The organism is Spongiactinospora gelatinilytica (genome assembly GCF_003236385.1).
Classification (GTDB): domain Bacteria; phylum Actinomycetota; class Actinomycetes; order Streptosporangiales; family Streptosporangiaceae; genus Spongiactinospora; species Spongiactinospora gelatinilytica.
Genome location: NZ_POUA01000017.1, coordinates 1 through 42783, shown reverse-complemented (window position 1 = coordinate 42783; position 42783 = coordinate 1). Strand labels below are relative to the sequence as shown.

The 42783-nt window shown below is 70.3% G+C and carries 47 protein-coding genes and 2 pseudogenes; 24 read left to right on the top strand and 25 right to left on the bottom strand.

The window, feature by feature from the left end; genetic code table 11:
• The 9 genes from C1I98_RS04170 to C1I98_RS04120 form a co-directional block, all read right to left on the bottom strand.
• Positions 1-1032 (bottom strand): NAD(P)/FAD-dependent oxidoreductase (locus tag C1I98_RS04170; RefSeq protein ID WP_111165733.1); only part of this gene is annotated, 1032 nt, incomplete at its 3' end.
• Positions 1022-1303 (bottom strand): (2Fe-2S)-binding protein, encoded by a 282-nt coding sequence (locus C1I98_RS04165; protein ID WP_111165732.1) that lies wholly within the window; start codon positions 1301-1303, stop codon positions 1022-1024. The genes C1I98_RS04165 and C1I98_RS04170, both read right to left, overlap by 11 nt.
• On the bottom strand, positions 1296-2702 hold the full coding sequence (locus tag C1I98_RS04160; protein WP_111165731.1) for a (2Fe-2S)-binding protein: 1407 nt from the start codon (positions 2700-2702) through the stop codon (positions 1296-1298). Before C1I98_RS04160 ends, C1I98_RS04165 begins: the two co-directional genes overlap by 8 nt.
• Positions 2699-4426 (bottom strand): hydantoinase B/oxoprolinase family protein, encoded by a 1728-nt coding sequence (locus C1I98_RS04155; protein WP_158557907.1) that lies wholly within the window; start codon positions 4424-4426, stop codon positions 2699-2701. Before C1I98_RS04155 ends, C1I98_RS04160 begins: the two co-directional genes overlap by 4 nt.
• Before the next feature lies 1 nt (position 4427).
• Positions 4428-6584, bottom strand: coding sequence for a hydantoinase/oxoprolinase family protein (locus C1I98_RS40315; protein WP_158557906.1), 2157 nt, complete (start codon positions 6582-6584; stop codon positions 4428-4430).
• The gene (gene meaB / locus C1I98_RS04135; protein ID WP_111165727.1) at positions 6581-7516 is read right to left on the bottom strand and encodes a methylmalonyl Co-A mutase-associated GTPase MeaB; all 936 of its coding nucleotides are present in this window, start codon (positions 7514-7516) and stop codon (positions 6581-6583) included. The genes C1I98_RS40315 and meaB overlap by 4 nt, the downstream gene beginning before the upstream one ends.
• Positions 7513-9786, bottom strand: a complete 2274-nt coding sequence (locus C1I98_RS04130; RefSeq protein WP_111165726.1) for a xanthine dehydrogenase family protein molybdopterin-binding subunit — start codon at positions 9784-9786, stop codon at positions 7513-7515. Before C1I98_RS04130 ends, meaB begins: the two co-directional genes overlap by 4 nt.
• Positions 9783-10361, bottom strand: a complete 579-nt coding sequence (locus C1I98_RS04125) for a (2Fe-2S)-binding protein (RefSeq protein WP_199536710.1) — start codon at positions 10359-10361, stop codon at positions 9783-9785. Before C1I98_RS04125 ends, C1I98_RS04130 begins: the two co-directional genes overlap by 4 nt.
• A 53-nt stretch (positions 10362-10414) precedes the next feature.
• Complete coding sequence (locus C1I98_RS04120) at positions 10415-11110, bottom strand: GntR family transcriptional regulator (protein WP_111165724.1); 696 nt, start codon at positions 11108-11110, stop codon at positions 10415-10417.
• A gap of 290 nt (positions 11111-11400) precedes the next feature.
• Here C1I98_RS04120 and C1I98_RS45515 point away from each other — a divergent pair, with 290 nt between their 5' ends.
• The 6 genes and pseudogenes from C1I98_RS45515 to C1I98_RS04085 all read left to right on the top strand — a co-directional run bounded on the left by C1I98_RS45515 (position 11401) and on the right by C1I98_RS04085 (position 16710).
• The gene (locus C1I98_RS45515) at positions 11401-11790 is read left to right on the top strand and encodes an acyl-CoA dehydrogenase family protein (protein WP_111165722.1); all 390 of its coding nucleotides are present in this window, start codon (positions 11401-11403) and stop codon (positions 11788-11790) included.
• Between the two features lie 230 nt (positions 11791-12020).
• A pseudogene (locus C1I98_RS04105) lies at positions 12021-12680 on the top strand (ABC transporter ATP-binding protein); the annotation flags it as partial.
• A gap of 104 nt (positions 12681-12784) precedes the next feature.
• Positions 12785-13966, top strand: coding sequence for a branched-chain amino acid ABC transporter substrate-binding protein (locus C1I98_RS04100; RefSeq protein ID WP_111165721.1), 1182 nt, complete (start codon positions 12785-12787; stop codon positions 13964-13966).
• Positions 13967-14009: 43 nt separating this feature from the next.
• Positions 14010-14888, top strand: coding sequence for a branched-chain amino acid ABC transporter permease (locus C1I98_RS04095; RefSeq protein ID WP_158557905.1), 879 nt, complete (start codon positions 14010-14012; stop codon positions 14886-14888).
• The gene (locus tag C1I98_RS04090) at positions 14885-15910 is read left to right on the top strand and encodes a branched-chain amino acid ABC transporter permease (protein WP_111165719.1); all 1026 of its coding nucleotides are present in this window, start codon (positions 14885-14887) and stop codon (positions 15908-15910) included. Before C1I98_RS04095 ends, C1I98_RS04090 begins: the two co-directional genes overlap by 4 nt.
• Entirely contained in the window at positions 15910-16710 is an 801-nt protein-coding gene (locus C1I98_RS04085) for an ABC transporter ATP-binding protein (RefSeq protein WP_158557904.1), read from the top strand. Before C1I98_RS04090 ends, C1I98_RS04085 begins: the two co-directional genes overlap by 1 nt.
• Positions 16711-16829: 119 nt before the next feature.
• On the opposite strand, the gene C1I98_RS04080 is transcribed toward C1I98_RS04085, so the two are convergent.
• The 4 genes from C1I98_RS04080 to C1I98_RS44895 form a co-directional block, all read right to left on the bottom strand.
• A complete protein-coding gene (locus C1I98_RS04080) occupies positions 16830-17219 on the bottom strand; it encodes a VOC family protein (RefSeq protein ID WP_111165718.1) in 390 nt (129 codons plus the stop codon).
• The gene (locus C1I98_RS04075) at positions 17206-17577 is read right to left on the bottom strand and encodes an ArsR/SmtB family transcription factor (protein WP_111165717.1); all 372 of its coding nucleotides are present in this window, start codon (positions 17575-17577) and stop codon (positions 17206-17208) included. Before C1I98_RS04075 ends, C1I98_RS04080 begins: the two co-directional genes overlap by 14 nt.
• Complete coding sequence (locus C1I98_RS04070; protein WP_111165716.1) at positions 17564-17998, bottom strand: SRPBCC domain-containing protein; 435 nt, start codon at positions 17996-17998, stop codon at positions 17564-17566. Before C1I98_RS04070 ends, C1I98_RS04075 begins: the two co-directional genes overlap by 14 nt.
• A 276-nt stretch (positions 17999-18274) precedes the next feature.
• The gene (locus C1I98_RS44895; RefSeq protein WP_267898014.1) at positions 18275-18397 is read right to left on the bottom strand and encodes a hypothetical protein; all 123 of its coding nucleotides are present in this window, start codon (positions 18395-18397) and stop codon (positions 18275-18277) included.
• Between the two features lie 134 nt (positions 18398-18531).
• Between C1I98_RS44895 and C1I98_RS04065 the strand changes: the two genes are divergently transcribed.
• The 4 genes from C1I98_RS04065 (at position 18532) to C1I98_RS04050 (ending at position 22440) form a co-directional block, all read left to right on the top strand.
• Positions 18532-18855, top strand: coding sequence for a hypothetical protein (locus C1I98_RS04065; protein WP_111165715.1), 324 nt, complete (start codon positions 18532-18534; stop codon positions 18853-18855).
• 121 nt (positions 18856-18976) lie between these two features.
• The gene (locus C1I98_RS04060) at positions 18977-19813 is read left to right on the top strand and encodes a hypothetical protein (protein WP_111165714.1); all 837 of its coding nucleotides are present in this window, start codon (positions 18977-18979) and stop codon (positions 19811-19813) included.
• Positions 19814-20212: 399 nt separating this feature from the next.
• Positions 20213-21139: a HesA/MoeB/ThiF family protein gene (locus tag C1I98_RS04055; protein WP_111165713.1), complete on the top strand. Its 927-nt coding sequence runs from the start codon at positions 20213-20215 to the stop codon at positions 21137-21139.
• Positions 21136-22440 (top strand): hypothetical protein, encoded by a 1305-nt coding sequence (locus tag C1I98_RS04050; protein ID WP_146607273.1) that lies wholly within the window; start codon positions 21136-21138, stop codon positions 22438-22440. The genes C1I98_RS04055 and C1I98_RS04050 overlap by 4 nt, the downstream gene beginning before the upstream one ends.
• On the opposite strand, the gene C1I98_RS04045 is transcribed toward C1I98_RS04050, so the two are convergent.
• Positions 22404-23303 carry a GlxA family transcriptional regulator gene (locus C1I98_RS04045; RefSeq protein WP_111165711.1) on the bottom strand — a complete coding sequence of 300 codons (900 nt, stop codon included), beginning with the start codon at positions 23301-23303 and terminating at the stop codon, positions 22404-22406. The genes C1I98_RS04050 and C1I98_RS04045 overlap by 37 nt on opposite strands.
• A 23-nt stretch (positions 23304-23326) precedes the next feature.
• Positions 23327-23650 (bottom strand): annotated as a pseudogene (locus tag C1I98_RS43545) (LysR substrate-binding domain-containing protein); the annotation flags it as partial.
• Positions 23651-23954: 304 nt separating this feature from the next.
• Between C1I98_RS43545 and C1I98_RS04035 the strand changes: the two are divergent.
• A complete protein-coding gene (locus tag C1I98_RS04035; protein WP_111165709.1) occupies positions 23955-24503 on the top strand; it encodes a hypothetical protein in 549 nt (182 codons plus the stop codon).
• The gene (locus tag C1I98_RS41160; protein WP_158557903.1) at positions 24500-24676 is read left to right on the top strand and encodes a hypothetical protein; all 177 of its coding nucleotides are present in this window, start codon (positions 24500-24502) and stop codon (positions 24674-24676) included. The genes C1I98_RS04035 and C1I98_RS41160 overlap by 4 nt, the downstream gene beginning before the upstream one ends.
• Here the strand turns inward: C1I98_RS41160 and C1I98_RS04030 are convergent.
• The gene (locus tag C1I98_RS04030; protein WP_199536709.1) at positions 24673-24981 is read right to left on the bottom strand and encodes a 2Fe-2S iron-sulfur cluster-binding protein; all 309 of its coding nucleotides are present in this window, start codon (positions 24979-24981) and stop codon (positions 24673-24675) included. The genes C1I98_RS41160 and C1I98_RS04030 overlap by 4 nt on opposite strands.
• A 98-nt stretch (positions 24982-25079) precedes the next feature.
• Between C1I98_RS04030 and C1I98_RS04025 the strand changes: the two genes are divergently transcribed.
• The gene (locus tag C1I98_RS04025) at positions 25080-25814 is read left to right on the top strand and encodes a hypothetical protein (protein WP_146607271.1); all 735 of its coding nucleotides are present in this window, start codon (positions 25080-25082) and stop codon (positions 25812-25814) included.
• Positions 25815-25827: 13 nt separating this feature from the next.
• Here C1I98_RS04025 and C1I98_RS04020 read toward each other — a convergent pair whose 3' ends face one another.
• Complete coding sequence (locus tag C1I98_RS04020; protein ID WP_111165706.1) at positions 25828-26706, bottom strand: MerR family transcriptional regulator; 879 nt, start codon at positions 26704-26706, stop codon at positions 25828-25830.
• 130 nt (positions 26707-26836) lie between these two features.
• Between C1I98_RS04020 and C1I98_RS04015 the strand changes: the two genes are divergently transcribed.
• From C1I98_RS04015 to C1I98_RS03990, 6 genes are read left to right on the top strand one after another with little or no spacing between them, the layout of a single operon-like run.
• A complete protein-coding gene (locus tag C1I98_RS04015) occupies positions 26837-28300 on the top strand; it encodes a purine-cytosine permease family protein (RefSeq protein WP_111165705.1) in 1464 nt (487 codons plus the stop codon).
• Positions 28297-29076 carry an alpha/beta fold hydrolase gene (locus tag C1I98_RS04010; protein ID WP_111165704.1) on the top strand — a complete coding sequence of 260 codons (780 nt, stop codon included), beginning with the start codon at positions 28297-28299 and terminating at the stop codon, positions 29074-29076. Before C1I98_RS04015 ends, C1I98_RS04010 begins: the two co-directional genes overlap by 4 nt.
• Positions 29077-29658: a YybH family protein gene (locus C1I98_RS04005; RefSeq protein ID WP_111165703.1), complete on the top strand. Its 582-nt coding sequence runs from the start codon at positions 29077-29079 to the stop codon at positions 29656-29658. It begins immediately after the preceding gene.
• A complete protein-coding gene (locus C1I98_RS04000; protein ID WP_111165702.1) occupies positions 29655-30656 on the top strand; it encodes an LLM class flavin-dependent oxidoreductase in 1002 nt (333 codons plus the stop codon). Before C1I98_RS04005 ends, C1I98_RS04000 begins: the two co-directional genes overlap by 4 nt.
• Entirely contained in the window at positions 30653-31615 is a 963-nt protein-coding gene (locus C1I98_RS03995; RefSeq protein WP_111165701.1) for a DUF1028 domain-containing protein, read from the top strand. Before C1I98_RS04000 ends, C1I98_RS03995 begins: the two co-directional genes overlap by 4 nt.
• The gene (locus C1I98_RS03990) at positions 31612-32796 is read left to right on the top strand and encodes a M20 family metallopeptidase (RefSeq protein ID WP_111165700.1); all 1185 of its coding nucleotides are present in this window, start codon (positions 31612-31614) and stop codon (positions 32794-32796) included. The genes C1I98_RS03995 and C1I98_RS03990 overlap by 4 nt, the downstream gene beginning before the upstream one ends.
• A 110-nt stretch (positions 32797-32906) precedes the next feature.
• On the opposite strand, the gene C1I98_RS03985 is transcribed toward C1I98_RS03990, so the two are convergent.
• Positions 32907-34097: a S41 family peptidase gene (locus C1I98_RS03985; protein WP_111165699.1), complete on the bottom strand. Its 1191-nt coding sequence runs from the start codon at positions 34095-34097 to the stop codon at positions 32907-32909.
• Here C1I98_RS03985 and C1I98_RS40305 point away from each other — a divergent pair.
• Genes C1I98_RS40305 through C1I98_RS03975 form a run of 3 tightly spaced genes read left to right on the top strand, consistent with a single transcriptional unit; the run spans position 34090 to position 36044 of the window.
• A complete protein-coding gene (locus tag C1I98_RS40305) occupies positions 34090-34281 on the top strand; it encodes a hypothetical protein (protein ID WP_146607270.1) in 192 nt (63 codons plus the stop codon). The two genes, C1I98_RS03985 and C1I98_RS40305, sit on opposite strands and share 8 nt — an antisense overlap.
• Before the next feature lie 36 nt (positions 34282-34317).
• On the top strand, positions 34318-34971 hold the full coding sequence (locus tag C1I98_RS03980; protein ID WP_111165734.1) for a response regulator transcription factor: 654 nt from the start codon (positions 34318-34320) through the stop codon (positions 34969-34971).
• The gene (locus C1I98_RS03975; protein ID WP_111165698.1) at positions 34968-36044 is read left to right on the top strand and encodes a HAMP domain-containing sensor histidine kinase; all 1077 of its coding nucleotides are present in this window, start codon (positions 34968-34970) and stop codon (positions 36042-36044) included. Before C1I98_RS03980 ends, C1I98_RS03975 begins: the two co-directional genes overlap by 4 nt.
• Before the next feature lie 45 nt (positions 36045-36089).
• Here the strand turns inward: C1I98_RS03975 and C1I98_RS03970 are convergent, their stop codons facing one another.
• Positions 36090-36842, bottom strand: a complete 753-nt coding sequence (locus tag C1I98_RS03970; protein ID WP_146607269.1) for a hypothetical protein — start codon at positions 36840-36842, stop codon at positions 36090-36092.
• A gap of 265 nt (positions 36843-37107) precedes the next feature.
• On the opposite strand from C1I98_RS03970, the gene C1I98_RS42585 reads away from it, so the two are divergent.
• Positions 37108-37374, top strand: a complete 267-nt coding sequence (locus C1I98_RS42585) for an FAD-dependent oxidoreductase (protein ID WP_199536708.1) — start codon at positions 37108-37110, stop codon at positions 37372-37374.
• Positions 37320-37769 carry an NAD(P)/FAD-dependent oxidoreductase gene (locus C1I98_RS03965; protein ID WP_199536707.1) on the top strand — a complete coding sequence of 150 codons (450 nt, stop codon included), beginning with the start codon at positions 37320-37322 and terminating at the stop codon, positions 37767-37769. The genes C1I98_RS42585 and C1I98_RS03965 overlap by 55 nt, the downstream gene beginning before the upstream one ends.
• Positions 37770-37886: 117 nt before the next feature.
• On the opposite strand, the gene C1I98_RS03960 is transcribed toward C1I98_RS03965, so the two are convergent.
• The 6 genes from C1I98_RS03960 to C1I98_RS03935 all read right to left on the bottom strand — a co-directional run bounded on the left by C1I98_RS03960 (position 37887) and on the right by C1I98_RS03935 (position 42347).
• The gene (locus C1I98_RS03960; protein WP_146607268.1) at positions 37887-38507 is read right to left on the bottom strand and encodes a DUF6518 family protein; all 621 of its coding nucleotides are present in this window, start codon (positions 38505-38507) and stop codon (positions 37887-37889) included.
• Positions 38508-38687: 180 nt separating this feature from the next.
• A complete protein-coding gene (locus C1I98_RS03955; RefSeq protein WP_111165695.1) occupies positions 38688-39596 on the bottom strand; it encodes a helix-turn-helix domain-containing protein in 909 nt (302 codons plus the stop codon).
• 72 nt (positions 39597-39668) lie between these two features.
• Complete coding sequence (locus C1I98_RS03950) at positions 39669-40595, bottom strand: NHL repeat-containing protein (protein ID WP_111165694.1); 927 nt, start codon at positions 40593-40595, stop codon at positions 39669-39671.
• A gap of 13 nt (positions 40596-40608) precedes the next feature.
• The gene (locus C1I98_RS03945; RefSeq protein ID WP_111165693.1) at positions 40609-40929 is read right to left on the bottom strand and encodes a hypothetical protein; all 321 of its coding nucleotides are present in this window, start codon (positions 40927-40929) and stop codon (positions 40609-40611) included.
• A gap of 26 nt (positions 40930-40955) precedes the next feature.
• Positions 40956-42149 carry an NAD(P)/FAD-dependent oxidoreductase gene (locus tag C1I98_RS03940; protein WP_111165692.1) on the bottom strand — a complete coding sequence of 398 codons (1194 nt, stop codon included), beginning with the start codon at positions 42147-42149 and terminating at the stop codon, positions 40956-40958.
• A gap of 6 nt (positions 42150-42155) precedes the next feature.
• Complete coding sequence (locus C1I98_RS03935; protein ID WP_111165691.1) at positions 42156-42347, bottom strand: ferredoxin; 192 nt, start codon at positions 42345-42347, stop codon at positions 42156-42158.
• Positions 42348-42783 lie beyond the last annotated feature (436 nt).

Below are 42783 nucleotides of genomic sequence, written 5' to 3'. Positions count from 1 at the left end.
CCCGCCCCACCCGCAGTCGAGGAAGAACCCCGGGCGTTCCTCCGCCTCACCCACCAGACCGGCCCCGTCGGGGGTCATGTCGATCAGGCCGGCCCACATGCGCAGGATGTTCACACCGCGTAGATCGGGAAACAGCCGGGCGATGACGGCGGCCGACTGGCGAAGGGCCGCATAGCTCGTCGTCAGTCTGGGGGTGCCCGTATGGCCGGTGGGCTCGGCGCCACCGACGAACTCCCCCCGGGAGGTCTGCATGATGTACGCCTGATCCTCGATCACCGAGATGATCGGGTCGAGAAAGGCGCGGTACGGCTCGGTGACGAACATCTCCAGCGCCAGCTTGCGGGTCGGGAGCGCGACGCCGGCCATCTCGGCCACCTCGGCCGAGCCCGACCCCGCGCAGTTGACGACGAGGTCCGTGGCGATCGTCCCGCGATTGGTGACGATCCGGTTCACACGCCCCCCGATCACCTGCATGCCGGTCACCGCCGTTTCCAGGTGTACGGCGACGCCGAGCCGGTCGGCCGCGTGCGCGTAGGCCCAGACGAGGGCGTCGTGCCGCGAGACACCGGCGGTCGGATCATGGATGCCGCCGAGCATCCCCTGGGTGTTCAGCTGGGGGACCGCCTCGGCGAGTTCCCTGGGCGAGACGAACCGGGTGGGAATGCCGAGCGAGTTCTGCATCGTCACCGCGTCTTTGGCGACGGCGATCGAACGCTCGTCGCGGATGCACAGATAGGAGCCGCGCTCGCTCAGCATGACGTTGTAGTCCAGCTCCACCGAGATCTGGCTCCAGATCTGCCGGCAGTACCAGATCAGCTCCGCCCACGCCCGTTGCTGCCACGAGCTACGGATGAGGGCGAGGTTACGCCCGCTCGCGCCCGCGCCGAGATAGGAGCGCTCGAACACCGCGATGTTCTTCCGCCCGGATTTCGCCAGGTTGTAGGCGAGCGAGAGCCCGTGTACGCCGCCACCGACGATCGCGATCTCGCAGTCGCGCAGCGGTCGCGCGGCCGGGAGGATCCTACGAGGCATCGAAGCCTCCCAGACCCGCCAGCAGCCCCAGCCGGACCGGGTGCGCCGGCGGGCGCAGCGTCGGGCGACGCAGCGACTCCGGATCGACGCCCGTCTTGTGCGCAAGCCGTTCGAGAATCGTGTCCATGCACGACTTTCCCTGGCAGGGCCCCATGAAGCCGGCCGTGTAGCGCTTGAGCGTCTCGGCGTCGGTGAAGCCTTCCTCGATCGCGCGGTCGAGGTCGTGCTCGGTGATGTCCAGGCACAGGCAGAGGATGATCTTGTCAGCCATGACTTCCTCCCTGGACGTCGCCGCCGCGCAGGGCGGCCAGCGCGCCGGCGATCAGCTCTGTTCCTCCCGCGACGCGCGCCGCGGCCCACGCTCCCGCCACCGCGCCCTCGGCGAAGGCCGTGCCGGGATCCGTCGTCCCGGTCACCGCGCCGACCCCCTGCAGCACCGGCAGCGGGGCGTGCTCCCATCCGGCGGGGTCGATACGGGTCGCGCGCTGTCCGTCCACCACCGCGTCGCCGCTGCTGGTCGCGCTGTAACGCAGTTCGTCGGCTCGCTGCCAGCCACCGCTCATCCCGACCACGTCACACCTGATCGTTCGCCGGCCACCGGCGGTTTCCACCACCACGCCGGTGATCCGGCGCCTGCCGCGCACGCGGGTGACTCGCGCCCCGGTCAGCACTTCGATGTCCGGCGGCGGATCCGCGATCGGTCCAGGCCCGTCCGGGCGGCTGTCCACGATGGCCCGCACGCCGAGCCCGGCCCGATGGAGGTCGCCGGCCAGGCGGTACGCGGTGTCGTTCTCCGTCACCAGCACGGCCTGGGCGCCGGTGAGCACCCGATCCTCCAGCACGAGCCGGTGCAGGCCACTGGTCAGCAGGACGCCCGGCCGATCGTTGCCGGCGAAGGCCACGGCTCGCTCGTACGCGCCGGTCGCCAGCACGCTCGCGGCGGCGGTCACTTCGACGACCCGGTCGCCCCGATCGACCAGGTACTGTTCACCGAACCCGGCGACCACCGTCGCCGGCGCGATCACCGTCACGTTCGCGGCGGTGCGTACCAGGTCGATGGCCTGGCGCAACTCCGCGCTCGCGGCACCGTCGGACACCGCGGGCGCGGCGGAGCCGCCGAGGCGGGCCCGCCGTCCGGCCAGCACCACGTGGAGCCCGGCCTTGGCCGCCGTGGCGGCGGCACCGAGGCCCGCGGGGCCGGCGCCGACCACGAGCAGATCGGCGCGAAGACGCTCAGCCGCGGGGATCTCGAAGGAAGCCGGAATCTCGGTCTCGGCGGCCAGCTCGCGCAGCCGGCCCTCCCACAACCGCCAGGCCAGGTTCTGCCGCTTGAACCAGCGGTACTGGAAGCCCACCGGGAAGAACCGCCCGAAGGCGCCGATCGAGCGATAGACGTCGAAACGCCTGCCCGTGGCCCCCTCGGTCGCCACCAGCATGCCCGGCCGCGCGGGGACGAGGCAGGAGCGGACATGCGGCACACCGTCCACCCGCACCAGACAGTTGGGGCAGTGACCGTGCGCGCAGTAGACACCGCGGGCGCGGCGGTACTTGGCGCTGCGGCTCAGTTCCGCCTGGCCGCCGGCCAGCAACGCCGCGGCCACCGACTGCCCCGGCGCGGCCTTGATCTTCTTGCCGTTGAAGGAGAACTCGATCTGATCGCGCCTGCTCATCGCTGCGCCCTCCGCCGCGCGGCGCGCAGATCCCGCGTGGCGGCCTGATCGACGACACCGGCGCTGTCAAGGACCACACCGTACGACGTCGCCGCCTTCCGCACGCTCAGCAGACCGGCGACCACATCGGCGGAGACCCGCTCGACCTCCCGGTCGAACGGGTGACCGTATCCGCCGCCGCCGGACAGCCAGGTGGTGACGACATCGCCGTGGTCGAGCTGGTAAGTGCCCTTTGAACCCAGCACCACGGGATCCGCGCCGCCGGCGTTGAGGACCGTCCGGCCGACGGCGCCGGCCTCGCCGCCCAGGATTCCGGGCGGCGCGAACCGCTGCCGGTCGGTGAGGTTCGAGAACGTCATGCTCTCGCCGAGCACGGTGACGTCCTTGCGAACGCCGTGGCCGCCGCGGTTGCGGCCGGCTCCCGCCGAGTCGGGGATCAGCTCCAGCCGCTCGACGCGCACCGGGTAGGAGTTCTCGTTGACCTCCACCGGAATGGCGTCGATGTTGAACGCGCTGGGGGCGGCCTCCATGCCATCGGAGGCCGGCCGGCCGCCGAAACCGCCGATGATGATGTCGTAGTGCACGAAGCGGCGCCCGGTTCTCGGGTCGAAGCCGCCGAGATTGGGGTTGGCCCAGTGCGAACTGGGCGCGATGACCCGGTCGGGCAACACCTCGGAGAACGCCTGCATGAGCACGTCGACGAAGCGTTGCTGCATGATCGCTCGTGCCCCGGAGCCGGCCGGCGGCTGAGCGTTCACCACCGATCCGGGTTCGGCCACGTAGTTGATCGGCCGCAGGCAACCGCCGTTCTGCGGTATGGTCCCACCGCTGGTGATGCATTTGACGGTGTAGTAGCAGAACGCGCGGACATAGGTGAGCACCGCGTTGATCCCTGACCGGGTCTGCGGGCTCGACCCGGTGAAGTCGATGGTCACCGAGCTCCCGTCCACGGTGACGGTGACCTCGATCCGCAGCGGCTCGGTCCCCGGACCGTAGTCGTCGAAGTAGTCGACCGCGTGGTAGGTGCCGTCGGGCATCTCGCTGATCGCGGCCCGCATCGCCGTCTCCGACCGGTCGAGGATCTCCGTGCAGGCCGCGTCGTAACGATCCATCCCGTACTTGCCGATCAAGCCCGCGAGCCGCTGCTCCACGATCCGGTTGCAGTTGCGCATCGCCATGAGGTCACCGAGCAGCTTGTCCGGAACCCGGACGTTCGCTTCGATGATGCGCAGGATCTCCTTGTTCGGCTGTCCCTCGCTCCACACCCGGGTCGGCCACAGGCGCAACCCCTCCTGAAACTGATCGTTGATCCCCTCGACCTGCTGCGATCCGGGCGCGGCGCCGCCGACGTCGATCATGTGCGTGCAGTTGACGGCGTAGCCGACGATCGTGCCGTCGACGAAACAGGGGCTGAGCATGAAGAAGTCAGGTAGATGCCCGGAGCCCATCCAGGGATCGTTCAGGATGAGACAGTCGCCGGGGCGCAGATCCTCGGCGTCGTAGTACCGCAGGAAGTTCGTGACGGCGGATGGCATGGACCCGAGGTGCCCGGGGCTGAAGTCTCCCTGGACGATCATCCGTTCGTGCCGGTCGAACAGGCCGACCGAGAAGTCGCGGCCTTCGCGGACCGCCTCCGAGTACGCTGTCCGGCGCAGCACGGTACCGGCGTCATTGGTCAGGGCGACCATGCCGCGCCACATCACACCGAGCGTGAGCGGGTCCATGTCAGTCCCTTCCTGTCGTGGTGCCCGTGGTCGGGTCGCCCGCCGCGGGGGCGGAGTTTCTACCGATGCGGGCGAGTACGTTGCGGTGGCCGTCGACGGTAGCCGTGTCACCGGGCAGCAGCAGAATCGCGCACTGGCCGTCCTCGATGACCGCGGGGCCTTCGACCTGTGTGCCGGTGGGCAGCTCATCTCGCCGGTGCACCGCGCACCGCACATAGCCGGACAGCTCGGGAAAGTACACGTGGCGGCTCTCGTCCCTGCCCCTGGTCTCGGTCGCGGCGTTGGGCGGAAGCTCGAAAGCGGCGGGTGCGGCGCTGCCGGCGACCGTGATGGACGTGATCTGTGCCTGCGCGTCCGGATAGCGATAGCCGTACATCGCGGCGTAGTCCGTGTCGAAGCGCTCCCGCAGGGCGCCGGCCAGTTCGCCGGTGGGGCAACGCGGAATCTCGACCTCGACGACGTGACCTTGGCCCGCGTACTGCATGTCCGCCCGGTACGTGATGGACCGTTCCGCCCCGGGGGTCACGTTGTCCAGAAGCTGGTTCACAGCGGCGTCCAGCTCGGCCAGTTCGGATCCCAGCCGGGCCGTCCCCGGCTCGTCCAGAGGCGACACGAAGGTGCGGATCAGGTCCACCCTGGGCGCGGCCTGCAGGAGACCGACGGCGGAGGCGATGCCGGCCGCCGCGGGGAAGATCACCTCACCGATGCCGAGGTTGCGAGCCAGCCGCGCGGCGTGGGTCGGGCCCGCACCGCCCAAGGCCACGAGGGTCAGATCCCGAGGGTCACGGCCCCGCTCGATCGACACGGCGCGGATGGCGTGCTCCATGTTCGCGGTGACCGCCTCGTGAACGCCCCACGCGGCTTCCCCCGCGTCGAGACCGAGCGGTGCTCCGACCTGGGCGGCGATCGCCTCGCGAGCACCATCGACGTCCAAACTCATCCGGCCGCCGAGAAAGAAGTCCGGGTTCAGGTATCCGAGCACGACGTTGGCGTCGGTCACGGTCGGCCGTGTTCCGCCACGTCCGTAGCAGATCGGGCCGGGCTCGGCCCCCGCGCTTTCCGGCCCTACCTCGATGATCCCCAGCCCGACCCGGGCGATGCTGCCGCCGCCGGCGCCGATCTCGATGAGGTCGACCGACGGGGTCACCACGGGGAGTCCGGTGCCCACGCGCATCAAGGTCTGATCCACGTCGAAGACGCGCTCCATCTTCGGCTCGCCATCCTCGATGAGACATGCCTTGGCGGTGGTCCCGCCCATGTCGAAGGCGACGAGGTCACCGCGCCCGTGCGCCCGCCCGATCCACGCGGCCATCGACACCCCCGCCGCCGGGCCCGACTCAAGGGCCCGGATCGGCAGGTGGACGACCTCGGCCGGCGTCGTCAGGCCGCCGTTGCCCTGGTTGATGAAGATCTGGCCGGTGAAGCCGCGCTCGGCCAGCGCCCGCTCCAAGGAATCGAGATAGCGCCGGAACGCGGGCTGGATATAGGCGTTGACCACTGTCGTGCTGGTGCGCTCGTACTCGCCGGTGATCGGCGCCACCTCGTGCGAGAGCGACGTCGACGCCTCGGGGAGGAGTTCAGAGACGAGCTTGCCGACCCGCGTCTCGTGATCGTTGGCCGCGTAGGAATGCAGCAGGGAAACCGCGACCGCTTCGATGCCGGCGGCGCGCAGCTCCTCCAGCGAGCTTCGCAGATCGGTCTCGTCCAGCTCTCGGACGACGGTCCCGTCATAGGCCATGCGCTCGCGGACCGGCACCACAAGATGTCGTGGAATGAGCGGTTCATGCTTGTCGAACCACAGGTCGTAGGTGCTGTACCGGGCCGGCCGCTGCATGATCAGCAGATCGCGGAACCCGTCCGTGACCAGCAGCGCCGTCACGGCGCCCTTGCGCTCGATCACGATGTTCGCCCCGATCGTCGTCCCGTGCACGACCTGGCCGACCTCGTCCATCGAGCCGCCGACCAGCCCGAGCAGGTCATCGATCCCCGCCAGGGCGCCGACCGACGGGTCCGTGTTCGTGGACAGCCGCTTCCAGACATGCAGTTCGCCGGTCTGGCTGTCGTGCAGCGCGAAGTCGGTGAACGTGCCGCCGATGTCGAAGCCGATGCGGTACCGCTTACGCGCGCCCGCCGATGCCTCATGGCTCTCCGGAGTCAACGATTGCCACCTTCCCCAGTCAATTCCGCGATCAACCATCGTGCGGCGCTCTCGGGCGTACGGTGCCCGGCGGCGACCGCTTCGAGCGCCGCACGGCCTTCGTCGCCGCCGTGCAGCAGCCGCTCAATGCGTACGCGCAGCCCGTCCGTCGCGAGGCGGACGATCTCGCGTTGGGCCGCGGTCTGCCGGCCCGCGCTTCGCCGGCCGTGCTCTCGGCTCCGATGCCCGGCGATGACATCGGCCAGCTCGGCGATCCCGTCGCCGGTCAGGGCGTTGGTCTTCACGATCGGCGCAGTCCGCGCGCGGAACCTCGCCGTGCGCCTCAGCTCTCTGACCAGGTCGTCCGCCCGCGGGTGGTCGGCCTTGTTGACCACGAGGACGTCCGGGATCTCCATCAGCCCGGCTTTGATCGCCTGGAGCGTGTCGCCGGCGCCGGGCATGAGGACGACCACGGTGGTATCGGCCTGACCGGCGATGTCCACCTCGGCCTGGCCGATCCCGACGGTCTCGATCAGCACGTGCGAGTAGCCGGCGGCATCGGCCAGCAGCGCCGCCGGGCGGACCGCCGCCGCCAGGCCGCCGAGGGAGCCGCGGCTGGCCAGTGAACGGATGAACACCGCCTCGTCGAGGAAGTGGTCGGCCAGGCGAATCCGGTCACCCAGCAGAGCGCCGCCGGTGAAAGGGGACGTGGGATCGACCGACAGCACGGCGACCCGGTCGTCCCGTGTCCGAAGTTCACGCACGAGCGCGCCGACCAGCGTCGACTTGCCGACTCCCGGCGGGCCGGTGATGCCGGTGATCGCGGCCGTACCGGCGTGCGCACTCGCCTGGACGACCAGCTTCTCTCCGGCCGGGTCGCCGCGCTCGACGAGGGAGATCGCGCGCGCCAACGCGCGGGGTTCACCGGCGAGTAATGTGCGCAGCAGCGTCATGGCTGCCGCGTCTCGTCGACGCCGTCGAGGAACGCGGCGACGCGGATCGGGTCGAAAGGCAACGCGCGCGGCTGATCCCCCAGGATGTCGCGAAGCGCGGCACCGATCGCGGCGGCCGGAATGATGACCGGCGCCTCGCCGATGCCCTTCGCGCCGCGCGGACCGCTTGGTCCCGGATGCCCCGCGACGAAAACGGTTTCGATCTGCCGGGGAATGTCGGCGATGGTGGGCAGCCGGTAGTCGACGAGGTCGGCATTGCGGACGGTACCGTCCGCACCGACGTCGAGCACCTCGCTCAGCGCGTAACCCAGACCCTGCACGACCCCTCCCTCCACCTGCCCACGGGCACCGTCGGGATTGAGCACCGTCCCGATCTCGTGTACTGCCAGGTAACGCAGCACCTCGATGCGGCCGGTCTCCGGATCGAGCTCGATCTCGGCGGCATGGCAGTGAAAGGTGGCTTCGTTGAACGCGTCGAAGCGCATGCCGTCGAGAATCGAGCCCTCCAGCGGAATGGGCGCACCGCGGAACCGCCCGGTGCCGACGACCGGGCCGGTCCGGTTGATCGCGCCCACCACCAGGTCGGCGATTGCCACCGACGCCTGTGGCAGGCCGCGGACGCTGACCCGCCCATCGGCGAGCACAAGATCCTCTGGTGCGGCTTCGAGTTGCTCGGCCGCCTCATCGCGCAACTGCCCGGCGACCGCCTCCGCCGCCATGAGCGCCGCGTTGCCGACGCCGAAGAGGGTGCGGCTGCCCTTCGAGCCGGAGTCGTAGGGGCCCACATCGGTGCTGCCCGAGCGTACGGTGACCCGTTCGAGGGGCAGGCCGAGTGTGTCCGCGACGAGGGCGGCGACTCCGACGACGACGGCACCGGTGCCGATCTCCGTTCCTCCGGTGGTCACGGTCGCGGTGCCGTCCTCGTTCATGGTGACCGTCGCGCCGGCGGGGGCGCCCGAGGTCAGCCACCACGCGCACGCGAGGCCGTAGCCACGGCGGCGTCCGCGGCCGGCGGCCGGCTCGTCGCGGCGCCACTCCTCCAGCCGCCGCGCGGCGAGCTCCAGGCACTCGCCCATGGTGACGTCGGGCAGCAGCTCTCCGGACGGCCCGCGATCGCCGGAACGCAGCAGGTTGCGCCGTCGGATCTCCGTCGGGCTGAGCCCGGCGGCGGCGGCGATCTCGTTCATGTGCGTCTCGACGGCGTATACCATCTGCGGTCCGGACGGGCCGCGAAAGGACCCGGTGGGGCAGGTGTTCGTGGCCACCGGAACGGCCGTGAGGTCGATCGCGTCCACCCGGTAGGGCCCCGTGCCCATGAGCGCGGCGATCGAGGCGATCATCGGGGTGTCGAAGGCATAGGCGCCGGAGTCGAGATAAACCACCGCGCGACGCGCGAGGATCCGGCCCGAACGGTCGACGGCGCTGGTCAGCTCCACGATCGAGTTCTCTCGCGGATTACCGGCCCGCATGTCCTCCGCGCGGGAGCAGACCACCCGCACCGGCCGGCCCGTGGCCAGGCATGTCACCGCCGCCAGGGGGGCGAGTCCGAGATGGAGTTTTCCACCGAATCCGCCGCCGAGCGCCGGCACCCGTACGGAGATCTTCGACATCGGCAGATCCAGCAGCGCCGCGAGTCCCTGACGGACCACGAAGGGCGCCTGCGAGGCGGTGGTCACCGCGATCCCGCCCGCGCCGTCCGGTTCGGCGAGGGTGGCCCGCGGCTCGATGTAGCCCTGGTGCACGCGATGCGACTCGATGCGGGTGGTCACCACGAAAGGCGCGTCCAGCATGCACGCGTCCACGTCGCCCCGGCGGACCCGCGCCGCCTCTCGGCGGTTCGGCTGCCCCTCGTGTACCGGCCAAGCGTCCTCGCGCAGCGCGTCGGCCATCGTCACCGAGGCCGGCAGCGGGTCGAGGCGCAACTCGACCAGCTCCGCCGCCTGGTTCGCCGCCGCCTTGCTCTCGGCCGCGATCAGCGCGATCGGCTCGCCCGCGAACCGTACGACGTCACGGGCCAGCACGGGCTGATCACGTATCACCGTTCCCCACCGCCGGTCCGGGAGGTCAGCGGCGGTCAGGATCCGCACCACTCCGGGGACGTCCGCCGCCCGAGCGGTATCGACGCCCAGAATGCGCGCCGACGCGAGCGGCGATCGCACCACCGCGCAGTGCAGCAGACCATCGGGCTGGAAGTCCTCGGTATAGCGGGCGCTTCCATCGACTTTGGCGGCTGAATCGGAGCGGTGCAGCGCCGAACCCAGCAGTGTCATGCCGGCTCCCGCTGGTCCGCGACCCGTCGCGCCGCGGCTTCCACGGCCCTCACGATCGGCAGGTAGCCCGTGCAACGGCACAGGTTGCCGCTCAATGCGGTCTCGATGTCGGCGCGGTCAGGCGTGGGATTCGATCTGACCAGGCTGGTCGCCATGACGAGCACACCCGGCGTGCAGATTCCGCACTGTACCGCGCCCGCCGCGACGAGCTCTTCGGCGAGTATCCGCCCAGCGTCGTCCTGCGACACTCGCTCCACGGTCTCGACCTCGCGCGCGACGCACTCGACCGCGTAGACGAGACAGGAGTTGACCGGCCGTCCGTCCAGCAACACGGTGCACGCGCCGCAGTCACCGGTGCCGCATCCGAGCTTGGTTCCGGTCAAGCGGAGGTCCTCGCGCAGCACATCGATCAGCAAACGCTCGTCGAACCGGCCGACCTGGCGGTCCTCTCCGTTGCAGCGGAACCGGGTCATGCCATCGAACTCTCCGACGCCAGGCAACACGCCCCCCCGTCCCTTCCGTGACAGCATCCGCCGCAGCAGATCGAACAGTCTATAGACTATAATCTTGGACATTAGGCGTCGCTCCAAACCAAAGTCAATGGGTGGGAGCGACCCGGAGCCGCCGGCTACTGCGCGTCGTCGAGCGGGAAGCCCTTCGTGAAGGCGTCGAGCGTGCGACTGAGATCTTCTTTGAGCACGGCCTCGCAGGTGGAACCGTCACCTGCGCGAACGGCATCGAGCAGCGATCGGTGGTTCGCCAGGGTGTCTTCCATGCTGACCTTGGGCATTCGGTACGCGACCCGGGCATAGCGCTCCGTCGCGACCCGCAGGTTCATGATGCGGCGAACGAGCGACTCGCGGTTGGTCGCGCGGTAGTGCAGCCGGTGGAATTGATGATCGGCCTCATAGAAGCGGTCGAAGTCGGCCGCCCTGGCCGCGTGCTCCATCTCGGTCAGCAGCTCCGCCATCTGCTCGACGCCTTCGCGGGCGATGCGCTCGGCCCCGAGTCGTGCCGCGAAGCCCTCGATGCCGATCCGCATGAGATAGAGCTCTTCGTACTCCTCGACGGTCAACGGGGAGACCTGCGCGCCGCGGAACGCGTCGTTCTGAATGAGGCCCTCGCTCGTCAGAAGCTGGATCGCCTCTCTGGCGGGCGTCTGGCTCACTCCGAGCCGCTCAGCCACCTCCTGTGGAGTCAACTTGGTGCCGGGCGGCAGCCGCCCGCTCACGATCCCGCGCCGCAGTTCTTCCGCGACCACGTCGCGAGCGGTGAGCCGACGGCGCCGCACTGACTCCCGCGGCGTGAACTCGGGCAAACTCATGCTCTCCCCAAGGTGGGCTTGCTTGCCGGATGTGAACCTTGCATGCTTAGCTCTATATTTTACAGACTATGGCAGGAGGGTGATGATCACCACCCCGCGCCCGCCCGGACCGACCTTAGCCATTTCCCTGCCGTTGACGTATCGCTGGGCGATGAGGAGCGCCTGGACCACGGCACTGTGCGCGCCTACTTCGCCGAGCGGGTGATCCCTCGCGTCGGCGGCCGGTTCGCTGGAGCGACCGTTCCCCGCGGACCTCGCGGCCACGTTTCCGCACCGGGCTCACCGTCGATCTGCGCGATCCGCCGACGGAGCTCGGAGGAACAGAAGAACACCCGGCCACGCCGGACCCGCGAGCCTGCGTCTCGGCCGCATTCGACCACGGCGCCGACCGTGCTCGGTACGGCGGGCCGATCGCGTCTTTTCCGCCCGCTCAACAGAAACTCGCCGCCATGGCACTCGAAGTCAGCCGCGCCACCCTTCTCGCTCACCACCTCGGACGGATGAAGGACTCCTGCCGGCCACGCCCCGGCAACATCGGCCTGGGCGAACCCGCCGACGCGGGCGGCGTCGACGCGAGGCCGGCCCTTGGGGCCACGAGGCCACGGCCGACATCCACGCGCCCGTCGTCGACGCGAAACCCGCGGACATCGACGCGTTTCGCCGAACCGCCTTCCCGATAGGTGATCTCGCCTGTGCGCGGGCAGTCGGCGAGACCTCTCGCCATTGACTATGGAATATAAAAAGTATTATACATCGATCGACAGAACCATCCCCGGAGGTGGGGAAGATGCTGTGGAAAGCGGGCAAGGAGCGACCCAAGGAAGATCCTGCTGTGCGTGCCGAGCAGGGCTTGGTCGTCAGCGGGATCGAGGTCGGCTACCACCGGGGCCCAGCCATTCTGCGCGACCTGTCGCTCACGGTGGGAGCAGGCGAGATCTTCGCGGTGGTCGGTCGCAACGGGGCGGGCAAGACCACGTTGCTGCGCGCGCTGTCGGGCCTGTTGCCCTGCAGGCGAGGGAGTGTGCGTTTGCAGGGGCGGGATTTCACCGGCCTGTCCGCCGAACGAGTCGCCCGCAGTGGAATCGCCCATGTTCCGGCTGGACGACGGGTGATCCCCGGAATGACGGCACTGGACAACTTGAAACTCGGCGGATATCAGCATTCCCGTACCGCCCTGGCGTCGGCGTTGGACGACGTTCTTGCCATGCTGCCCGCCCTCGCGACCTGGGGCGCGCGTCGGGCGGGAACCCTCAGCGGCGGTGAACAGCAACTGCTCGCGATAGGCCGGGCGCTCATGTCACGGCCGGTGGCGCTGCTGCTGGACGAGCCGTTGACGGGGTTGTCACCCGCCTACCAGCAGGACGTACTCGAGGAAATGTCCAAGATCGCGAAAGGCGGCACCGCGATTCTTCTCGTCGAGCAGAACGTCCGCAAGAGCCTGCGCACGGCGGATCGAGGAATGGTTCTCGACGAGGGGCGAGGAGTGCTGACCGGAGCCGCCGCCGAACTGCTGGCCGCGGATCGACTTCGAGACGGCTATCTCGGTGTGGGCGACGCCCGGCAGGCGTGACGCCGGCGGGGATGGTCATGACGACCCGCCGGCGCGGCGACGACCAACGATGTGGGGTTCGGTGATGGCCGCCGGCCCGAGGCTCAGAAAATCGGAAGTGAAAGATGAGAACCACGCACGGCCATGACCCAGCCCGCAGGGTCACGACGCTGATAGCCGGAGGTGCTGTCACCGCCCTCGCCCTGACCGGATGCGGCAGCGGCACCGAGGCGGCGGAAGACGCTCCGATCACGGTGGGAATAGCGGCGCCTTACTCCGGTGACGCGGCCTATTATGGCGAATGGCTTGACGACGCATGGGAGCTCGCCTTCGGTGAGCTCGGCCGCGAAGCCGGCGGCAGACCGATCGCGCTCGCCAAGTCCGATGCCAAATGCGAGCCGTCCGCCGCGGTCGCCGCCACCCGCACGGTCCTCGCCAAGAACCCCATCGCTGTGATCACCGTCTGTTCCGGTGACACCCGAGCGGCGATACCGCTCACCCAAGCCAAGAAAGTGTCCATCGTGTCCGGCAGCTTCGATCCGTCGCTGACCGCGGAGGGCAACAAGTACATCTTCCGCGTGCAAACTCACGACGGGCTGACCAACAAGATCTACGCAAAGTGGATTCACGATAAGTCGGACAAGAAGGGCAAGGTCGGTGTCATCACCGACACGACCCCTTACGGGCTGGCCAACAACAAGACGATCACAGCCGGCTTCGCCGACCTCGGCGTCACCCCGGCGGTGAATTCGACCTATGAGTACGCCGCCACCGACTACGCCGGGCAGTTGCTCGCGCTGAAACGCGCCGGTATCGGTGTGGCCTACATGGAGGGCTACGACCTACAGGCCGCACGCCTGGCCAAACAGGCCTATCAGCTCGGCCTGGACGCCAAGCTCTACTTCCCGACGACCGCCTCCAGCGACACCTTTTTGAAGACCGTCGGCCCCGAGCTCGCGAACAAGATCACCTACTCGACTCCGTTCCTCCCCGAATGGTCGGACGCGGCACGAGGCTTCAGCAAGAAATGGGAGGACCGCTTCGGCTACCCGCCGAACGCGGACTGCGCATCCTTCTACACCATGGCCGTCACCATGTTGAGCACCTTGCGTAGCAACCCGGGGGCAGGACGATCCGCGGAGGCGTTCAACGCCGCCTACCGGAAGGTTAAGATCCCCGACCTGCCGATGGGTGACTTCGCCTTCGACGAGAAGGGCGACCCGGTCAACCCGCTCGTCCTCACCGGGACCTGGGAGAACGGAAAGCGCAAGCTCGTCGACGTCCTGCTTCCCGAAGACGCCGAATGACCGTGGTCTCGTTGCGGCGGCATGACATCCGGGCAGGTCGATGATGGCGATCTTCGGACAGACGATCATCAGTGCGGTCGCGGCGGGTGCGATCTACGCCCTCATCGCGGTGGGCTTCTCACTGATCTACCAGACGACGAAACTGGTCAACTTCGCGCACGGCAGCATCGCGATCCTGGCCCCGTACGTGTCCTACAGCCTCCTGAAGCTCGGCCTGGCCATGCCCGTCGCGGTGCTCGGCGGCGTGCTCGCCGCGGCGGCGTTCGCCTTTGTGATGGACCGGGTGGTCCTCGCGCCGCTCCGTACCCGCCACATCAGTGTGCCGATCTTGGCCACGGTCGCCGTCGCGATCGTGATCGAGGCCGTGACCAGCCTCGTCTGGGGAAGTCAGCCGCTCTACCTCGAAAGCCTCGCCTCCGACGAGCCCTGGCGGATCTCCGGTCTGTCGATCACACCGAACCAGGTCGTCATCGTCGGGATCACCGGGGCGGTCGTGCTGCCGTTGCTGTGGATCATCGCCACGACCAAGGTGGGAAGGGCGATGCGCGGCTGCGCACAGGACCCCGAGGTGGTCACCCTGTTCGGGGTCAGCCCGGCTCGGATGTACCTGTTGTCGTTCGTGCTCGGCGGAGTCCTGGCCGGTCTCGCCGGCGTGCTGATCGCACCGGTCACCGGGCTCAAGCCCACAGGCGGTCTGGAACTCAGCACCATCGGGTTCAGCGCCGCCGTTCTCGGCGGCCTCGGCAGTCTGCCCGGCGCGCTCGTCGGCGGCTTCCTGATCGCGCTGCTCATCAACATGACCCAGGTCTATCTCAGCGCCGGGTACGGTCTCGGCGTCGCCTACCTCGTCATGGCCCTCGTGCTGCTGGTTCGAGTACGAGGACTGTTCGGCGATGACATCGAGGCGGTGCGGCAGGTATGAGCTCGATTACTCGATCGGCCGCCTACCGCGGCTGGCGGCGGCGGGCCCAGGGGCTTCAGCCGGTGCGCGGCCCGTTGGGCTTCGCGGTGACAGCGGCCGTCTTCATGGTCGCGTTGAGCGGCGCGCCTGACACCACCCTGATGACCATCTCGCTCGCCTGTGTGTACGCGATCGCGGCACTCGGCCTCACCGTGGTGTTCGGACTCGCCGGCATGCTGTCGCTGGCACAGGCCGCGATCATGGCCGTGGGCGGTTACACCGTCGCGCTGATCGCCCTGGACACGATCGGCCTCCTGCCCGCGCTGCTGCTGGCCGTTGTGGCAGGCGCGGCCGTTTCAGGGCTCAGCGGTGTCGTAGGTGCGCGGACCAAGTCACACTACTTCGCGCTGGCGACACTCGCCCTGGCCGAGGGCGTGCGGCTGGTACTCGTCAACGAGAGTTCGGTCACCGGTGGTTCCAACGGCCACCCCGTCGCCCTGGTCTCGCTGTTGGGCCTACAGCTGGCCGACCCGCGATACTTCATCCTGCTGGCGGTTCCGCTGGTCGCCGGGTGCGCGTACCTGGTGCACTGCCTGCGGAAATCCAGATTCGGCCTGTCACTCAAGGCGGCGGCGGCAGACGAGTACATGGCCAAGGCCGCGGGCGTCGCCATCGACAGGAGCCGGACTCTGGCCACGATCGTCTCCGGGGGCCTCGCCGGTCTCGCCGGTGCGCTGCTGGCCATTCTGAACGGGTATGTGGGCCCGCAGGATTTCGGTCTCGGCGCGGCGGTCCTGCTGCTGTTGATCGTGGTGTTCGGCGGGGCGTCGTCGAGCATGGGAACAGTGGTCGCGGCGGTGGTGCTCACCTATGCCTCGCGCGGCATGCTCGATCTCGCCGAGGCGAGCGGCCTGGTGTACGGACTGGCCACGTTGCTGTTGCTGTTGCTGCTGCCCGGTGGCGTGGCGGGTGTCGGGAAAGCCGTGGCCGGCAGGCTGGGCGGCCGAATTCGCCGCGCTCGTACCAGGCAGGAGGAGGCATAGTGCTGGAAATCACGCGACTCAATGTTCGTTTCGGCGGTGCCCACGTGCTCCGAGACGTCTCCGTCGCGGTCACCCGCGGCCAGATCCACGGGCTGATCGGACCGAACGGGTCCGGCAAGACCACACTGCTGAACGCGATCAGTGGATTCGTCGACTGCACGGGAACGATCACACTGGACGGCAGGCGGTTGAACGGGCTGGCGGCCCACCGGAGGGTGGGCAAAGGACTCGGACGCACCTTCCAAAATCCAAAGGCCCCCGACGACATGACCGTCGCCGATCTGCTCAGGCTGGGCGAGCACCAGATCAGGACCCTACAGTGGCACACGGTGGCGTTCCGGCCGTGGAAGGCCGCGCATCAGCGGCACATGTTCGCCCAGCGTTGTGAACAGGCACTGACTTCGCTCGGCCTCAGCCCCGATCTGCTGGAGCGAGAACTCGGTACGATCGCGAGCGGCGACCTGAAGATGATCGACATCGCCCGGGCGCTGATGGTGCGCCCTCGCCTGCTCGTCCTGGATGAGCCGACATCTGGTATGAACGACCACGAGATCGAGGTCCTGCGCACCCGGCTGGAGTGGCTGCGCGAATCCGGGCTGACGGTGCTGATCGTCGAGCACAACGTGCGGGTCGTAACGGACATCTGTGACCGCATAACCGTGCTCAGCGGCGGTGGAATCCTCGCGGAAGGGCCGCCGCGGGAAGTCTTCCAGCGGCCTGATGTCATCGACGCGTACCTCGGCGAGGACGAGGGGAGATCACCGGAGTCACCCCCGGCGTCGCTTGAGAAGACCAGATAGGAAGATCACATCCTGTCCCTGAACCTTTTTCGACCGGTCGTTCGGCCCAGGTCAGAGGGCGCTCCGGCGGCCTCGGACCGGATTCAGTGGTGCCCCGGCGGGGCGCCTGGTCGATCGCATCAGGATCGGCCGGACTCCGCGAGCAGGTGTACGACACCGGCCGGGTTCTTGATCCAGTGGGTTCTGGAATCGAGGTTCTCCAGGGGTTCGACCTCGTCGCACGGGTGGATACCGATGTCGGCCAGTTCGCTCGCTGCCGCGTCCAGGTCGTCGGTGTGGAGCTGTAGCCACAGGTCGGGCCGGCTGTAGTTGTCGACACAGTCCAGCCACAGCGTGTTGGGTCCGAACCGGACCGAATGGGTTCTGGAGACGGTCGGAGCGTAGGAGACGTCGTCTTCTTTGACGTCGAAGCCCAGGGTGTCGCGGTAGAAGGCCACGGTGGCCTCGTACTGTGCCTTGGGGATCTTCATGGCGATGTTCAGGCCGGCCGTGAATTCAGGCTTGCTCATGGTGGGTGACTCCTCGGTTCGTGTCGGTGGCGTCCAGTACGTCTTCCAGCGCGGCCAGCCGGTCGTCCCACCTGTTGGCGAGTCTGCCCAGCCACACCTGGGCGGTGCGAATGGCGGCTGGTTCCAACCGGTAGGGATGGCGGCGGCCGGCCGGTTCGCCGGAGCTGATGAGGCCCGCTTCGGCGAGCTGGCCCAGGTGCTTGGCGACCGCCTGGCGGCTGATCGGCAGCCGTCGCGCGAGATCGGTGACGGTCGCGGGTCCGGCGCGGGCGAGTTCCTCCAGCAGCGCCCGCCGCGTTGGATCGGTGAGCGCCGCGAACACCGCCACGGCCTGCTCGTCCACGTCAGGCGGTCGCATCGAGGTAGTTCTCCAGGTCACCGAGTTCCATGTCCCACCCCTGACTGTTGGCCTTGTGGGCAGACCGGGCCACGTCGCCGGCGGCCTGGCCGAACCCGCTCTCCACCAGGCGCAGCCGAGTGCCGTCCGGCACCGGTTCCAGGGTGAAGTCCACAAGCGTCCGGGGTGCGTCATCCTCCGGCAGGCCCTCGATCGCCCACCTGAACGCGAACCGGTGCGGTGGGTCGACCACCACGATGGTGGCGGCGGATTCCTGGTCGAGGTCGTTCCAACGGAAGAACGCGCGCCCACCGGGCCGCAGATCGATCTCCGCCACCGAGCCGAACCACCGCGAGAGCCCTTCGGCCGTGGTCAGCGCCGCCCACACCCGCTCGATGGGGTGCCGCAGCACCACGACGCGTTCGATCGCGTCCGAAACCATGCTCGCACTCTCCTTCGCACCCTTTAGGTTGCCTTCAATAGGAACCTACAGGTTGCCATCGCCGCCTCGCAAGCCTGGAGGATGCCCTGCCGGCAGATCTCGAACGCCTTTGCCGACCTGGTCGTCCCAGCGCAGACTGTTCAGCAGTGACGCGAATGTGTCAGACCGAGGTGCCGACGCCGTGTTGGAGGCGTGCGATGCCGTGGGAGGCGGCTGCGGTGGCGACCTCGGCGGTGCTCAGACCGTGGATGCGCAGGAGGCCGGGCAGGGGATGCTCTACCCGGACCCGCCCGCCGTCAGCCCGGCCGCGAACAGGCCGGTCTGCGGGGAGCGGACCAGCACGGTGGCCGGGCCGTCTCCAGCCATGTGCTCGGCGAGATCGAGCACATGGCCGACCACGTGGTGGTGATCCGCGACGGGCGGCTGGTCACCACCGGGCCCATCACCGGCCTGTACGCATCTGCACGCCGCCGACGTCCCGCCGGGCCCCGCTCGTCGTACTGCTGGGCGGCTGGCTGACGTGGACGATCAAGGTGGGCCAGGCCGGTCACCGGCTGCCCGCTCTGCCCGGCGAGGAACAGGATGACTCCGGCGTCGCCCAGCGCGACGACGACCGCCACTGGTTCCTGGCCGGCGCCGTCTACATCAACCGCCGTGATTCGGCCCTCCTCGTCCACGCCCGCCTCGGCTCCTCCTCGTGGACCCTCAACCTCGGCCACCCGCTCGCCTGGCTCCTGCTCGGCGTCCTCGCCATCACCCTGATCGTGCTCGCGGGGCTGGCCTTGGCCGGGGTCGTCGATCTGCCGGAGAAGCACGGCCTCTTTCGACCATGTCCCGCGAGAAATAGCCGCGAATAGCCGCCAATAGCCGCCACAAGAGTGTCGGCGGTGCCCGCTAAGATCGCGTCCCGTGCTTTCGGGTAATTTATGGCGGTTTATTAGGGCTGGAGTAGTCGGCCTAATTCTTGCCGCGGCGGTCATGGGCCTGGTGCTCGGAGACGACTGGCTCTGGGTGGCCGTCGAATGGTCGCCGCCGGCATATGCGAACTTCTACGCGCCCGACGGGCTCGACTCCCTGACGACTGTGGCGCTGCTCGTGGCCGCTCTGGTGAAGGTCGCGTTCCTGTGGCTGATCCTTCGTGCCCCCGCGCCCGGACCGCTGGACCGCCGGGCGAAGGCGCTGCGCCGGCTGCTGTACCTGGCGGTGGCGTACTTGCTCGTGCTGTGGTTCCCGATCGCGCTGCTGCCGGGCGCGGTCCGCGCGGCGTTCTCGTTCGTGTTGTGGACCGCGATCTACGTCCTCTACCTGCTCGTCATCCGCTGGCGGTCCCGCGTGCTGCGCACGACGGCCGCAGCGATCTTCACTGTCGACCTGGCCGTGATGGCCAACGAACTGCTCGACCAGCTCGACCTCCTGGAGCTTGAGTGGGACGGCCTGGTCGAACTGGGCTTGGGGCTGAGCGGAGCCGCGGCGACGATCATCACGGTCGTCGGGCAGTGGCGCGACGGCCGGTGGAGCCGGGGCACGCTGATCGCCGGGTGGTCGTCGGTGGGCGTCCACATGCTGGTACTCCCGCTCAACATCTTCTTCGGCACGATCCCCAGCGGCAGCCTGGTGATAACGATCACGATGGACGCGGTGGGGCTCGTCAGCATCGTGTGGATGGCGGCGACCGCCCGTGAGATGTCCGGTGAGGACCGCCTGGCGGATCTTACGCCCGCGCGGCGGCGGGTGATCAGCGTCGGGGTGGCGACGCGGAGGAGGAGCACCTGGTCGTCGTGTTCCCGGGTGCGTCGAAGAAGCGGCTCAAGCTGAAGCCATGAGCGGTGCCGGGCGGCGCAGGAAAAGGGCATGGGTGTTCGCCCGAATTCAGCGTGCCTTGACGGGGTGATGGTCGCGGTGTTCCCCTCTTAAGTAAGTAGTCAGGGGGGAGGTGACCGAAATGACCATGGAGTGTGTGCACGAGGAGGGCCTCGTTCAGGAGTGGCACGGTAACGTCATCTGATGGTTTGGCCAAGCGTTTGGTCCGTGGCGGGAGGAAGTGCGTCCTCCCGCCACGGAGCGAAACGTGCTATGGGCGCTATAGGGGTGATACGGGCGTCACGGAAGGAGGAATAAGTGCAGCGACCCAGAGTCAAGGAATTTCTCCGGATCTACCATATTGCGGGCGAGCCGCATCTCTATATCGGGATCGGTCCGGAAAAGTTCAGGATCATGAATCCCACCAAGGAAATGGTGTCCTTCGTGATGGCCCTGGACGGGTCGGCCACCCTACCGGAGTTGCGCGAGCGGTTCCCCGAGACGGATTCCTGGCTGGAGGTCCTCGCATCGCAGGGTGTCCTGGACGACGCCGCCGACGTCCCCCCGCTGGATGCCGAAGATCTGCGGCGGTGGAGCCGGCAGATCAACCACCTGCGGCTGTACGACCGCGACGGCTGGGACGGCTACGAGGGCATGAAACGCCTGCGTGACGCCCGGATCGTGATCATCGGGACGGGAGCGGGCGGCACCACGCTGCTGCGGCTGCTGAACGCGGCGGGGATCGGCACGCTGGAGGCGGTGGACTTCGACACCTTCGCCGAGGAGAATCTGCCGACCCACCCGACCTTCGACGAGCAGGACATCGGGATGCCGAAGCTGGACGCGCTGAAACGGCATCTGGAGCTACAGAATTCGCGGTCGCGGTTCATCGCCCACCACACCCGGATCGAGTCCGCCGACGATATCGTCGAACTCGTGCAGGGCGCCGACTTCTTCTTCAACGCCTATGACCGGCCGCGCAACCACGCGATCCGCTGGTCGAACGAGGCGAGCCTGCGCACGGGCGTGCCGTTCGGGCAGATCGGCATCACCAACAAAGGGGCCAGGGTCGGGCCGACGATGATTCCCGGCCGGACTCCATGCATGGAATGCGTGGGAATTCGCGACTTGGACGTGTTACGGCCGGAGAAGTCCGGCAGTCTCACCGGGACCTTGGTCGCGATGGTCGCGGGAATCGCCGTGAACGAGGTCATCGGCCTGGTTTCCGGTGCAAAAGAGACATCTCGCACGGCCGGGCAGAGCCTTTATGTCAATGCCGACACCCTCACCTTCGAATTCACCCCCTCTGAATTCCGGAAGGACTGCCCCTGCCGGACGTGAGCGCGACGCGAGCAGACGATCTGAGCGGGGGAGCGCGAGTCTGGGCCCTCGCCCGCTCCTGGGTGCCGACCGCCTTCGGCTCCTCGCTGCTGGCGTGGGAGATCCCGGTGGTCGCGGCGGTCGTGACGAGAATGCCGCAGGGGCCTTCCGCGCTGGCCGCCCTGGGGGCCGGGTTGTCGGTGCTGTTCGTCGTCAACTCCCCGGCGCTGGCCTTGGCCCCACTGGTCGTCGTCGCCCGGGCCGTGCACGGTTCGTCCGCGCTGCTGCGGCACGCGCTGGTGACCGGGGTCGCGGGCAGCGCGGTGATGCTGGGGCTGGCGGCGCTGCCGGCCGTTCCCGCGTTGATCGGCCTCCCGGCGGGGCTGCACGGCATGTTCCAGGTGTGCCTGCTGTCCTTCGCCACGGCGCCGCCGGCCGTGGCGCTCCGCCGCTACCTGCACGGACGCCTGATCGAGCGGGACCGCACCCAGCCGATCGCGGTCGCCACCGGGGTGCGCATCGCCGTGACGATCGCCGCCGCCCTGGGACTGTGGCGGGCCGGGCTCACCACGGCGGCGGTCGGCGGAGTCGCGTTGTCGGCGGGCGCGTGGGCGGAGGCGGCGTACCTGAGCACCGCCGTCCGGCGCCTGGCGGTCACCGAGGACGTCCAGAAGGGCGCAGGGCGGCTGCTGGCCCAGCACGCGCGGCTGACCTCCAACATCCTGCTCAACATGAGCCCCGCTCTGATCACGACGGTGGTGCTCGCCCGATCCGGCGCGGCCGAAGCCTCCCTGATCGTGTGGCCGGCCCTCTACGGGCTGCTGTCCCTGGGCACGATCCCGCTGTCGGATTTCGAGACGGTCGGCGCGGCCCTGCTGCGGCGCACCGGTGACGTCGCCGTGCTGCGCCGCTTCACCGTCCTGCTGGCCGGGACACTGCTCGCGGCCGGTCTGCTGGTCGCCTGCACGCCGCTGGCGCACCTGTACCTCACCGGCTTCAGCAACGTGCCCCCCGGTCCCGCGTACCTGGGGGAGTCATGGGTGGCGGTCCTCGTGGCGGTCCCGGCCCTGTGGGCGGTACGCGGACAGGCCCGCGCCTTGATCATCGCCGCCGACCGTACCTCGGTGCTGCTCCGCGCGGCGGTCGCGCACGTGGGCGGGATGCTGGCTCTCGGCCTGCTCCTGCCGCTGACCCGGCTCCCCGGGGTCGCCTGCGCGTCGATCGCGCTGCTCGGCGCGCTCGCCGCCGAGATCCTCGTACTGCGCGCAGGCCACCGCCGTGACGGTCAGCCCGCCAGGGGCGGCCGGAAGGTGCGGCGGTAGGTCGCGGGCGAGACGCCGATCGCCGCGTTCAAGTGCTGCCGCAGCGAGGCGGCGGTCCCGAATCCCACCTCGGACGCGATCCGGTCCACCGGCAGGTCGGTGGATTCGAGCAGCCGCCGGGCGCGTTCGACCCGCTGCTGGATGAGCCACCGCCCCGGGCTCAGCCCGGTTTCGGCGCGGAAGCGGCGGGCGAAGGTACGGCCGCTCATCCGCGCCTCCGCCGCGAGTTCGGCGAGCGTGACGGGGAGGTGCAGTCGCGCGAGCGCCCATTCGCGGGCCCTGGCCGGGCCGCCGGAGGAAGGGGCCGGGACCGGCCGGTCGATGTACTGGGCCTGGCCGCCGTCGCGCCACGGCGGGACCACGCACTTGCGGGCCACCTGGTTGGCGACCTCACTGCCGTGGCCCTTCCGCACCAGGTGCAGGCACAGGTCGACCCCGGACGCGGCCCCCGCCGAGGTCAGGATGTCGCCGTCGTCCAAGAAGAGCACGTCCGGATCGACCTTGACCCGGGGGAAGAGCCGCCGCAGCCGATCGGTCTGACGCCAGTGCGTGGTCACCGGCCGCCCGTCCAGCCATCCGGCGGCGGCGAGGACGAAGGCGCCGGTGCAGATCGACACGATGCGGGTCCCCGGGGTGATCCGTGCGAGCGCCTGCGTCGTCGCGGGGACGAGCCGGCCGTCCGGCGTGACCGGCGTGGCCGGTCCCGAGATCGCGAACGGCGGGATGATCACCGTGTCGGCGCCTGCCAGCACCTCAGGGCCGTGCCGCACATGGACGGCGAAGTCGAGGGCGCGAAGTGCGGGACCGTCGCCACGACGGCCCGGTTCACCCCCAGTTCGGCCGGCAGCAGCGCGGTGTCCCAGTCCGGGACCGCCTGGGACGGCAGCGCGCCCTCGCCGAGCACCGCGGTGAGCCGTCCACGGGAACTCGACGAGGTCGGCAGCACGATGTCCGGGACGTCGGTGAGTTCGGCCGCGCTCAGGCTCGCCCGCGAGGCCAGCGGATCGTGCTGGTTGACCGCCAGCGCCCAGCGCAGCTCGATCAGCGGGCGCAGCTCGACGTCGGGGATCGGGCCGCTGATCGAGATCAGCGCGATGTCGGCGCGGTTCGCGGCCAGGTCGGTCAGGCAGGCCCGGCTGGTCGGCTGGGTGCGCAGGGCGAGTTGCACGCCCGGGTACCGGCGGCGCAGCTCCACGATCGCCTCGGGCATGAAGTGCCGGACGGTGGCGGCCCCCGAACTGACCCGCACCTCTCCCGCGCCGCCCGCCGCCAGCGCGCGCAACTGCTGCGCCGCCGCGTCGATCCGCCCCACTCCCGCGAGCGCCGCGTCACGCAGCAACCGCCCGGCCGACGTGGGCAGCACGCCGCGCGGACGCCGTTCGAGCAGGCTCAGCCCGAACTCCCGCTCCAGCCGGCGCACCGTGCTGGCTCACCGCCGACTGGCTGCACGACATGGCCCGTGCCACCGCGGTGAAGCTGCCCCGCTCGCACACCTCGAGACCTACCTGGACAACGTGTACGTCGGCTTCGCCACCCTGCACCAGCAGATGGGCGAGGCCGCCGACGACGCGGACCGGCTCGCGGACGGTACCGGCGACCTGGCCGCGACCCGCAGGCTCGCCGACGGCGCTCGCCAGGTCGCCGACGGCAACCGCCGGCTCTACGACACCGCCGCCCCCATCGCCGACCGGATCATCGACGCGATCGACGACCTCCCCTCCGCCGACTCCGTCAGCGCCGAACTGAACCGCCTCGCCGAACAGTGCAGGACGTCGCCGAGTGAGGAGACCGGCGGGGAAGACTTCTGCGCCGGACTCTCCCGGGCGGCCGGCCGCCTGTCCGCCATCGCGGGCGACATCGACGGCATGAAGGCGCGCGCCGGAGGCGGCGCGGCCGAGATCAAGCAGTCCCTCGGGAAACTGGCCGGCGGCGCGGAGCACGGCGGCTCGTGGGGCAGGCCGTCGTTCCGGGCGCGACGGTCGCCCTGGTCACCGGCACCCTGTCGTCGATCCCCGCTCCCCTGGCCGCCCTGGAACCGCTGCTGCCCACCCACGGCGCGGTGACCGCGCTGCGAGCGGTCGTCACGGGCGCGGACACCGGCCTCGCCGCCGGGTTGGCGCACCTGGTGTTGTGGCTGCTGGCGGGCCTGGCGGCCACGATCTTCGCCACCGAACGCCGCCGCACCCTCAGTCCCCGCCGTCTGCGGCTGGACTCCCGCGACCTGGAGCCGATCTAAAGGTCGAGGACCAGCCGTTCGGTCAGGCTGCGGGACACGCAGACGAACATGCAGGTGTTCGCCGCCCGCTCGGCGTCGCTGAGGAGGGTGTCCCGGTGGTCCGGTACGCCCGCGAGCACGTCGGTCTCGCAGGTGCCGCAGATGCCCTCCCGGCAGCTCGACGGCACGGTCACACCGGCCTCCTCCAGCGCCTCGATGATGGCCTGACCGGGCTCGACGCGGACACTGCGGCCCTGCCGGTGCAGCACGACGTCGAAACCCATCGCCTCGCCGCGGTCGGTGGCGGCCCCCTGGAAACGTTCCACGTGGAACGAACCGTCCGGCCGGCGCCGCGCCTCGCGTTCCGTGGCCGCCAGCAGCGGCTCCGGGCCGCAGCAGTAGACGGCCGCGCCGGGGAGTAGATGTGCGCCCGGGGGCGCGGGTCGCCCGGCGGTCGGCCGGCGTGCAACATGTGCGCGAGCATCCCGCCGTCCGGCTCGTGTTCCAGCCGGTCCAGCAGCGGATCGACCGCCGCCCGCATCTCCCGTACCGCCTGGTCGGACTCATCGAACGGGCCGGGGTGCATGGCGACGTTGGCGATGCCGCCGGCCAAGTCTGGAACCAGCGGCGCAGGGTCGGCCCGTCCACGTCCAGGCCGACCAGCCGCCCCACCGCAAGGCAGCTCACCAGCTCGAACGTCTCCATCAGCTCGACCTCGCCGGCCTTCGGCAGTGCGCGGACGGCGGCTGCGGCGATCGGCCGGATCAGGTCCTCGGCGTACGTCGGGACCGCTTTGGGCAGCAGCAGCGGATCGATGGCCGCGCGCAGGTCGGTGTGCGCCGGGCCGTCCACCATCAGCACGTTCGGCATGCCCAGGGTGCGCGCCATGCGCGGCAGCGCGGTCGCCACCCCGATCTGCCGCATCCGGCGGGTGGCGATGACGTCATCGCGCCGGGTGACGAACCAGCCGCCGACGGCCGGGACGAACACCACCGGCGCCTCCCGCCGCAGCCGGGCACAGATCGGGTACGGGTCCGCCTCCAGCTCGTCCAGCGTGATGTCATCGATCCAGGTCATCCGCGTCTCCTCCGTCGCAGGGACACCCTTGGCGGGAGCCTGCACGGCCGGAGTGGATGCGCGCATCGCCCGAAACGGGTGATTGCGCGCGGCGGTCAGCCGTCGTCTCCCGGCGGCGTCAGGCCGGACGCGGCCTGCACGATCCGCCTGGTCATCGGGTTGGCCCAGGACTGCGGCGAGAGCAGCTCGATCCACAGCGCCCGGGCGGGCTCGGCGGCCGGGTTGTGCCACGAGTAGAGCGTGCGCGACGGCAGCGAGATGGCGTCCCCCGCATCGACCTCGACCAGCCTGCCCCCGGTGTCGTGGTCGTTCTTACCGCCGCCGATCCGGAAAGCGATCCTTCCCGACATGACGAACGCGAAGGTCTCCCCGGGGCGGGCGTACGCGCCGCCGCTGGTCGCGTGCGGGGGGATGGTCAGCAGCGCCGGTTCGAGATCGCGTCCGGGCAGGACCAGCTCCTCCCACTGGACATTGCCCTCCAGCACGATCGTGGCTCGTTCGTGGCCGCGCACCACGGTGGCGTCGGCGGCCCGGAACGCGGCCAGCCCGCTCATCGGTATCCCGAGGGCGTCGGCGACCTCGGCGATCAGCCGGGTGGAGGCCCGATCGACGCCGCGCTCGATGGACGACAGGTGCGACGCGGAGAAGCTGGTCCGCTCGGCCAGCTCCTCCAGGGACAGGCCGCGGGCCAGCCGGGCCCGGCGCAGCCGGTGCCCGCTCGGCGGCGGCTCGGCGGGACCGTCGCCGGAGTCGGTGGCGGCCTCCAGGGTGGTGCGGATCGCCGCCGGATTCCAGCCGTGGCTCTGCCGCAGGTCGGCGATCCTGCGCGCGAGTTCGACGTGTTCGGGCCGGTAGCGGCGCTGGCCGCCGGCGGTCCTGTCGGGCACCAGTAACCGCTGTTTCTCCCACACCCGCAGCGTCTGGGGGCTGACGCCCACCTCGGCGGCCACGTCTCCGATGCTGCGCCCGGTCATGGTGCCGATCCTACGGAAGCCGGGCCGACTCTCTTCCGACTCTCGACAAACCTATAAGTGCATTGTAGCTTTTTGCTTCACGAGCCGGTGTGCGACAGCACACAGCGACACCGGCGGAAGGAGCCGGCGGATGAAACTGTCCGCGCAGCAGACCCACACCCGACCTGGCCTGACCGGCAGGCAGCCGTTGCAGGTCGAGGCCCGGTCCATCGACTACATTCCCCTCACCGAGCGCCATGGCAAGGTCTGGCATCAGGGGCTGTTCTGGTTCACCGGCCAGTTCGTGCCGACCACGATGGTGGTCGGTTTCATCGGTCCCTCGATGGGGCTGTCCATCGGCTGGTCGGTGCTCGCGAGCGTGCTCGGCGTACTGATCGGCACCTGTTTCATGGCCTTCCACGCCAACCAGGGCCCCGCCATGGGGCTGCCGCAGATGATCCAGTCCCGGGCGCAGTTCGGGGTCCGCGGGGCGATCGTCCCGATGCTCGCGGTGGTCTTCGTCTACGTCGGCTTCAGCACGTTCGGCGTACTGCTCGGCACCCAGGCCATCCAGACCGTACTCCCCGGCCCGGGGTGGCTGTGGGGACTGGCGATCGTCGGGCTGGCCACGGTACTGGCCACCGTGGGCTACGACCTGGTCCACCTGGTGCTGCGCCGGCTGCCCTACGTGGTGGTGCCGATCTTCGCGGTACTGACCGTGCTCGCGCTGATCGACCTGGAGCCCGCCGCCACCGCGGCGGCCCCGGCCGGGTTCACCGGCGCGGCGTTCCTCGCCCAGTTCACCGCCGCCATCGGATACCAGCTCAGTTACGCGGTCTACGTCTCCGACTACTCCCGCTACCTGCCGCGGACGACCCCGGCCCGCAAGGTCATCGGCTACACCTACGCCGGGGCGGCGCTGTCCGCGCTCTGGCTGATGCCGCTCGGGACGTTCATCGCCGGGTCGGTGCCTGCGGCGGACGCGATGAGCAACCTCCGCGACATCGGCGACGGGCTCTTCCCCGGCTTCGGCACCGCCGCCGTGCTGATACTGCTGGCGCCGACGGCGATCGCGCTGATGAGCGTCAGCCTGTACGGCTCCATGCTGTCCGGCATCGGCATCGTCCACTCCTTCCGCCCGATCCCGCTCAACCGGACGGCACGCGCGGCCGGAATCCTCGTCACCGCGATCCTCATCTACGTCGTCTCCCAGGGCCTGCCGGCCGAGTACCTCGGCAGCTACAACGACTTCATCACCCTGATGCTGCTGGTACTGGCCCCGTGGACGGCGGTCAACCTGGTCGACTACTACTTCGTCCGCCGCGGCCGGTACGCCATCGCCGAACTGTTCGACGCGGACGGCCTCTACGGCCGGTGGGGGTCGCGCGGGCTGGTGTCCTACGCGGCCGGCGTGGTCGCGCTGCTGCCGTTCGTCACCACCAACTTCTACGTCGGCCCGATGGTGGACGTACTCGGCGGCGCGGACATCGCCTTCCTGGTCGGCCTGGCCGTCCCGGCCCTCGTGTACTGGGCGCTCACCCGAGGCTTCGACCCGGCCACCGAACTCCCCGCCGTCACCGCCAGCCGCGCCCTCCTCGACGGCGACCCGGCATGACCACCCACCACCGGGTCGCGTTCCGGGGCGGGGCCGGTTCCGCCCTGGTACGCCGGGGCGTGCCGGACGCGCCCGCGCTGCTCTTCATCCACCCGGCCAACCTCCAGGCCGCCTGCTGGACCGGGGTGATCGATCATCTCCCCGCCGACTGGAACCGCGTCGCCATCGACCTGTCCGGGCACGGCGGATCGGCCCGCGCCTCGGCGTACGGCGTCGTCGGCTGGGCCGCCGAATGCGCCGAACTCGCCGCCGCGCTCGGCCTCGGCCGGGTACACGTCGTCGGCGCGTCGGCCGGCGCGCCCGTGGCCGTGGCGCTCGCGCTCGCCCACCCCGAACTCGTGGTCAGCCTGACCACCGTCGGCGGAGCCTTCGAGCCGCTGGCCGAGCAGGAGGTCGGCCAGCTGGCCGAGCTGATCCGGGCCGGTGGCGGCAGTTCGGCGCTGGGCGCGGTGATCGCGGCCGAGCCCGGCCTGGACGAGGCGGCCCGGCGGCAGGTGATGGACGACGTCAGCGTCAACGACGCGGCGCAGGCCATCGCCATCTGGCGGGCGGCCGGGGCCGCCGAAGGGCTGTCCAACGCCCATCGGCTGTCCTGCCGCACGCTGGCCGTCGTCGGCGAACTCGACGCCGGGTGCCCGCCCGCCGGGTCGGCCGCCTTCGCCGCCGCCTCCGGCGGCCGGCTCGCGGTCCTGCCCGGCCACGGCCACCTGCCGATGTACTCCGCCCCGGCCGAACTCGCCCACCTGATTCGAGAGCACCTTTCAGAAGGGAAGTAAATGCCCACCCAGGACCCCCGGCCGACCGACCGGACGGCCCCCGCCGCCGACATCGCCGAGATCACCCGCCTGCACCGCGAGTGGTGGGAGGCCAACGTCGGCTTCGACATCGACCGCATGGTGAAGGTCTTCCCGGAGCCCGGCGACGAGTACCTGATGTTCAACTTCAACGGCCACCCCTACTTCGGCATGAAGGAGAAGGTGGCGCTCTGGCGCTGGTACAAGGAGCGGATCGCGCAGACCGGCGGCCTGGTGACCCGCATCATGCGGCTGGAAGTGCGTGGCGACACCGCGTGGCTGGCCTGTGAGTTCAGCATCGAGGCCGAACAACTGGACGGCGGCGAGTGGACCGTCGACTCGGTGGACGCCACCCACGGCCGGGCCACCGAGATCTACCACCGCGACAACGGCCAGGGCCGCCCGGAATGGCGGATGTGGCACACCCAGATCACCGCCCTGCCCGCCCTCGCCGAGGCGCGCCCCGGTTTCGACGACTCCACGGCGAGCCGCGGCCTGGGCTGGGTGCCCTGGGAGCCGTTCCCCACCGCCGCCGACGCACCGGCCGTGGAAGGCACGGCATGACGGCCACGGCCCGCCGACCCCGGCTCGGCGTCGTACTCGGCAGCTCGCAGTCACCCGCGCAGGTCGTGGCCGCCGCCCAGGTGGCCGAGTCGGCCGGTTTCGACGAACTCTGGGTCGGCGAGGACTACTTCTTCACCGGTGCCATCGCGACCGCCGGAGCCCTGCTGGCCGCCACCGAGCTGCCGGTCGGCATCGGGATCGTACCGACCGCCTCCCGGCATCCGGCGCTGCTGGCCATGGAGGTCGCCACCCTGGCCGGGATCTACCCGGGCCGGCTGACCGCCGGAGTCGGGGTCGGGGTGCCGGACTGGCTGGACGCGATGCGGATCAGGCCGACGGCGGCGCTCACCGCGGTCCGCGAAACCCTCACCGGCCTGCGCACCCTGCTCCAGGGCGAGTCCCTGACCACCGAGGGCAGGAGCTACGCGGCCGACGGCATCCGGCTGGAACACCCGCCGACTCCGGTCCCGCCGCTGTACGCCGGGGTCGGCGGTCCCAAGGCGCTGCGGATGGCCGGTGGCACCGCCGACGGCACGGTGTTGTCGGTACTGGCCGGCACCGAGTACATCCGGTGGGCGGTCGCCCAGCTCCAGGCGGGCGGTGCCGGGCCGGACCACCGGGTCGTCGCCTACGCGCTGTGCTCGGTCGGCCCGGACGCCGCCACCGCCCGCGACCGGCTGCGCGAGCTGTTCGGCCTGTACCTGCTGACCGGCCCGCGCAACCCGATGACCGAGGCGCACGGCATCGCCGACGAGGCCGCCGCCCTGGCCGAGCTGGACTTCGCCGACGCGGTGGCCAAGATCCCCGACGCCTGGCTGGAGGAACTGGCCGTCGTCGGCACCCCCGCCGACTGCGCCCGCCGGTTGACCGAGCTGGCCGCCGCGGGAGCGGACTCGATCGCGCTGTGCCTGGTACCGGACGACGACGGCGGCCTGTCCCAGCTCCGGACCATGGCCACGGACCTGCTCCCGCTACTGCCCGAGGGCAGGACCAGATGACCTTCTCCATCCTGAGCCACGACCCGCGCGACGGCTCCATCGGGCTGGCCTCCCAGTCGCACTTCTTCGGCGTGGGCAGCGTCGTCGGGACCGCCGAGGCCGGGGTCGGCGCCGTGGTGAGCCAGGCGTTCGCGAACACCGACTGGCCGCCCGCGGCCCTGGCCGCGCTGCGCGCGGGCCGGACGCCGCGGGACATCGTCGATGAGCTGGTCCAGGGCGATCCGTGGTCGGCGTACCGGCAGCTCGCCGTCATGGACGCCACCGGGCGGCACGCCACGTTCACCGGCGACCGGTGCGTACCGCGGACGAGTACGGCCACCGGGCCGGGCGTCGTCGCCGTCGGGAACATGCTGGCCGGCTCCGAGGTGTGCGCCGCCATGGTGGCCGCGCACGACGCGTCGCCCGGCCCGGCCGAGCGGCGGCTGGTCGGCGCGCTCGCGGCCGGTGAGCGGGCGGGCGGCGACGCCCGCGGGTCCCAGTCGGCGTACCTGCGGGTGGTCGGCGGCGCGCGTACCGACCGGCCGTGGCGGGAGGTCCGCACCGACATCCGGGTCGACGACGCCCCGGACCCGATCGGCGAGCTGGCCCGGCTGCTGCCGATCCAGAACGGCTTCCGCAGCGTCGGCGCGGCGCTGTTCACCCCGGGCGTCGTCATCGGCGCCCCCGGCGACCTGGACCCCGCCACCGATCCGGCCGAGTTCGTGGACCGGCTGACCGACGCCGTACGGGACCTCGGCGACAACCGCGAGGCGACCCTGTGGCGCGCGGTCATCCTCCTCCGCTCCAGCGCCCCCGACCACGGTCGCGACCGTGAACGTGAACGCGACCGCGAACGTGAACGCGGGCGGCGGGAGCTGGCCGAACTGCTCGCCGACCGCCCCTCGCTCGGCCCCTTCGTCCGGGCGCTGGCCGACGTCGGCATCCTGACCGCCGCCGACGTCCCGGACGGTCCCGGATGACCGGGCACGTCTCGGCCGAACGCGTGACGGCGCTGACCGCCGAACTGGTCCGGGTGGACACCCAGAACCCGCCCGGCAGGGAGGCCGCCATCGTGCCGTCGCTGGTGGAGGCGCTGGAGTCGTCCGGCTGCGAGCCACGGATCTTCCGAGCCCCGTCCGGGCGGCCGTCGGTGCTGGCCCGGTACGCCTGCGGCCGTCCCGGCGCGCCGACGCTGCTGTTCAACGGCCACCTCGACGTCGTGCCGGTGGCGGCGGCCGACTGGTCGGTGCCGCCCTTCGGCGGCATCGTCCGGGACGGGCGGGTCGTCGGGCGCGGCGCGGCCGACATGAAGGGCGGCATCGCCGCCGCCATCGAGGGCCTGCGGGCCTGCCAGGACGCCGGACTGCCACTGGCCGCCGACGTGGAGTTCCATCTGGTCGCCGACGAGGAGACCGGCGGCGCGCACGGTACCGAGGCCCTGCTGGCCGCCGGGCTGATCCACGCCGACGCCTGCATCGTCCCCGAGCCCACCGAACTACGCGTCGCCGTCGCCGAACGCGGCTCGTTCCAGGGCAGGATCGAGGTCACCGGCGAGGCCGGGCACGGCGGCGAGCCCGGCCGCTCCCGCTCGGCCATCGCCGACGCCGCCCGGCTGGTCGGCGCGCTGCACCTGGCCACCTTCCACGACGAGGACCATCCGCTGCTGGGCCGCCCCAGTTGCAACGTGTCGATGATCCAGGGCGGCCTGGCGACGAACGTCGTCGCGCCGCACTGCGAGTTCGTCATCGACCGCCGCTCACTGCCCGGCGAGACGGCCGACGACGTACTCCGGTCCGTGCTGCGGAAGGCGCGCGAGACCTGCCCCGACGTGGACTTCACCGTGCGGCCGACGTTCTTCTGCGAGGCGTCGGAACTTCCGCTCCCGCACCCCTTCGCCGACCTCCTGCTCGACGCGGCCGGTCACGACGCCGGCCCGGTGGGCCTCTCGCTCGGAACCGACGCCCGCTTCCTGCGCAACCGGCTCGGCATCCCCACCGTGGTCTACGGCCCCGGCTCGATGCGGCAGGCCCACGCCGTGGACGAGTGGGTGTCCGTGCCCGACCTGACGGCCGCCGCCCGTACGTACGCCAAGGTCATCGCGTCCTTCGGCCGCCCGCCGGCCATGGCGTCACGCAAAGTCACGCCTGCGCAGGGCGAGTAGCCCGGCGGCGGTGGGCGTGACTGGCGTGCTCGTGGGGGTGGCGGAGATCGAGGCGCTGCTGGGCCGTACTGGGGAGGAGCCCCAAGTCCGGGGCGTCCGGCCGAAAGGCGTCAGAGGAGCGAGAGGGCCTTGGCCACGCCGGGGTCGCGGCCGGTGGCGAGGTCGAGGGCCGTCATCGGGGCGTGGTGGTCGACCGGTACGCCTATCGTGTCGATGATCTCGCGGGCGGGGCCGAGGTGCCGGACCTTGGGCAGGAGCAGGACGCTGCCGTCGTCGAGGAGGTAGCCGCTGCTGGGGCCGGAGATGGCGCCGGCGGTGCGGGTGCCGATGAGGGTGCCGAGGTCGTTGTCCATGACCGCCGCGCTGAAGTCCTCGCAGGCCGAGGCGCACGCGCGGTCGGTGAGGACGATCAGGCGCGAGCCGAGCAGCGGGACGCTGTCGTCGGTCCGGTTGGGCGTACAGTCGCCTTTCAGGGGGCAGAAGTAGCTGGTGATCTTGCCGTGCGCGAACGCGCCGAGCAGCCGGGTCACCTCGCGAGGCGACCCGCCGCCGTTGCCGCGCAGGTCCAGGACCACCGCCTTCGGCTTGCTCCGCAACGCGGCGATGACCTTGTCGGCGGCACCGTCGAAGAACCCGGGCAGCCGGACGTAGGTCGCGCCGCCGGGGAGCGGCTTCGACGTCACCTCCGGGGGCTGCCGGGTGAGCGGCCCCTCCTTGATGCTGACGGTCCGGGTTCGCCCGGTCGTGGGGCGCTTGAGGGTGAGCCGTACCGTTTCGCCGGTGAAGGCGTCGAGGATGCCCTCGTTCACCTTGTCCCCGATGAACGTCGGCACGCCGTTGACCTTGACCAGAATGTCGCCCGGCCGTACGTCGGCCTTGGCGGCGGGGCTGCCGGGCAGGACCCGGGTGATGAACATCGGCGGCCGGGCCGCCGGGTCGATCTGGCCGCCTTGCTGGGCCGACGCGCCCACGATGCCCGTCCCGACCGGCCCGTCCTCCGACGGCGGGGCCGGCCTGACCCAGCGGGCGTGGTTGTCGTGGAGCCCGGCGACCATACCGTTGATCGCGGCCCGCAGCGCGGCGGGGTCACCGGTGCCGAGGGCCTTCGCGAACGCCTTCCAGTCGGTGTCGCGGTTCCCGGTCAGGGCGGGCAGGCGCAGGTCGGCCTGGTCGGCGCCGTTCCGCATCAGGTGCTGGGTGTAGGCGGCGAGGGCGCTCTTCAGTAACCCCGTGGAGTCCATGGCCGGGCCGCTGTAGTAGTTGTCCAGTACGCAGAAGTACGCCTGCCGGAGCGTGCTCACCGACGTCGGCGGCGCCGGATTCGGCGGCGGAGCCGTCGCGGGGACGCAACCAGAAGTCGGCGCGGGTGTGGCCGCGGGTGCGGTCATGGCGCAGGCCGTCACCACAACGGCGGCGCAGATGGCTTTGATCATGGCCGTCAGCATGGCCGGGGACGGGTTTCCCGGCCGTGAACGCGATGGTTAACGCGGCTGTAACCGCCATTGGTGTATGCACATCGGCATGCGGGTTCTGGTGGCCGAAGACGAACGTGACCTCGCCGATCTCGTGGCGGTGGGGCTGCGCCGCCACGCCATGGCCGTTGACGTGGTGTACGACGGACTCGCCGCGGTCGAACGGCTGGCGGTACACGACTACGACGTCCTCGTACTGGATCGCGACCTGCCGGAGATGCACGGCGACCTCGTCTGCCGTGAGCTGGTCGGGCGCGGCAGCCGTACCCGGATCCTGATGATGACGGCGGCGGCGTCGGTTCCGGAGCGGGTGGCGGGCCTCGGCATGGGCGCCGACGACTACCTGCCCAAGCCTTTCGACTACGCCGAGTTGGTCGCCCGGGTACGGGCCTTGGGACGGCGCAGCCGGCCGCACGTACCGCCGGTGCTGGCCCGGCACGGCATCGTGCTCGACACCCACCGGCTACAGGCCGCGCGGGACGGGCGGCACCTGCACCTGTCGCTCAAGGAGTTCGCGGTGCTGGAGGTGCTGATGCGGGCCGACGGCGCGGTGGTGAGCGCCGAACGGCTGCTCGAGGAGGCGTGGGACGAGCACACCGACCCCTTCACCACGGTGGTGCGGGTCGTGGTCAGCCGCCTGCGCGCCAAACTGGGCGACCCGCCGTGCATCCACACCATTCCCGGCGCGGGCTACCTGCTGTGACGACGATCCGGGTACGGCTCACGCTGATCTACTCCGGGCTGTTCCTGCTGAGCTCGGTCGTACTGCTGGTCACGGTCAACCTGCTGCTGCGCCGGACGCTGGACACGCGGATCGCGCGGCTGCCCCCGGGCGCGGTGGCGCCGCCCGTGCCAGGGCTGCCGGGCGAGCGGCCGTCCCGTCCGCCGCTGCCCGAGCTGGTGAACGACGTGATCGGCTACCAGTGGGAGGTGACGTGGTTGACGGTCGGGGCCCTGACGCTGGTCTCGCTGGTCGTGGGCCGGCTGGTCGCCGGGCGTATGCTGCGGCCCGTCCACCGGATCACCGCCACCGCGCAGCGGCTGTCCCTGTCCACCCTGCACGAACGGATCGCGCTGTCCGGGCCGCAGGACGAGCTGAAGGAACTGGCCGACACCTTCGACGCGATGCTCGACCGGCTCGAACGGTCCGTCGCGGGGCAGCGCCGGTTCATCGCGAACGCGTCCCACGAACTGCGCACCCCACTGGCCGTCCAGCGGGCGGCGATCGAGATCGGGCTGCCGGACGACATCGGCGAGATCCGCCGTACGCTCCTGCTCCACAACCGCCGCGCGGAGAACCTCATCGACGCCTTGCTGGTCCTGGCCCAGGCGGAACACGGCCTGGACAAGCGGAGTCCGGTGGCCTTGGACGAGGTGGTACGGCTCGTGCTGGCGGAGAAGGTCGCAGGCGGGATCACCATGACGGCACGGGCGGAGCCGTTCGTCGTCGATGGAGACCCCGTCCTGCTCAACCGCCTCGTCACCAACCTCATCGACAACGCGATCCGCTACAACCATCCCGGCGGAACCGTCGAGGTGACGCTCTCCCACGGAGCCCTGACGGTCCGCAACACCGGCCCCGACGTGCCAGAGGGACGCTTCGGCGATCTCTTCGAGCCCTTCCGGCGTCTCCAGACCACCCGCGAACAAGGCGCCGGCCTCGGACTGTCGATAGTCGCCTCGATCGCCAAGGCCCACGGCGCCACCGTCCACGCAAGCCCCAACCCGGGAGGCGGCCTGGAACTCGTCGTGGCCTTCACAGAGACCCGTGCCTAGAGGTGGTCGAGTCGTTCGACGTGATTCGTGCCGTCGTCCAATGGTTCACCGGTCTTGAGGATCGGATCTCGCGTTGTGCCAGACGAGGGTGAATCGTTCGTAGAAATAGTCGAACCAGTCGCCGTCTCGGGTCCGCTCGACGCTGAAGGTGGGCCGTACGTCGTAGTCGCCGTGAAAGGACATCAGACGCAGGTTCATGCGCCCGTTCGGGAGTCCGGGGTCGTAGGCGTACAAGGTGTAGGGCGGCAGGTAGTCGATCAGGCGCAGGTGCAGACCGGGACGTTCGGCTCCGAGCCGGTGCAGGGTGTCCAGGTTGTTGTGCAGGGCCTCCTGGAGGTGGCCGATGTCGGAATCGGCCGAGCGGAACGCGGCCATGGTCATCGCCGCCCCTGCCCGCGTGATCAGCAGCACCCTGACCAGGACTCCCCGGGTGAGCGCCCGGTGGATGTAGGGCCGCAGGAAGGGCAGGTACATCGGCAGGATCGCCCCCCAGAGCCACACATCCTCCCGCGCCTGCCCGATCCGCCCGGCGATCTCGTGTACGTACTGGCGTCCGACGCAGAACCGCGTGGCCGAGACCGGCCCGAACTCCTGCTCGGACCTGCTGCGCCGCCGGGGGGCGCCCCGGTCGCCCTCCACCCGGTCCAAGGCCTCAAGCCACACCCGCACCTGCTGCTCGTCGTGGACCTGGAAGGCCGCAGGCAGGTTCCTGAGCGGGGACGCCGAGGCGGCCGGACCCCCTTCAGCACGTCGTGCACGGTCGAGGTCGGCAGTGGCCGCCGATGACCCACCCCCCACTGCTCCAGCTCACGCAGCGACAACGCCGGCCGCTGGGATCGCCGGAGCTCCGACAGGCAGTCCGCGAATTCCCCGACCGTCCGAACGGTCGCCACCCGGGCCAGAAGCTCGCCGCCGCCTACCCTGCCTCCTCCGCGCCAGGTCCGGCAGCCCAGGCGTACACCGGACGAACGGCCGGGACAAGTACCGGACAAACCGGGATTGCCGGATCTGTCACCGGACTGAGCCACTAGGAGGAACCATCCCCAGAAAGGAAGGGTTCGTCATGGCGCATGTGGTGGTCATCGGTGCCGGTCTCTACGGCGCGGCGGTGGCCGCGGGGCTGACCAGGCGGGGAGCGCGGGTAACGGTCGTGGACGGCGGCGCTCCGGGACAGGGTACGTCCGGCGCGACGTTCTCGTGGATCAACTCCTGTGGCAGGAGGCCACAGGCCTACCACCGGCTCGCGGCCGCGGGCGGCGGTTGCCGGCGGACGCCGTGGTTAACTGCGCCGGGCCGCGAGCGGCGAATATCGCCGAACTCGCGGGACTGACTCTGCCCATGCGCAACACCCACGGGGTCGTGGCCTGCACCTCGCCGGTCGCGGTGTGGATATCCCATGTCGTCCACGCCCCGCACGTCCACCTGCGCCCGGACGGCGGCGGGCGGCTGCTGTTGCACACCCCGCGGATCGACGGCGCGGCGATCGACGAGCGGCGGTCCGCGGCCGACACCGTGCTCGCCGACGCGTCCGCGCTGTACCCGGGGCTGACCGGTGCCACCCTGGAGAGCGTACGTGCGGGCGAACGCCCCATCCCCGCCGACGGCCTGCCGGTCCTGGGCCGGGTCAGTACGCCGCCCTGGCCGCCTTCCGCTTCGAGCGATTCTCGATCTGATCGATGCTATGGTGTGGCCGCCATTCAGCGGAAAAGTCGAATCACCGAATGAGGGCGTGCGGGTGTACCTCGTTTATCGGGCGTGGGAGGAAGCCCACTGGGCAAGGTGGTACGGCATCTGCCCGAGTCCACCGTCCTTTCCTGGGTGCGCAGAATTGCGTGAACGGGGTCACATGGCGATGAGGTAGCCGACCAGCCCGACCAGCGCGAGCGGCACGACCAGCGCCAGGCTCTCCAGGCGATGGCGGCGCGAACGGCCGAGCACGAGGGGCACCAGCAACGCGACCCCCGTCAGGATCAGCGCCGTGGGCAGGCCGAACGCGCCCGACAGTACGTCCTTCAGCGCCTCGGCGACGAAGACCCCGCCCAGCGCGGCGAGCCCGATGTTCGCCCGCCACCTGCGGCTGCTCCGGTACCAGGCCCCGGCAGTGCCGAAGACGACGCCCGCCACGACACCGAAGCCCATCCAGATGAAGGCCACCGGGTTGTAGAGCGTGGCGCTGTCATCGCCGAGGAAGACGACGGCCGCCGCGTAGTAGCTCTCCACGGCGAGTACGAGCAGGAGCGCCCCGGCCACGGACACCCGCGCCAGGCCCCGGACGCCCCAGACGCCCACGGCGAAGGCGGCGACCGCCCACACGGCCGGGGAGTTCGCCAGATTGGCCCATGGATAGGGCAGCGTCACCTGGGCCAGCAGGTTGACGGGACCGAGAAGCAGCCCTGCGGCCGTGGCCCCCGCCAGCAAGACCCACGTCGCGGGCGGGGCCGCGTTCCGCGACGGAGATCTCATCGTGGCTCCTCGTTGTCCGGGGGTGTGGGCCGCGGCCAGGTGACGGCGGAGAACACCACCGAGCAAACCAGAAACCCGGCGCACATGGCGGCGAACCCCGACCAGAATGAACTGAACGACGTACCGAGGTCGATCCCGAGCAGCAGCGCTGTGACCAGGCCCGCCCGGAAACCACGCCGTCTACCGCCGGACGGCCGCGGTGCCGTGGGTGCGATGGCGGCGGAGGGCGTCGAGGTCGGTGACCGGGACGGTTTCCAGTTCGACCCGGAAGTTCGCCCGGTATTCGCGGGGAGACATCTTCTTGAGTTCGCGGAAACGCCGGTTGAAATTGGAGAGGTTGCCGAAACCGGAATCCGCGGCGATCGTGGACACCGAGCGGTCGGTGTCCCGCAGCAACTGGCATGCCCGGTTGACGCGCACGAGGTTCACATAGTGCGAGACGGTGAAACCGGTACTTCGGGCGAACAGCCGGCTGGCGGCGCTGGCGTTCATGTGCGCCGCAGCCGCGATGTCCTCCAGCGACAGCCGGGTGGTGTAACCGGAATGGATCGCCTTCATCATGGCCTGGATCCGCACCGCCGTACTTTGATGGAGGACCGACGGGCTGCGTCCCGTCGCGAGCAGGATGTAGGGCGTCCGGCTCAGCATGACGAGGGTGCGAAGCAGCTCGACCGTGCGTTCCGGGGGCGTGAGCCGCCCCAGGTCTTCGAGCGCGGGCAGCGCGTCGGGAAAGCGGATGCCGCGCCGGGCGTCGTCGAGCATCCGCCGCACGTTCCCGAACACGGGCGAGTCGAAGAACTCCGCGCCGAGAAAATCCCGGGCGAAGTGGATGACGATCGCCTCGATCGGCTCGCTCTCCGGCGTCGTCACATACGTGTGCGGCAGATCGGGGCCGAACAGCGCGAGGTCTCCCGGCCGGTACTCCTCCACGGAATTGCCGGCGAGCCGGGTGCCGGTCCCGTGCAGGATGTAGGTCAGCTCGTACTCAGGATGGAAATGCCAGTACGCCTCCAGCCGAGGTGCCCGGAACCGCGTGTAACGCCAGTTCACCGGGAACTCCGGTTCGAGATGTTCGTAAAGGACGCGCATCGGCCGTGGCCCTCCTCTCGCGCAGCCGGGTCCCGTGCTCACCACTCAGCGTAGCCGCCGGGGCGATTTCCTCTACCGTGGCGTCAGGCGCACCTCGCGGCCCCCGATGACGTACTCGGTGAGATAGATGGAGCCGTCCGGCCCGACCACCACCCCGTGCGGGCTGTTGAGCGTTCCCTCCGCCAGGTGAGGCCGGCTCAGCGTGCCATCGCGCCGATCATTCGGCCAGCCCTCGCGCTTTTCGGCGGCGGGAAACGGGACGATGTGCCGCAGCGCGTCCTTCTCCAGATCCACCGCGGTCAGCGCCCCGTCGAGGTCGGTGACGATGAGTTCGCGCCCTCGTACGGCGAGGCAGCTCGGAGCCCGCAACCGGACGTCGGTGAAACTGCCGCGATATTCGCCGTCCAGGCCGAAGGTCATCAGCCGGCGGTTGCCCCGGTCGGCCACGATCAGTTCCGGGCCGCGATCCGATTCGGCGATCACCAGGCCGTGCGGGCAGGCGAACGGCTTTCCCGATTCCGTGCCGTCGATGGTCCTTTCATGACCGCGCTCGCCGAAAATGTGGACGAAACTCGCGCCGTAACCGTCCGCGACGAAAACGGCGGGGCCGGTGACCGCGATGGACGTGGGCCGCCAGGAATCGCCCGTGTACGCCGGATGCGCCGGTGGGCGCAACGCGGTGAATTCGCGCGTCGCAAGGTCGAAGCGCCCCGCGCTCCCCTCCCGGGCCTCGTAATCGTAATCCGGCGGCCGGGCCTTGAAGCCGGGGTCCGCGAGCCAGAGCGCGCCGCTCCCGCGCGGGTCGTAGGTGATCCCGTGGATCTCCAGTAGCGGCACCTCGACCTGCGCGATTCTGCCGTCGAGCGCCCGCCGGACGAGCAGCGCCCCGCCGCCGGGGTGGGCCCAGTACAGATTCCCCTCGCGGTCCAGCGCGATGCCGGAATGCGACCATTCCGCGCTCCCCGGAACCCCGGGCGGAAGCGTGTCCCAGCGAATCATCGCGTCAGAGTGCTCATTCTCCGGCAACGGACACAGCTCCCGTCTGGTAGATGGGCAGGATGCCCGCGAATTCCGCCGCCATCGAGATCAGCGCCGGGTCGGGCCTCGATTCCGCCATCTGGGCACGGTGGGACGGCAACAGGACCGTTCCACCGGCGCTGATGTGCGCCACCGCGTCACGGCCCGCGCCCAGCAGCAGGCTCACGATTCCCGCGCTCTCGTGCCGGGTCCCGAACGGCCGCGGCGTACCGACGAAGGGCATCGTGACGGCAGCGGAGTATGGGCGGGTCGCGGTGCCGCGTATCGTGCAGCGCGAGTCCGTCACGATCGCCACCTTCCTTTCTTCCAAGAATCGGCGATTCAAAGCCGGCTGAGTTCCGCCGCCGGACGCCCGACATGAGCCCGGGCGGCACGAAAATCGCGCGGCATGTTCCACCCGACGATTCCGGTGACGATTCCGTCCCGCTGGACGGCGGCGACGAACCGCCCCGATCCCGCGTCGCCCGCGATCGTGTCGAGCGAGGTACCGTCACCGTCACCGTGCCCGTAGACCTGAATCCTGGTCCCGAACAGTTCCGACCAGAAGAACGGCACCGGCGGCGCGGTGGGCGTCGTGCCGGTGGCGATGGTCCCGGCCACGAGCCGCGCCTGTTCGGCCGCGTTGAGCTGGTGTTCGACCCGGACGGGGACCCCCGTACGCGGATCGGTCCAGGCCGCGACGTCGCCCGCGGCGAAGACGCCGGGCGCGGCACGGCCCGCGAGGTCGCAGACCACCCCGTCGGAGACATCGAGCCCGCTCGACGTGAGCCACCCGGTGTTGGGCACGCATCCGATGGCCGCGACCACGAAATCCGTCTCGATCACGTCGCCACCGGACAGCACCACCGCCGACACCCGATCATCGCCGCGCAGCCCGGCGACCTCTTCGCCGAGCCGCAGATCGACGCCGTTCGCACGGTGCAACCGCCCGATGAGCGGCGACAGCAGGTCGCCCGCCAGACCGAGGCGCAGGTGCCGGGAACGTCCGACGAGGGTCACCGCGACACCGATCTCGCGCAGCGCGGCGGCGATCTCCGAGCCCAGGACGCCCGCCCCGGCCACGACGGCGTGCCGGGCCGTGGCGAGGTCGCCTCGCAGGGCCGTGGCGTCGGCGCGCGTACGCAGCAGGTGGACCCCGCCGAGGCCCGCGCCGTACGCCGGGCGCCGAGCAGACGTCCCCGTGGTCACCACGAGAGTGCCGTAACGCAGCTCGCCGCCGGACGCCGTGGTCACCACCCGCCCGGGAAGATCGAGCGACACCGCCGCCGTACCCAGCAGCAGCCGGACCCCGAGCCGGTCCAGGTCCGCCTCACTGCACAACGCGGACTCCTCGACGTCCCACTTGCCGGTCAGGATCTGCTTTGACAGCGGCGGCCGGTCGTACGGCAGCGCGTCCTCATCGCCGATCATCGTGATCGTCCCGGGGAAGCCCTCGTCGCGCAGCGTCCTGGCCGTGGTCAGCCCCGCCACCGACGCGCCCGCGATGAGCACGTCCGATCGCGTACCGGACTCCATGCCGCGCTACTCCGCGAGCTTGATGGCGTGCGACGGGCACAACGCGGCCGCCCGCCGCACGGCCGCCTCGTCAGCGGGGCCGATCACGCTCTTCAGCATGATCACGATGCCGTCGTCATCCTGGTCGAACACCTCGTCGGCGACCAGGGCGCACTGGCCCGCGCCCACGCAGGCCGGCTTGTTGACGGTGACTTCCATATCGAACCTCTCTCCAAGCGCCCACGACGCCGGCGCGAAGCACCCGCGGAATGTTGATGCGGTACCTCACCGGCCTGCCGCCGACCCGGCACCGACCCGTACGGCACAGGCCCCACCGATCGGCCGGCAGCCTCCTGTCCAGCACGGATGAGCATCGTGTGCGATGTCATCGCGTCCACGATCGCCGAGCCGCGCGACAGCGGCCACGCCGGTTTTGACCAGTTCCGGTACTTTCATGACTTTTGCTGGCTTCCGTCGGCCGCGGGATCGATGCTCACGTACTGTGAGCGCGCCGGTGCCGATCTCGGGGAAGCGATCAACGGCTCATGCGCGAACACCACCTCTGAACGGCGGCCCTCATCGGCCCGCCCGTCTCAGAGCCGTGCCGTGAGAACAGAGGAACCCGCATGACCGCTTTGCCCGCCCCCGTCCCCAC

Excerpts from the sequence above, each read along its gene's own strand:
- C1I98_RS04165 (WP_111165732.1), bottom strand. The coding sequence starts at position 1,303 with ATGGCTGACAAGATCATCCTCTGCCTGTGCCTGGACATCACCGAGCAC.
- C1I98_RS04160 (WP_111165731.1), bottom strand. The coding sequence starts at position 2,702 with ATGAGCAGGCGCGATCAGATCGAGTTCTCCTTCAACGGCAAGAAGATC.
- C1I98_RS04155 (WP_158557907.1), bottom strand. The coding sequence starts at position 4,426 with ATGGACCCGCTCACGCTCGGTGTGATGTGGCGCGGCATGGTCGCCCTG.
- meaB (WP_111165727.1), bottom strand. The coding sequence starts at position 7,516 with ATGACGCTGCTGCGCACATTACTCGCCGGTGAACCCCGCGCGTTGGCG.
- C1I98_RS04130 (WP_111165726.1), bottom strand. The coding sequence starts at position 9,786 with ATGACACTGCTGGGTTCGGCGCTGCACCGCTCCGATTCAGCCGCCAAA.
- C1I98_RS04125 (WP_199536710.1), bottom strand. The coding sequence starts at position 10,361 with ATGTCCAAGATTATAGTCTATAGACTGTTCGATCTGCTGCGGCGGATG.
- C1I98_RS04120 (WP_111165724.1), bottom strand. The coding sequence starts at position 11,110 with ATGAGTTTGCCCGAGTTCACGCCGCGGGAGTCAGTGCGGCGCCGTCGG.
- C1I98_RS04100 (WP_111165721.1), top strand. The coding sequence starts at position 12,785 with ATGAGAACCACGCACGGCCATGACCCAGCCCGCAGGGTCACGACGCTG.
- C1I98_RS04095 (WP_158557905.1), top strand. The coding sequence starts at position 14,010 with ATGGCGATCTTCGGACAGACGATCATCAGTGCGGTCGCGGCGGGTGCG.
- C1I98_RS04090 (WP_111165719.1), top strand. The coding sequence starts at position 14,885 with ATGAGCTCGATTACTCGATCGGCCGCCTACCGCGGCTGGCGGCGGCGG.
- C1I98_RS04080 (WP_111165718.1), bottom strand. The coding sequence starts at position 17,219 with ATGAGCAAGCCTGAATTCACGGCCGGCCTGAACATCGCCATGAAGATC.
- C1I98_RS04075 (WP_111165717.1), bottom strand. The coding sequence starts at position 17,577 with ATGCGACCGCCTGACGTGGACGAGCAGGCCGTGGCGGTGTTCGCGGCG.
- C1I98_RS04070 (WP_111165716.1), bottom strand. The coding sequence starts at position 17,998 with ATGGTTTCGGACGCGATCGAACGCGTCGTGGTGCTGCGGCACCCCATC.
- C1I98_RS04060 (WP_111165714.1), top strand. The coding sequence starts at position 18,977 with ATGGGCCTGGTGCTCGGAGACGACTGGCTCTGGGTGGCCGTCGAATGG.
- C1I98_RS04055 (WP_111165713.1), top strand. The coding sequence starts at position 20,213 with ATGAATCCCACCAAGGAAATGGTGTCCTTCGTGATGGCCCTGGACGGG.
- C1I98_RS04020 (WP_111165706.1), bottom strand. The coding sequence starts at position 26,706 with ATGACCGGGCGCAGCATCGGAGACGTGGCCGCCGAGGTGGGCGTCAGC.
- C1I98_RS04015 (WP_111165705.1), top strand. The coding sequence starts at position 26,837 with ATGAAACTGTCCGCGCAGCAGACCCACACCCGACCTGGCCTGACCGGC.
- C1I98_RS04010 (WP_111165704.1), top strand. The coding sequence starts at position 28,297 with ATGACCACCCACCACCGGGTCGCGTTCCGGGGCGGGGCCGGTTCCGCC.
- C1I98_RS04005 (WP_111165703.1), top strand. The coding sequence starts at position 29,077 with ATGCCCACCCAGGACCCCCGGCCGACCGACCGGACGGCCCCCGCCGCC.
- C1I98_RS04000 (WP_111165702.1), top strand. The coding sequence starts at position 29,655 with ATGACGGCCACGGCCCGCCGACCCCGGCTCGGCGTCGTACTCGGCAGC.
- C1I98_RS03995 (WP_111165701.1), top strand. The coding sequence starts at position 30,653 with ATGACCTTCTCCATCCTGAGCCACGACCCGCGCGACGGCTCCATCGGG.
- C1I98_RS03990 (WP_111165700.1), top strand. The coding sequence starts at position 31,612 with ATGACCGGGCACGTCTCGGCCGAACGCGTGACGGCGCTGACCGCCGAA.
- C1I98_RS03980 (WP_111165734.1), top strand. The coding sequence starts at position 34,318 with ATGCGGGTTCTGGTGGCCGAAGACGAACGTGACCTCGCCGATCTCGTG.
- C1I98_RS42585 (WP_199536708.1), top strand. The coding sequence starts at position 37,108 with ATGGCGCATGTGGTGGTCATCGGTGCCGGTCTCTACGGCGCGGCGGTG.
- C1I98_RS03960 (WP_146607268.1), bottom strand. The coding sequence starts at position 38,507 with ATGAGATCTCCGTCGCGGAACGCGGCCCCGCCCGCGACGTGGGTCTTG.
- C1I98_RS03955 (WP_111165695.1), bottom strand. The coding sequence starts at position 39,596 with ATGCGCGTCCTTTACGAACATCTCGAACCGGAGTTCCCGGTGAACTGG.
- C1I98_RS03950 (WP_111165694.1), bottom strand. The coding sequence starts at position 40,595 with ATGATTCGCTGGGACACGCTTCCGCCCGGGGTTCCGGGGAGCGCGGAA.
- C1I98_RS03940 (WP_111165692.1), bottom strand. The coding sequence starts at position 42,149 with ATGGAGTCCGGTACGCGATCGGACGTGCTCATCGCGGGCGCGTCGGTG.
- C1I98_RS03935 (WP_111165691.1), bottom strand. The coding sequence starts at position 42,347 with ATGGAAGTCACCGTCAACAAGCCGGCCTGCGTGGGCGCGGGCCAGTGC.